We start from the raw sequence: 56,918 nt of genomic DNA, 5'->3' as shown, positions 1-56,918 counted from the left end.
TTCCGCCGGCCCTTGTGCTTGGCCGCCTTCCGCCGCGCGGCCCGGCCGCCCGGCGCCGCGGGACCGCCCGCTATTCGCCGTGTGTCCGCCGTCCGCAGGCCGATGGTCTCGTCGTCCGGCGGTGGCTCGTACGCGGGCACGTACGGCCCTGTGGCCCCGGTATCAGGGGGAGCGGACGGATCAGGCACGGCCTCGGGCGGATCAGGCGCCGCCTGATCCGGCGCGCCCGGCGGCGTCGCACTGCGGAACCACGGTGACGGATGCCCGCCCTCCGCGTCGGCGCCCCGGTGCGCCTCCGCGGTCACGCCGTGGCCCTGCCCACCACCGGGGCCAGCCCGCTCGATCGCCCGACGGCCCCGGCGTCGCCGCACTCGGCGAGCCAGTTGGCAAGCATCAGGTGCCCGTGTTCGGTGAGGACGGACTCGGGGTGGAACTGCACGCCCTCGACGGGCAGTTCGCGGTGGCGAAGGCCCATGATGATGCCGTCCGCCGTGCGGGCGGTGACCTCCAGCTCCGCGGGCACCGTGGCGGGCTCGGCCGCGAGCGAGTGGTACCGGGTCGCGGTGAAGGGCGAGGGCAGGCCCGCGAAGACGCCCTTGCCCTCGTGCGTGACCGGCGAGGTCTTGCCGTGCAGGAGCTCCGGCGCCCGGTCCACGACGCCGCCGTACGCCACGGCCATCGACTGCATGCCCAGGCACACGCCGAAGACGGGCACCCCGGTGGCGGCGCAGTGGCGCACCATGTCCACGCAGACGCCCGCCTGCTCGGGGGTGCCGGGGCCCGGCGAGAGCAGCACGCCGTCGAAGCCGTCCTGCGCGTGCCGCAGCTCGACCTCGTCGTTGCGCAGCACCTCGCACTCGGCGCCGAGCTGGTACAGGTACTGCACGAGGTTGAAGACGAAACTGTCGTAGTTGTCGACGACGAGGATGCGCGCGCCCATCAGTTGTCCACCGTCACGTCGTTGAAGGGCAGCAGCGGCTCCGCCCAGGGGAACACGTACTGGAACAGCACATAGACCACGGCGAGGACCAGCATCAGGGAGAGCAGTGCCCTCACCCATGCGTTCCCCGGCAGATGTCGCCAGATCCAGCCGTACATGCCGTCCCTTTCGTCGCCACACGACCACCCGGCCCCATCGCACCGGCCGTCGCCGCCGTACCGCACCAGACTAACGGCGCAGTGCCTCGGGTTTCCCGGCCTCCACGGGCTGGGTGGCGTCCAGATGGGCCCAGGCGATGAGGCGGTGGCTGTGGCCCCACTCGGGCTCGCAGGTGGTCAGGGTGAGATAGCGGCCGGTCTCGCGGTAGCCGGACCCCCGCGGCACGGGGTCGACGACCCCGGTGTCGCTGGGCAGCGTCTTGTACGGCTTCCTGTCGATGCGGTACGTGAACCAGGTCGTGCCGTCGGTCAGGACCACCGCGTCGCCGGGGCGCAGCTCGGGGAAGTCCTTGAACGGGTCGCCGTAGGTGCGCCGGTGCCCGGCCACGGCGAAGTTGCCCTTCTGGCCGAGCCGGGCGGTGCGCGCGTAGTGGCCGAGGCCCTTCTTGAGGATGTCGGTGGCGGTGCCCTGGAGCACGGGCTTGTTCCACGTGAAACCGAAGCGGGGGACGTACATGACGGCGAAGGGTTCGCCGTTCTCGTAGAGGGCCGGTTTCGGGGGCGAGGCGTCCAGGGCCCCCGCGCCGGTGGCGACCCGGCCCTGGGACCACCGGTCCTGGAGGCGGTCGATCTGCTGATCCATCGCCCGGTCGGCCTTCACCCCGGTCCAGAACAGCACGTACGCCACGAAGAGCACGATCAGAGTGCCGACGGTGATGCACAGTTCGCTGAGCGTCCGGACGATCACGCGTACCGACACCGCAGGGACCTCCCGAGCGAGCGCTAGTCCACAGGCTTCGCGTAATGAAGGTTCACTGTGCCCGAGTAACCGGGAAGAGTCACCGCCCCGTCGTCGTCGACTTTCCAGCCGAGCCCGTAGGCGTTGACGTAGAGCATGTAGTTCTGGATCTCGGGCGAGGCGGCGAGGGCCTTCTTGAGCCGGTCGGGGTCACCGATCGCGGTCACCTTGTACGGCGGTGAGTAGACGCGGCCCTGGAGGATCAGGGTGTTGCCGACGCAGCGCACGGCGCTGGTGGAGATCAGCCGCTGGTCCATGACCTTGATGCCCTCGGCGCCGCCCTGCCACAGGGCGTTGACCACGGCCTGGAGGTCCTGCTGGTGGATCACCAGGTCGTTGGGCTGGGGCTCGGGGTAGCCGGGGAGCTTCGCGGTGGCGTGCGGCGGGGCGTCGGTGAGGGTGACGGAGACGGCCTGGCCGCTGAGCTTCTTGGTGCCCGCGTTCCGCTCCAGGGCGTTGAGCCGGGCGTCGTCGGCCTTGGTGCCGGGGCTGTCGCGGCGGGCGAGGGACTCGACCTCGTCGCGCAGCGAGCCGGTGGACTGGTCGAGGTCCTTGTTCTTGCGGCTGCGTTCCTGGATGAGGTCGGAGAGCTTCAGGAGGGAGTCGTCGGTGCGGATGTTGGTGCCCTTGGCCGTGTTGAAGCTGGTCATGAAGAGCAGCCCGGCGAGGGCGAAGACGCCCGCGGTGAGCACCCGGACCGGCCGCCAGCGGCGGCGTCGGCCCGTGCCCGGCGATGGCCGGTCCGTGCCCGAGGGGAAGTCGGCGGAATTGCTCAACGTACCCTTATCTCCTTCACCGCCGCGGAAGCACTACGCTAACGGACGCCCGGGGGAAGACTTAGCGCACCGTAGTGTCCGCCCCCGGCGCCGGACCCAGTTACCTGCGCGGCCACGCAGCGCATCGACAGGAGAGACCCTCGTGCCGAAGTCACGTATCCGCAAGAAGGCAGACGACTACACGCCCCCGTCGTCGAAGAAGGCGACGAACATCAAGCTGACCAGCCGCAGCTGGGTCGCTCCGGTGATGCTGGCGATGTTCCTGATCGGCCTGGCCTGGATCGTCGTCTTCTACGTCACGGACGGCGAGCTTCCGATCGACCCGCTGGGCAACTGGAACATCGTCGTCGGCTTCGGCTTCATCGCCGCGGGCTTCGGCGTCTCCACTCAGTGGAAGTAACGAGCCGGGGTAACGGCGAGGGCGGAACGCAAGCCCTGGCCTGAGTTATCCACAGCGCGAGCGGCGCCATCCACAGACCTGGGGAAAGGTCTGAAGATCTGTGGATAACTCTCCGGACGTTGACGCCGGTGTGACTGGTCGGCCCCTTGTGGCCGGCCCGCCCGCCCCTTGCCCTGCCTGGGAAAACCCGGATCAGCGACGCACGGAACAGACGTTCCCCACTTCGTGCACAAGATCGGGCACAGACTGTGGACAACTTGGGGGTACGCGGTGGAAAGCCCGCGTACCCCCAGTCCAAGGCGGCCGCTGCACCCCAGCTCGGGCGGGCCGCACGGCGCCCGCGCTCAGGTGAGCTGCACGGTCCGGACGACCACGGTGACCGCGATCGCCAGGAACACCAGGGCGCAGGTGCCCCACTGCACCAGGGCCCGGCGCTCGCGGGGCGCGTGCACCATGCCGTACGCGATGGCGACACCGGCGACGAGACCGCCGACGTGCGCCTGCCAGGCGATGCCGCTCCAGGTGAACGTGAACAGCAGGTTCAGCGCGAGGAGCGCGATGACCGGGCGCATGTCGTAGTTCAGACGGCGCATCAGGACCGCCGTCGCGCCGAGCAGGCCGAAGATCGCCCCGGAGGCACCGAGCGAGGCGTCGCTGGGATCCGAGACCAGATACGTCAGGGCACTGCCGCCGAGCCCCGACAGCAGATAGAGCGCGAGGAAGCGCGCCCGGCCGAGCGCCGCCTCCAGCGGACCGCCGAGCCACCAAAGACCCAGCATGTTGAACGCGATGTGCCAGATCTCCTGGTGCGTGAACATGGCCGTGACCAGGCGGTACGTATCGCCGTCCGCCACGCCCTCGGTGGCGGGGAACGGCTCCGGCGGCCACCGGCCGATCAGGAACAGATCCCCGACCAGGTCCTCACGGGCGCGGACCGCGATGAACACCAGGACGTTGATCGTGAGGATGATCTTCGTGAGCAGGCGCGGGTCCTGCGTGAGCGTGCCGCCCGCAAGCGTGCGCGGCTGGCTGGCCGCCGGGGCGTGCCCGGTGCCGGAGCCGCCCTGGACGCACTCGGGGCACTGGAAGCCGACCGAGGCACTGATCATGCACTCCGGGCAGATCGGACGCTCGCAGCGGGTGCAGCTGATACCCGTCTCCCGGCCGGGATGCCGGTAGCAGCTCGGCAGGCTCTGCGCGTCCTGCGGGCTGCCTGGCGCCTGGTCCATCACGGTCCCCTCTGGTCTGCCGTACGCGGCGGCGTCGGCATGCTGGTCAACGCACCGCCCCGCCCTCCTCTACGGATGGGCGGGGCGGTTTTGTTCCCTGACGGGCGGGGTCGAGCGCGGAGCGCTCAGCCCTCGCGCGTCTCGACGACGACGGACTCGATGACGACGTCGCTCACCGGGCGGTCCGTGCGCGGGTTGGTCTGCGTGCCGGCGATGGCGTCCACGACCTTCTTCCCGGCGTCGCTGGTGACCTCGCCGAAGATGGTGTGCTTGCGGGTCAGCCACGCGGTCGGGGAGACCGTGATGAAGAACTGGGAGCCGTTGGTGCCCGGGCCCGCGTTCGCCATGGCCAGCAGGTACGGCTTGTCGAAGGCGAGGTCCGGGTGGAACTCGTCCTCGAACTCGTAGCCCGGGCCGCCCGTGCCGTTGCCCAGCGGGTCGCCGCCCTGGATCATGAAGCCGCTGATCACCCGGTGGAAGACCGTGCCGTCGTACAGCTTGTCCGTGGACTTCTTGCCGGTCGCGGGGTGCACCCACTCGCGCTCGCCCTGAGCGAGCTCAACAAAGTTCCTGACCGTTTTGGGCGCGTGGTTCGGCAGAAGCCGGATCTCGATGTCGCCCTGGTTGGTCTTGAGAGTGGCGTAAAGCTGCTCAGCCACGATCTGCCTTCCGTTGTCCTCTGTGACCCTCCGATCCTCGCACGGACCTGTTTGGGACGAGTAGCCGCCGAGCAGGCGCACCTGGAGGCGATCCGTGGCATTGTCGTCGACGGGCCCGACTCGTACCGGAAGCCGTGTCCGGTGCCGCGCCGGAAGCCGTGGCGCACCGGCGGCCACGGCGGACCGACGTGCGCCCCGCGCTCGGGGAATGCCCCGGATGCCCGTCCGCGCGTGCCCCGGTTCCATCCCGGCAGGCATGATCCCGGAAAGGGTGGAAAGGTGACATACCTATACGCCACCAAGGAGGAGGATCCCGTGACCCGCAAAGACAGCGTGCGCGCCGCGGCCGACTCGGCGAAGGAAAGCGCGCGGCACGCCGCGGACGCGGTGGCGCCCTACGCCGAAGAAGCCAAGGACCGGGCCACTCACCTGGCACAGGAGGCGCGCTCGCGCCTCGCCCCGAAGGTGTCGCACGCGGCACACGCCGCCGCCGACCAGGCCCGCGTCCAGTACGGGGCGCACGTCGCGCCGCGCGTGGTGCAGGCGCGCGGGCATGTGCCGCCGAAACTCGACCACGCGGCGCACGAGGCCGCGGCCCGCACCCGCAGGGCCGCCCGCCAGGCCGCCGACTTCTCGAAGCCCCGCATCGAGCACGCCGTGGCCGTCTCCGGTCCGGTCCGCGAGGAGGCGAAGGGCCGGGGAGCGGCGGCGCTCGCCGCACTGCGCGGCCAGGTGTCGCCGCAGGAGATCAAGGAGCTGGCCCGCAGGCAGGAGCGCCGGGCCCGCACCGGCCGCACGGTCAAGCGCCTTGCCGTCCTCGGTCTGCTCGGCGCCGCCGCGGTGGCCGTGTGGAAGTGGTGGGACAAGCAGGCCAACCCGGACTGGCTGGTCGAGCCGCCGGCGGCCACGGAGATCCCCGCCGACCGCACCCCGCTGACCTCGGTGGACGGCAGCGGCCAGGCGTCCCTCGACCCCGAGGTGCAGGCGAAGCAGGCGGAGGCCGAGGCGGAGGGCCGGAACGAGCAAGGCTGACGCCCGGCGCTGGGGGCGAGGCACCACGGGCCTCGCCCCCAGCCCCGCGCCCGGTCGGCCCCGCGTCCGGCCTCAGCCCCTCCAGCCGGGACCGCGCCCGGACCCGAGCCCCCGGCCGAAGCTCCCTCAGGGCTCCAGCCTGCCCTCCACCACGTCCCGGGCCACCCCCGCCAGCTTCCGCTGGTGCGAGCGGGCGTAGCCGCGCAGGAGCGCGAACGACTCGTCCATGGTCAGCGCCCGGCGCGCGGCGAGGACGCCCTTGGCCTGCTCGATCACGAGGCGGCTGCTCAGGGCGTGCTGGAGCTGCCCGGTGAGGGTGTGGGACCGGCGCAGCTCGTCCTCCCGCAGCAGCGCCGAGGCCACGAGGGCCACGAGGGACTGACCGATGGCAAGCCCCTCGTCGGTGACCGGCTCCTCACGGGAGCCGAAGAGCACCAGCGCGCCCACGGTCCGCTCGCGCCCCCGCAGCGGATGGGCCGCGACATGCGTGTACCCCAGGGCCAGCGCCTGCGGTACGTAGTGCGGCCAGCGCAGCCGGGCGACCGGGTTCTCCAGGTCGGTGCGCTCCACGGGACGGCCGGTCTCCTGGCAGTACGGCCCCGGCCCCTCGCCCTCCTGGTACGCCCCCAGGACGAGGTCGCGGGCCCCGGCCTCGGACGCGTACACCTGCGCTTCCTCGGTCTCCGACGACACGCCGAGGACCGCGCAGGCGCGGGTGCCGAGGAGTTCGCAGCCGTGGGAGGCGAGCGCCGCAAGCAGGGCGGGCGGGTCGACCGGTTCTCCGGGGGCGCCGCCCGCGAGTTCCACGAAGGCCTCGGCAAGGCGCTGCTGCGACACGGTCATGGCCAGTCTCCCGGATTCATCTTCAAGTCACCGGACACGATCTTCCGCGCGAGCGCTTCCAGGCTCTCCGCGCCGCTGAACGCCCGCGCCTTGATGAGCGCGAGGGCGTCCTCGACCTGGCATCCCGCGTGCACGGAGAGCATGCCCGCCGCCTGCTGCACCACGTCCCGGTGGTCGATGCCGCCGTACAGCTCGGGATCGGCGTCCGGGTCGAGGAGGACCGTGCGGGTCAGCGCCCCGACGATCTCCGCGAACGCCCGGGTGCCGACGAGGCCGGGGCGCGGGTCGAACACCGCGAGCGCGCCGAGGCAGTGGTCGGCGGAGCCCAGCGGGACCGCGGCGACCTCCCGGATGCCCAGCGCGGTGAGGGCCGGGCCGTAGCAGGGCCAGCGCGTCTCGATCTCCTCGTGCGCCACGAAGACCAGGTCCCGGCGGAGCGTGGCGTCCTTGGTGGGCCCCTCGCTGAGCATGAACTCCAGGTCCTGCGCGGCCCGCGCGGGACCGTCGGACGCGGCGACGGCGAGCTGCCGCTGCCGCCCGTCCACGAGGGTGAGCGCCGCGCTGCCCGTGCCGCAGGCCTCGGCGACGCCGCTCATGAACCGCGGCCGGGGCCCTCGCCCCCGCGCCCACCCCGACATGCGGCGCGCGAACGACTCCTGCAGCTGTGCCGACGAGCGGTGACAACCCGCCGCGGAGCGCAGCGCCTCAGCCATTTTCAGGTGTACCTCGCGTCCCGTGGCCGCCGCCAACTCCTCCTGCCGCGAGGCCGCCTCGTCCACGCGGGCGGCCCGCGCCCGCGCGGATGCGGCGCGACGCCAGGCCGTCATCGCCTGGTCGGCATAGCCGTCGCCCTGGGTCATGCTCGAAGCGTACGCCCGGGCTCTCACCCGGAGGAGGGTATTTCGGGCTAGCCGTCGTAAGACGCCCGGGTCCGCGAGGTCTCCGTACCGCTTCCGTACGAAGCGGAGCACATCAGTTCAGGGAGGCGCCCGCGCCGTCCTCGAGCAGGCTGGTGCCTTCCTCCATCAGCAGGACGACGCCACCGTGGTGGCCGTCGAAGGGCGAGCAGACCACGTGGCACATGATGCCGCGGCCGATGCGGTTCACCGCGGACACCACGACCGGACCTGTGCGCTTGCGGGTGTCGAGGCACTTCTGGACCACGGACCGCAGCTCCTCCGTCGGCAGCCCGAAGTCGAGCCCGAAGAACAGCTCGTCCATGACCTCGTCACGGCGCAGCCCCCACAGGTCGGCCGCGCCCCGGTTCCAGCTCTTGACCTTGGTGTCCGTGTCCAGGACCACCACACCCGCCGCGATGCTGCTCATCACGCCCTCCAGGAAGGCGTGCACCTCGTCCAACTCCTCGGTGCGGATCCGGAGTTCCTCGTTCATGGTCTCCAGTTCCTCGTTGCCGGACTGGAGTTCCTCGTTGGTGGTCTCCAGCTCCTCGTTCGTGGACTGGAGCTCCTCGTTCGTCGTCTCCAGCTCCTCGATGCTGGACTGGAGTTCCTCGTTGGTGGTCTCCAGCTCCTCGTTCGTGGACTGGAGCTCCTCGTACGCCGTCTCCAGCTCCTCCCGCACCCGCTTGACCTCGGACTTGAGCCGGGTGGGGACCGTGACGTCGGTGAAGCTGATGATGGTGCCCGACGGCAGCCCGTTGGGACCGGTGAGCGGCTGGATCAGGATGTCGACGTACTGGACGTCGTCGCCGACGCGGCGCTCCACGCTGTTGACGCGCAGCGTCCTGCGCTCGTGCGTGGACTGCTCGATCAGCGAGCGCAGCTCGACGGGGCGGTAGGAGACCTCCAGGTCCTGGAAGGGCCGCCCGCAGTCGTTGGTGGTGAGGCCGAACTGCACCCGCGCCTGGCTGTTGATCAGGACGACCGCTCCCTCGGTGTCGACGGCGACCGCGGGCACCGGCAGGGCGTCCATGATGAGGTCGCGCATCTGGCGGGTGCGCGCCGCGGAGCGCGGTTCGAACGTGACGCCCGCCCGGAGCTTCAGCGGCGCGGGCTGGTAGGGCGGCCCGGCGTCCCCGGGGCGGCGCCGGAAGAGGCGCTGTCGCATGCTGACGACCTGGAAGCGGTCGCCGTCGTTCAGGAGCATCTCGGCCTTGCCGAGGAAGAGGTAGCCGCCCTCGCGCAGCGCGTAGTGGAACCGGTCGATGATCTGCGTCTGCGCCTCGACGTTGAAGTACATCAGGGTGTTGCGGCACACCAGCAGGTCGAGCCGGGAGATGGGGGCGTCCCGGGTCACGTCGTGCCGCCCGAAGATCACCCGGCGCCGCAGGTCGGGCCGGAAGCTGTACTGCGTGCCGTTCTGCTCGAAGTACTTGTCGCGCAGCTCCACCGGCAGGGCCTCCAGGCTCTTGGCGGTGTACAGCGCGGTGCGGGCGTCGCGCAGTGCCTCCTCGTCGACGTCCGTGGCGTAGATCTTGACCCGGTTCAGGCTCTCCTCGATGCCGAGCGCCTCGGCGAACATGATCGCCAGTGAGTACGCCTCCTCGCCGCTGGAGCAGCCCGCGCTCCACACCCTGATCTCGTCCTCGGGCAGCACGGCGGCCAGCAGCTCGGGCAGCACCTCGCTCTGGAGGTACGTCCACGCGTCCGGGTCCCGGAACATCGAGGTCACGTTGATGAGGATGGTGTTGAAGAGCGCGCCGAATTCGTCCGCGCTGGTCTCCAGGCGGTCGCGGTAGTCCGCGTACGAGGTGACGTCGGCGTCCTGCATCCGCTTGCGGATGCGGCGGCCCAGCGAGGAGCGCTTGTACCCGGTGAAGTCGAAACCGCGGGCGTCCCTCAGAAAGCCGAGGAGGTCCTCCAGCTCCTCGTCCGTTTCGGAGTCTCGTGTTTCGCCCATCACTGCCTCTTGGTTTCGACAAGCCCGCGGATGACCGCGGCGATCTCCTCAAGGGGTAGCACGAAGTCAACTGCTCCCGTACCCAGGGCCGCCTCAGGCATGCTCTTGAATTCCGCGGTCTGCGGATCCTGGGCGATGACGGTACCTCCGCGCGTCTTCACGGCGTCCACGCCCATCGCTCCGTCGACACCCGTCCCGGTCAGCACGCACGCGATGGCCTGTGGCCCGTACGCGCCCGCCATCGATTCGAACAAAAGATCCGCCGAGGGGCGTACGAAATGGACGAGGGCGCTGTTCGACAGGGCCAGGACGCCGTCGGAGCCCACCAGCAGATGCCGGTCCGGCGGCGCGACGTACACGGTGCCCGGCAGCACCCGCTCCCCCTCCTCCGCGAGCTTCACTTGCAGCTCCGTGCGGCGGGCGAGCACGTCGGCGATGACCGTGCGGTGGCGCGGGTCGAGGTGCTGGACGACGAGGACGGGCACGGGCAGGTCCTCGCCCAGGTCGCCGAGGAGCACGCTCAGGGCGTGGATGCCTCCGGCCGACGATGCGACGGCCACTACGACATACGCGTCCTCGGCAGTCGCCTCAAAGGGCTGATGAGCCGTCACGGAGGCGAGCCTAGCGGACCTGCCAAGCTGCGACACGGGGCGTGAACGGCGCCTCGGCGCCGTTCACGCACTCGGGCGCGTTACGCCAGGTGGCGCAACCGGGCGTGCGCCGCCCGGCCGCCGCCGTTGTCCTAGCGGACATGGGCTACCACATAGACGGCCCGCAACCAGCGGGCCGAACACGACGTGACGCACTGGGAATCGGCGTGATCCTGCTCGCCTCAGGCGCGCTCGGCATGGCGGGCACACCGCCGGACGACGTCGCGGACCGCGACGACGTCCTTGACCACGAGGACGTCCTGGACCACGACGACCTCGTCGATCCGGACGGCCTCGTCGACCCCGACGACCCCGACGACCTCCTGACCCCGGACGACGTCACGGACCCGGGTGACGTCACGGACCCGCACGACGACTGCGCGGCCGACTACGACCCGCACTTCGAGGACGACCTGGCGGCGGCCGACGCCGCGGTCCCCGAGGTCCGCGCGCTCACGGGCCCGCCACGCCGCTTCGCACGGCCGCTGCGCCGCCGCTTCCGCGTGAGCGCCCGCTACGGCATCCGCGGCAACTGGATCGCGGGCCACCACACCGGCATCGACCTGGCCGTGCCCCGGGGCACCCCGGTGTACGCCGTCGGCTCCGGAGTCGTCGTGCTCGCCCGCTGGTCAGGGGCGTACGGCAAGGCGGTCACGGTGCGCATGCCGGACGGCCACTACGCGCTGTACGCGCATCTGAACCGCATCTCCGTGCGGCAGGGCGCGCGCATCCGCACCGGCACCCGCATCGGCAGCAGCGGCAGCACCGGGCGCGCCACGGGCCCCCACCTCCACCTGGAGATCCGGTCCCGGCGCGGCTACGGCTCGGACATCAACCCGGTCAGATACCTGGCTCGGCGCGGGGTGCGGCTCACCTAGCCCAGGCCTGGGAGGCGCTCAGGTCTGTACGGCGGGGACGAGCTGGGTCACCGGCTGCACCAGGTCCGTGACCTGGTGCAGCTCGTTCAGCCGGTGGAGGCCGCCGAGCTGGCTGGACACCGTCGGCACGTCGTCGTGCTGCGCCTCGGGCAGCGGCATGCGGCCCAGCTCGTCGATGGTGGCCATCGGCGAGATCTCCTTGGCCTCCTGAGCCCCGGTGGACGCGTGGGCGGCGGGCGCCACGAGCGTCGCCGCGCCGGCGGCGAGGGAGACGGCGGCCAGAATGCGTCGTGCTGAAGTCATGCCCTCAGCAACGGCGAAGCCGCCTCCGGGACACGGGCGACCGCCGCATTCCGCCCGCCGCTGGCACTAATGGCCTACAGAAGTACTGATCGAATCGCCCCGCGTGTTCGATATCCAGAAGATCATCGACGATTTCACGCCGTTACTTCACATCAGCGCAACGCGTTAGAGGAATCGCGGCCACACCCACGCGGCCGTGCTTTCCAATTCGAAGGAGAACGTGATGTCTCGCATCGCGAAGGCAGCCGCCCTCACGCTCGGCGCGGGTGCCGTCGTGCTGGGCGGCGCCGGACTCGCCTCGGCGGACGCCGACGCGCACGGCGTGGCCAAGAATTCCCCCGGCGTCCTCTCCGGCAACCTGATCCAGGTGCCGGTCCACGTCCCGGTCAACGTCTGCGGCAACACCATCGACGTCGTCGGTCTGCTGAACCCGGCGTTCGGCAACACCTGCGTCAACAACGGCGGCACCGGCGGCGACGGCGGCTACGGCCACTGAGCACGCCACCAGGAGAAGCCCCCGGCGAGTACGTTCGCCGGGGGCTTCCCGGTTCACGGGGCACTTCGGTGGTGTCCGCGGCGGTGTCACACGTAGCGATAGATCCGCTCGTGGTCGAGCATGTCGCCCGGCGTCGTACGCCACGGGGGCATCGGCTCGTTCCGGGCGACGACGCGGCCGTGCCCCGGCTCACCGAGGCCCGGCGGGCGCTCCGGCAGGAACCGCGCGCCCCTGCGGTGCTCGCGCTCCCAGCGGCTCCACAGCAGGTCCACGAAGGCGTGGTTCAGCCAGAACACCGGGTCGTTCACGGAGCCGCCGCCCAGCATGTGTCCGCCGACCCAGCGGTGCACGCGGTTGTGGTTGCGCCACCGCGCGGTGCCCACGCCGGACGTCCAGCCCTCCAGCTTGTTGCGGAAGCCCCCGTCCGCCCGCGAGTCCCAGGGCGGGACGTCGTACCGGGAATCCTTCATCGCCCACTCCACGTCGGCGGGCGTGGGCAGCTCGATCGGGTTCGAGGGGTTGCCGAACGCGCGGGTGAGGAAGTCCCCGTCGGTGACGCTCTCCTTGATCCGCCAGTGGCCGCCGCGGCGCGCGAACGGGCCCGTGAGCACCTGCCGGTCGCCCGCGCGCCCGTTCCCGCCCAGGAAGTCCTCGCCCCACAGGGACGCGGCCGGGGTGCGGTCGCGCGTCCAGTCCCAGTAGGGGACGGTGACCGCGTCGTCGACGCGCTGCAGGGCCCGCTCGAAGTCGAGCAGGAAGCGCCGGTGCCAGGGCAGGAACGTGGGCGTCATATGGGCGACCCTGAGCCGGTTCTCGCCGTCCGCCACGTAGAAGTCGATGTGCGTGCGGACGAATTCGTCGTACTCGCCCCGGCGCTTCAGGCTCAGTACGGCGTCCACGAATCTGCGCCGCTCGGCCCCGGTCAGCCGGTTCTGGTTCTTGCGTGTGTAGGCCACGCGCGCCCCCTTCACGATCCCTCGCGCCCCGTGCGGCCGGGGCCGTGCCCCTCAGTGCGTGTGACCGCTGAGCCGCGCCGTCACCCCGAGCTCGTCCACGGCCCCGCGGGCGGCCGCGAGCGGGCTCTCGTACGACCCGTAGTGGTCGACCATGGTCAGATAGCTGCCGTCGGCCCGGCGCATGAGGCCGAGCTGCCGGCCGTCGACCGTGACGCGCCACGCCGACGGGCCCGCGCCGCGCTCGCCCAGGACCGGGTCGCCCTGGATGCGCCGCCCCCGGTACATCTCGTCGAAGGAGCCCTCGTCGGGCGCGCCCGGCGGGGTGGCCCGCGCCAGGGCCGCCCGCATCACCCCGACGGAGGCGAGCGTGGCCGCGGCCGCGGCGCCAAGGAGGTGGCGCCGCCCGAGGCGGTGGATCAGTGGCGTACCGGGCGCTGCGGTCATGTGCTCCCTCTCCCGCGACCATGTGCTGCCAAGACCTCTAACCGCCCGACCCCCACGGTCCGTTACGGGCCGGGCGTGGCGGGCCCGGCCGCACCGGAGCCGAGCCCTCGCGGTCCACCGGGTCCGCAGGCGTCAGTTGAGGCCCAGATCGGCCGCGGGCTGCGCGCTCAGCAGGGGCTGGTGCAGGCCGCCGCCGGGCAGGGTGAGCGGCGGCAGGGCGGTGCCGTCGGCGCCCGGCGCGCCCAGCGGCGCTTCGAGCGTGGCGCCCGGCGTGAGGGCGTACACGTCGGAGCCGCGTGCGGACAGGCCCACGCTCTTCAGGCTGTCCTCGCCCACGACGTCCGTCAGCGGGGCCGTGATCTGGACGTCGGGCAGCGCGTTGCCGACCGGGATCTGCGGGACGGCCCGCTCGGGCAGCAGCTTGCCCTCCACATAGCGGGGGCCCTCCAGCTCGCCGCCGGGCAGCGGTACCGGCAGGGTGCTGGTGACCTCGGGGGTCTGCAGGCCCAGGGAGTGCTTGACCCCGTCCAGCGGCACGGTCACGCCGGGGTGGTCCGCCGCGGCCGCGGTCGACGCCGCGCAGGCTGCCGCGGTGCAGGCGAGGGCCGTGGCGATGGCCCCCCTCGTGGTGTGCTTCATGGCTCGGATCCTTTCGCTACGGCGACCGCTCGGTTCGCACAGGCTCAACGAGCCCGCCCCGCGCACCAGCACAAACTTCGCCCGAGCAACCGAATACTCGCTTTAGCGGATGATCCCCTCGACTGATCGCCCCACCGGATTCCGGCCCGGTCGGGAAGCGCGCGGGCACCCGGCCGGGGCCGGGCCGCTCATCAGCCGCGCAGCCGCTGCACCGGCAGCAGGCAGTGCGTGGCGTTGGTGAGGGTCTCCTCGTCGCCCGCGAAGTTCCTCAGGTTCTCCTCCGACACGGGTACGCCGGGCGCACCGTCCGGCCACGCGCGCGTGGTCATGATGAAGTACGCGTGCCCCCGGTCCCGTACGGCGGCGAGCCACTCGGGCGGGACCACACACTGGGCGTTGACGTGCGGCATGGTCACGACCGCCTGCCCGGCCTCGACGAGCAGCGTCACCGGGAGGCTGGGGTTCCGCGCGCCGTCCAGGAGCGGGCCGCCGACCGGCAGACCGGAGTTGTGCAGCAGCGCGCCGACGGCCTCAGCCGAGGCGTCCGGGCCGCCCTCCGCGTCCCCCAGGGGATAGGCCATGAGAAAGGCCATGTCCTTTTCCTCCTCGGGGTGTTCACCGCTCCAGGCGATGACGCCGAGGGTGCCCATGTCGGCCACTCGGAAAGGACGCTGCTCACTCGGTTTCGTGGTCATGGGCGAAACCGTAGCGACGCGCGCGGCACGGTCTTTCGCGCTTGTCACCTAAGTGGCCGAACGGCCGTTCCGCATCACACGTTGGGGTGAGCAGGTCGAACGCGCGTGGCCGCCCGTGGCCGGGCGCGCGAAAGGCCGGTCCGCGGAAAGGGTTCCGCTGACCGGCCTTTGAGTGCCGCGGGCGCCCGGAAGGGCACCGGGCGAGCGTCGCGTGGTGGCCGCGACGCCGCGCGGGCGAAGGTCAGTTGTTCGCGCCGCTGTTGCCGAACGCCGGGTTCAGGGCGCCGATCAGGTTGGCGGTGTTGCCCACGACGTTGACCGGGACGTTCACCGGGATCTGGCCGACGTTGCCCGAGCCGACGCCCGGGGAGTGCGCGGCGTCAGCGGCGGCGTCGGCGTCGGCGAAAGCGGTCCCCGACGCGGCACCCGCGGCCATACCGGCGGCGGCGAGGGCGAGAGCGGCCTTCTTGGCAGTGTTCATCATCAAACCTTCCCTTAGGGTTTAGCTGAAGCCTAGGGGCGTAATTCTGGGGATTCCCGGAATAACACGCCCAAGCATTCTGGGTTTCCCGTTCGGCTCAGGCCACCCGAAGGGAAACGGGAATTCGGACGACTAGTTGGCGAGCGGCAGGCCGCCGAGCAGCTGCGTCGGCCCTCCGGCCGCGTTCAGTCCGTCCGTGGCCGTCTTGACCGTGTTGACGACGGAGTTCTTGTTCTCGGTGTCCAGCATGTTGGTGCTCAGCGGGGCCGCGTCCAGGGTCGGCTGGCTGAGCAGCGTGTCCAGGCCGCCGTTCAGGCTGGTGGGCGTCAGGTCGTTGGCGAAAGCGGGCGCGGCGGCACCGGCGATCGCCATCGATCCAGCGAGGACAGCGGCAGCCTTCAGGGGCTTCATCGTGTTCCTTTCCTGGTAACTCTTGTCACCGTTGGCCGGGTCACCAATGGGCTTCACTCTTCAGGCATTTACTTCTGCCTGGCGTCTCTCTCACCGCTTCTAACGAGCGGAACTCGGCACGGAAACCCCTGAAACTCAAACTTCCCGGAACCCACTCGATGGAAGGGAACCCGCATTTTTCTCATATCAACTGGACTACGCACCCACAGAGTTGACGAACAGCTGTCGCCGTGGGAAGCCGTGGGAATGGGAAGAGGGCATGACGAGACCCGCCGACACCGGTACGCGCCGGTGTGGCGGGTCTCGTCATGCGCGCCCCGGAGAGGACGCGTGCTTTCCCGGTCCGCTCGCTTCCCTGACTACTCCTCGATCGGGAGCGGGACAGGCAGCTTCGGCAGCGGCAGCGCGTCCGTCGGGAGCTTGGGCAGCGGGGGCAGGCCCGGCAGGTTCGGCACCGGAAGGCCGCCGCTGAGCACGGTGGCGACGACCGTGTTGACCAGGCCGGTGAGGACACCGGTGACGGCCGGGACGACCTGCGTGGGGTCGCCGCCCGTGACGGCCTTGATCAGACTGTCCACCGCGGCCTGGAGCGCCTTCAGGGCGTCGTCCTTGACGTCGAGGGGGGCCTGCGCGGCCTGCGGTCCGCCCAGCGGCAGCTTCGGCAGCGCGGCGGGGAGCTGCGGCACGGCCGGAGCCTGCGGCACGGCCGGAGCCTGCGGGACAGCGGCGGCCGGGGGCACGGCGGGCGCGGCCGGGGCCTCGGGGACGGCGGGCACGGCGGCGGGCGGGGCGACCGGCGCCGCAGCGGTGATCTTGGCGATCGCGGCCGTGACGGCCTCGGCGAGCTTGGTGGCGTCGGCGGCGGGGATCTGGCCGTTGTCGGCCTTGAGCGCGGCGTTGAGGAGGTCGGTGACGGGGGTGAGGACAGCGCCCAGGTCGCCGAGCGCCTTCACCTGGCCGAGCAGCGCGTCCGCTCCGGGGAGGGGCACCTCCGCGGCCGTCACTTCCTGGCGGGACTCCGCCTGCATGGCTATGGCCGGTCCGGCCGTGCCGAGGAGAAGGGCCGCGCAGAGCGTGGTGGTCGCGATACGCCGTGCGGGTAGAGCACGCATAGGTCGTTCCCTTTCGGTGGTCCGTCGGATCTTGTGATCACCGTGAAAGGGAGGATCGCCCTCCGCAACCGAGCGGGCGCGTCGCGTCATACCGCCCTGCGGCCCAACTCAGCGTTTGCGCAGGTGAGAAGCCAAAGTAGGGGACGGTTCCAGGGGTGTTGCGGCTACCCGCCATTCGAGTACGGGATCGGGGGCGCGACACGCCGACGGCGTGGGGCCGACACGCCGACACGGGGGGGACCGGCCCGGGGGCCGGGAGCCGCCCCATGGAAACGGCCGCCCCGCAGGCTGCGGGGCGGCCGTACCGATCGACGCGTCAGCTCAGTCGTTGACGCAGGTGTTGCCGAACGCCGGGTTCAGCAGGCCGATCACGTTGATCGTGTTGCCGCAGACGTTCACGGGGACGTGCACCGGCACCTGGATGACGTTGCCGGAGACGACGCCGGGGGAGTTGGTGGCGGCACCCTGCGCGCCGCTGTCGGCGGCGGCGACACCGGCGCCACCGGCCACGGCGGCGGCCGCGACGGCGGAGAGGGCGAGAGCCTTGGTGGTACGCGACATGGAGAGTTGCTCCTTGGTCAAATGACGCTTGTGCCGTGCGGGATGCCCGGCGCGTGGATCAACGGCAGTTCTTGACGGTCGGTTGTGCCCCGGACGGGTGATGGATGGGGCGAGCCATTTCGGTGACAACCGTGTCGCCGTGTTGCCCCGCCGTGCCGCCCGCACCGGCGGCGTTGCCCCACGAACCCTCTGCGGCCTGGGAATTGACCACCCGCTTCACAGTTTCGACACACGCTGCCGGGTCACGGAGAAGGCTCTCGGCTCCCGCTACAGTTGCGCTTCCTCTCGAGGAATTTCAGCCATAGATGTGCTCATGCCACAAATGTGCATATTCACTCGGTTAGCCCGAACTTCGCCCTCCACGCCCCCCCCTCACCGGCTGCCGCGCCCCAGCGCTTCTCCGCTCCTCCCACTCCGGAAGGCCAACGCCGTCATGTGCCACTCCCCGGGCCCGCGTCGCGTCCTCGCCGTCCCGCTGCCGTGCGCCGCGTTCCCGCTGGTGCCCGGGCATGCGGCGGCCGCGCGGGACGGCAGCGGGGAGAAACAGGGTGAGTCGGCAAAGAGGTATCACGCGCCGCGTCGCGGAGGGGTCGTACGCGCCGCCGTCCCGGCGATCAGCTACCGCCGGGTGGTCACCCGGACGGCGGCCCCGGGCCCGGCCCGCCCCTGCCGTCCCCTCGGCGGCCCCCGCCCGGCCCGCGGCCGACGCCCCGTCGCGCGGCGGTAACGCACCTTGCCTCGCACCCATCCAGAGGAATCGCGCATGCCGCAGCCGGTGCTCCCTCCCCCGCGTGTCCTGCACGTCAGCCAGCCCGTGGACGGCGGCGTCGCGCGCGTGGTCCTGGACCTCGTCGCGGCCCAGCGCGCCGCGGGGCTCGACGTCCACGTGGCCAGCCCCGGAGGCGTCCTCGCGGGCGGCCGCGGCCACGCCTGGGCGGCGACCCGCTCCCCCGGGCCCGCGCTGTGGTCCGAGGTCCGCGAGCTCGCCCGCGTCGTGTCGCTCGTACGCCCGGACCTCGTCCACGCCCACAGCGCCAAGGCGGGCCTCGCCGTGCGGCTCGCCGTGCGCGGGCGCGTGCCCACCGTCTTCCAGCCGCACGCCTGGTCGTTCGAGGCCGTCGGCGGGGTGACGGCCGCGCTCGCCCGCGCCTGGGAACGGCACGGCGCCCGCTGGACGGCCCGGCTCGTGTGCGTCAGCGAGGCCGAACGGCACACCGGGCGGCGCGCGGGCGTCGGCGGCGCGGCCCGGGTCGTGCCCAACGGCATCGCCGTCGACCGCTTCCCGCCCCTGGACAGGGGAGCGAGCCGGGCCGCGCTTCCGCTGCCCCCCGCACGCGACGCCGCGACACCCCTGGTGGTGTGCGTGGGGCGGCTGTGCCGGCAGAAGGGGCAGGACGTGCTGCTCCGGGCCTGGCCAGCCGTCACCGCGGCGCTGCCCGCCGCCCGCCTCGCCCTCGTCGGCGACGGTCCCGACGCCGGGGCCCTGCGGGCGCGCGCCGACGGCTCGGTGCTCTTCGCCGGGGCCGTCCCGGACGCGGCGCCCTGGTACCGCGCCGCCGACGTCGTCGTCCTGCCGTCGCGCTGGGAGGGCATGGCCCTGGCCCCGCTGGAGGCCATGGCGTGCGCCCGGCCCGTCGTCGTCACCGAGGTCAACGGCGCGCGCGAGAGCCTGCCGTCCGACCTCGTGCCCCACGCCCTGGTGCCTCCGGAGAACCCCGACGCCCTGGCCCGCGCGCTCATCGCCCTCCTTGAGGACCGGGCGCTGCGCGACCGGCTCGGTGACCGGGCGCGCCACCACGTACTCGACCACCACGACGTGCGGCACACCGCCCGCGCGATCGAGGAGGTCTACCGCGAACTGCTCGGCACGGCACCCCCCACGTACGCGGCCGCCACGAAGGACAGGGAGTGCACCAACCCGTGAGTGCGGAACGAACCGTCACCACCTCGTCAGGGGAGCTGAGACAGCACCAGCAGGACCCGGCCGCGGCCGTCGTCGTGGCGCCCCGGGAGGCGCTGGCCACGCGTGTCGAGCACGGCACCTGGCAGCCCGCGCGCCAACGCCCGGTGCTCTGGCCGCTGTTGGCCGCCGACGGGGCCGCGGCGGCACTCGGGGTGTGCGCGTACGCCGAATACACCTCGGGGTACGACGCCGCCCGGACGTCGGTCACGTCCTGGGCCGCCGCGGTGGCTCTCCTGGCCGCGGTCGTCATCGCGCTCCACGCCCACGGCGGTCTGTACCGGCCTCCGCGGATGCCCCGCGTGCTCGACGAACTGCCCGCGCTCGGCGGCCGCGTGGCGGTCGCCTGGTGCGTGACGGCCACGTGCGCGACGTCGCTGTCCGGGCTGCCCGTCCTGCCGCCGCTCGCCCCGCTCGCCTCCCCGTCGCCCGTCCCGCTCCTGACGGCGTGCGCTGCGCACTGCGCGCTCGGCGCGCTCGGCCGGGCGCTGGTGTACTGGCGTTTCCGCAGGGCGCTCACGCGCGGGCCCCGGCCGGTGCTCGTCCTCGGCCACGGACCGCGTGCCCGCGCGGTCGCCATCGCGCTACTGCGCCAGCCCCGGTGCGGGATGCGCCCGGTCGGCGTCGTCTGCGACCCCGCGGAGCCGGCCGACCGGGGCCAGGACCCGGCGCCCGGCCTTCCGGTGCTCTCCACCGTGGACGAACTCCAGCGCGCCGCCATCCAGAACGACATCCGCACCGTCCTGATCGCCACCGGCCGTACGGACTCCCGCGAGCACTGGCTGCCCGCCCTGCGCGCACTCGGTTGCGACCTGTGGGAGCTCGCCCCGGCGGGCGCCCCCGCACGGCACCAGCACGTGGCCGGGTTCCCGTGCCGCCCGCTGCCGCCCGGCGGTCCGCTCCGCACCAGCCTGCGCAAGCGCGCCCTGGACGTGCTGGTGTCGGCCGCGCTCCTTGTGGTCGCCGCGCCGGTCCTGGTGGTGTGCGCGGCGCTGCTGCGTGCCCTGGAGGGGCCCGGGATCGTGTTCCGCCAGGAGCGCGTCGGCAAGGACGGCCGCCCGTTCACCCTGCTCAAGTTCCGCACCCACCGGCCCGCCGACCCGCAGGAGGCCGCCACCCGGTGGAGCGTCGCCGACGAGCACCGGATGAGCGCGTACTGCCGCTTCCTGCGCCGCACCTCCCTCGACGAGCTGCCGCAGTTGTGGAACGTGCTGCGCGGCGACATGAGCCTGGTCGGGCCGCGCCCCGAACGTCCCTACTTCGTCGCCCAGTTCAGCCAGAAGTACCCCGACTACGCGCACCGCCACCGCATGCCCACCGGCATCACCGGGCTCGCCCAGATCCACGGCCTGCGCGGTGACACCTCCATCGAGGACCGGTGCCGCTTCGACAACACGTACATCGACAGCTGGTCCTTCTGGCAGGACCTGTGCATCCTGCTGCGCACCGTCAGCTGTCTCGTACGACACTCGGGGAGCTGAGGCACGGTGCCCACCGCTGACCACGCGCTGGCGCCGCCGCCCGCATCCGCCCCGCCGTTGCTCACACCGCTGGCGTCCGCGGCACGGCGCGCCGCGCCCGTGCTGCCCGTCGTCGCCGTGGTGGCGCTGCTCGCGCTTCCGGTGCCCTCCGGGGGCTCCGGCGACGGCCCGCAGATCACCGTCGCCGACGTGGCGTCGGGGCTCGTCGTGGCCCTGTGCGTCCTGACCGCCGTACGCTCCGCGCGGCGCCCGCTGACCCGGGCGGCGGCGCTCCTGTTCGGTCTGCCCGTGGTCGGTGTGACGGTCGCCGCGTGTGCCGCGCCGACCGGTGGTGCCGCGCTCGCCGGGGCCGCCCGCTACCTCCAGGTCTTCGTCCTGGTGCCGCTCGCCGTCCTCTCGCTGCTCCGGGACGGCCGTGACGTACGCGTGGTGGCCTGGGCGTTCGTCGGGCTCGCGGGGTGGCAGGGCGGGCTCGGCGTGCACCAGTACGTCACCGGGACCGGCGCCTCGTACATGGGTGAGGACATCCGCGCCGTCGGGACGTTCGGGCCGACGGACGTCATGGGGATGGCCACCGTCGTGTCCTTCGGCCTTGTCTGCGCCCTTTCCCTCGCCTTCCGCGACGGTGCGCCCCGGCAGCGGGCCGCCGCCATCACCTGCGCGGTCCTGCTGCTCGTGCCGCTCGCCCTGTCCTTCAGCCGGGGCGCGTGGATCGCCACCGCGGCGGCCTGCGGCGCGGTCCTGGTGCTCTCCGGGGTGCAGCGGGCGCTGCGCGTGCTGCTCGCCGCGACCGCCGCGGCCGTGGTCCTCGTCGGCGGCTTCGGCGTGGGCTCGCAGATGCTCCAGCAGCGCCTCGGCAGCATCACCGACGTCGCGGACGCGCCCGACCAGTCGGTCACCGACCGGTACACGATGTGGGCCGCCTCCCTCGACATGTGGCGCGAGCGCCCGCTCACCGGCGTGGGCCTCAAGGGCTTCCCCGAGTACCGGGACAGCCACGCCTCGGTCGCGCTCTCCTCCGGCAGCGACACCGCGGGCGCGGGCCACGGCTTCGCCCGCCAGCCGCTCCTCTCCCCGCACAACATGTATCTGCTGATCCTCAGCGAGCAGGGGCTGCTCGGCCTGTGCGCCCTCACGGGCTGCTGGGTGGGCCTCCTGGTGTGCGGGCTGCGGCGCTGGGCCCGCACGCGGGCGCTGCCCGTCACCGCGCCCGGCGACCGCCTGGACTGCGCGCTCCTGGCCTGCGGCCTCCTCGTGTGGCAGCTGGTCGACTTCCTGTACGCCGACATCGGCGGGCCCTCGACGGTGCTCACGGCCGTCGTCCTCGGGGTCGCGGCCTGGTGGGGGGTCGGCGACCACACGCGGCGGCGAGAGGTACCGACACCATGATCACGGCCTCCGGGGGTGGGGACACGGGAGCGCTACGGGCTCCCGGGGAGGCCCCCGTCGACGTCCGTCCGCAAGCGGCGGCCCCTGACGAGGAGGCGGGCCCCGGCGGCGGGCCCGCGCCCTCGCGGGGCGGCAGCTTCCTCGCCAGGGCCGCGCTCGTCACCGCCGCCCTGTCCGTCGCCGGGTCCCTGCTCGGGCTCGCGCGGGACCAGGCGCTCGCGCACTTCTTCGGCGCGGGGACCGACACCGATGCCTTCCTGGTGGCCTGGACCGTGCCGGAGATGGCGGCCACGCTCCTCATCGAGGACGGCCTGGCCTTCTTCCTCGTACCGGCGTTCAGCCTGGCCCTCGCACAGCGCGGGCGCGGCACCGGGCGCGACCCCGTGCGGGCCCTGGTCGCCGCGTCGCTGCCCCGGATGTGTCTGTGCTTCGCGGCCGCCGCCCTGGTCCTCGCCCTCGCGGCGCCCTGGGTGGTGGCGGCCCTGGCGCCCGGCCTGCCGGACCAACGCCTTGCCGTGGACTGCACGCGGCTCACGGCGACCTGCGCGCTCTCCTTCGGCCTCGCGGGCTACTGCAGCGCCGCCCTCCGCGCCCACCAGCGCTACACCGTGCCCGCCACGATCTACGTCGTCTACAACGCGGCCATCATCGCCACGCTCGCCCTGCTCGCCGCGCGGTGGGGGGTCCGGGCGGCGGCGGCCGGGGTCGCGGTGGGCGGCGCGTTGATGGTGGTCGCGCAAGTTCCCTCGCTGGTCCGGCAGTTGCGGAGCGGCCGCGGCACGGGAGGCTCACCGGCGCCGGCCGAGCCGCCCTCCACCCGGCTGCGGACCACCGTCATCTGGACCGTGCTGCTCTTCGCGCTCTGCCGCCAGTCGCAGGTCCTCATCGAGCGGTTCCTGGCCTCGTCGCTGCCCGGCGGCGCCATCTCGCATCTGAACTACGCGCAGAAGGTCGCGCAGATGCCGATGGCCCTGGCCCTGATGCTGTGCACCGTCACCTTCCCCGTCCTGGCCCGGGCGCAGGCCGAAGGGCAGACCCTCAAGGCGCGGGACCGCGTGGAGCGCGACGTCGTGATGGCCGGGTGCGTGGTGCTGCTCGGCGCGGCCGCCGTGATCGCCGGGGCGCATCCGATCATCCAACTCCTCTTCGAGCGCGGCGCGTTCACCCCCGAGGACACCGCCGCCACGGCCTCCGTCATGCGCGTGTACTCGCTGGGGCTCCTCGGCCACACCCTCGTCGGCGCCCTCGCCCGCTCGTACTTCGCGGGCGGCCGCGTCACCTGGGCGCCGGTGACCGCGATGGGCCTCGGCATCGTCGCCACGGCCGGCCTCGGCGTACTGAGCGTCGGCACGTTCGGGGTGTACGGGATCGCCGCCTCCAACGCCATCGGCATCTGCCTCACCGCCACGCTGCTGCTGCGCGGCATGGGCCCGCGCACCGTCCCCATCCGCATCCCCAAGGTCGTCGCGGAGCTGGCCGGGCTCGTGCTCGCCGCCGCCGTCGCCACGCTCCTGGGCGCGCTCTGCGCACGCTCACTGACCGCACCGGTGCCCGCCCTGCTGGCCTGCGGCCCGACCGTGCTCCTGACCTTCGTCCTGGTGGGCTGGTCCCTGCGTGTCGGCCCGCTGGTCTCCGCCGTCTCCGCCCTCGGCCCCGCCCTACGAAAGCTGGCTTCGCGTCATGACCGCTGACACCAGACCCGCCCCCCGCACCGCCGCCACACAGGCGTGGATCGCGATGTACCACTCCGTGGACCGCTGCCCCGACGACCCGTACCGGATCACCGTCACCCCCGAGCGCCTCGACGCCCAGCTCGCCCGGCTGCGCCGCCGCGGTCTCACCGGGGTGTCCATGGCCGAGCTGCTGCGCGCCCGCGCCGAGGGCCGCGCCGACGGGCTCGTCGGCCTCACCTTCGACGACGGCTACCAGGACTTCGTGGACCACGCCCTGCCGCTGCTCCGCCGCCACGGCTGCACCGCCACGCTCTTCGTCCTGCCCGGCCGCCTGGACGGGGACAACGCCTGGGACCCGCTGGGCCCGCGCAAGCCCCTCCTCGGCGCCACGGGCATCCACGCCGCCCACGACAGCGGCATGGAGGTCGCCTCGCACAGCCTCACCCATGTGGACCTCACCCGGGCCGACGACGAGCAGCTCCAGCGCGAGATCGCGGGCAGCCGCAGCGCCCTCGTCCAGCTCATCGGCGCCCCCGTGGACGGCTTCTGCTATCCGTACGGGTACGTCGACACCCGGGTCCGGGACGCGGTCCGCGCGGCCGGGTACCGCTACGCCTGCGCCATCGATCCCGGCCCCCTCGCCGATGACTTCGCCCTGCCGCGCGTCCACATCGGGCAACGGGACATCGGCGCACGACTGTGGCTGAAGGAGCGGCTGAACCGGACTCGGGGGAGGGCGTTGCCGACGGCGGGGAGCACGTCGGCGGGGCTGCCCTGCGGGCATGTTTCACGTGAAACAGCCGCGCACGCCCCTCGGGAGTCGACTCCGCGTGTTTCACGTGAAACCACGTCGCGTGTTCCACGTGAAACATCGACCGGCCCCTCGGCCGGGCCTCGCGCCACGTCGAACACGGCCGCCGCACCGCCCAGGGCGGTGAAACCGTGAGGGCCCTGCACGTCATCACCGGCCTCGGCATGGGCGGCGCCGAGCAGCAACTCCGGCTGATGCTGCGGCACTTGCCCGCGAGCTGCGATGTCGTCACGCTCACCAACCCCGGCTCCGTCGCACGGCAGATCATGGACGAGGGCACCCGCGTCACCCACCTCGGCATGACCGGCAACCGCGATCTGTCCGCCCTGCCGCGCCTCACCAAGCTGATCCGCGCCGGGCGCTACGACGTGGTCCACACCCATCTGTACCGGGCCTGTCTGTACGGCCGGATCGCCGCCCGGCTCGCGGGCGTTCGCGCGGTGGTGGCCACCGAGCACTCGCTGGGCGAGTCACAGATGGAGGGACGGCCCCTGACGGGCGGCGTGCGCGCCCTGTACCTCGCCGGGGAACGACTCGGCCGCGTCACCGTCGCCGTGTCGCCCGCCGTGGCTCGCCGCCTGCACCGCTGGGGAGTGCCCCGGCAGCGCATCAGCGTCGTACCGAACGGCATCGACGCGGACCGCTTCCGCTACGACCCCGCCGCCCGCGCGACCACCCGCCGCCGTCTGGACCTGCCGGAAGACGCCTATGTCGTCGGGGGAGTGGGCCGCCTCACGCCCGGCAAGCGCTTCGACGTGCTGCTGCGCGCCGTCGCCCAGCTCCCGGGCGACGTGGTGGCCGTCCTTGTCGGTACGGGACCGCAGGAGGCCGAGCTGCGGAACCTCGCCGAGCGGCTGCGGATCACAGGCCGCGTGCGGTTCGCGGGAGAGGCCCGGCACGAGCCCGACGTCACCCCGTCGGACGGCACCGACCTGCCCGCTCTCCTGTCGGCCATGGACGCACTCGCCTCGCCGTCGCCCGAGGAGGCCTTCGGGCTCGCCCTCCTGGAAGGCCTAGCCAGCGGGCTTCCCGTGCTCTACGCCGACTGCCCGGCCATCGACGCCCGGCCCTGCGCCGAGCGCGGCCTCGCCATGCCCTGCGCGAGCGACCCGGACTCCCTCGCCCGTGCCCTGCACACGCTGCGCCCGCGCGGCACCGCGGCCCGCACGGCACCGCCCGCCGCCCACCACTACAGCATCGCCCGCAGCGCCGGGCAGCTGATGAACGTCTACGAGTCGGCTCTCTCCGGCTCGATCTCGGAGGTGACCTGCGATGCGTAACCCCTTCCCCGGCGCGCGCGCCCGAATGGCCCGGCTGCCCCGCTGGTGGCCACTGCCCGCCTGTGCCCTGCTCGGCGCCACCGCGGGCGGCGCGTACGGCGTCCTGCACACCCCGCAGTACACGGCGACCAGCTACGTCATCGCCGTACCGCAGGACCGCACGGACCCGTCGGCGGCCCTCGGCTACGCACAGGCCTACGGCCGGGTCGCCACCCAGCTGGCCGTCCTCGGCGACGCCCAGGTCGCGGCGGGCATGTCGGCCACGCGGCTCAAGGACAGCGTGCGCGTGGCGACCTCGCCGGACGCGCCGATGATCGCCATCACCGCGTCCTCGGCCCACCCGGGCGAGGCCGCGCTCACCGCCAACGCCGTGGCCCGCTCCCTCACGGTCAGCGCCAACCACGCCAAGAAGAGCACCCAGATCAAGCTGCTGCCGTTCTCCCGCGCCCTGAAGCCCACCGCGCCCTCGTCGGTGTCCACACCCGTGAGCACGCTGGTCGGCACCAGCGCGGGCGGCCTCATCGGCGGCCTCGCCCTCCTCGTGCGGCCCCGGCGCCCCGCAGACCGGGTGGGCACGGCGACCGTGCCCGCGCCGACTCCGGTCCTGGCCGGGGACGCGGTGTGACCGCGGCGGGCGGCCGGATGACCGTCGAACTCTGCGTACGCGAAGAGGAGTTCGAGCGCCTGGGCGCGCCGTGGGGACGGCTCTACCGGTCGTGCCACGCGGCGACGCCGTTCCAGAGCCACGCCTGGCTGTCCTCCTGGTGGCAGTCGTACGGCACCCGGGGACATCTGCGGGTCCTGCTGGTCCGGGACGGCGAGGACCTGGTCGCGGCGGCGCCCCTCATGCGGGCGCGCGGCCCGCTGCCCGTGCTCACCCCGCTGGGCGGCGCCATCTCCGACTTCACGGACGTACTGCTCGACGAAGCGGCGGAGGGCAGCCTGCGCGCCCTGACCGAAGGCCTCGCGGGCCTGGCGAGCGGCGCCCTGCTCGACTTCCGCGAGGTCCGTCCGGGCGGCTGCGTGGAGCGCGTGTACGCGCGCTGGCGCGGGCCGCGCCACGTCGTGGACGACTCGCCGTGCCTCGAACTCCCGCCGCTGCCCATGGAGGAGCTGCTCGCCCGGCTGCCGACGCCCCGGGCCCAGCGCACCCGCGCCAAGCTGCGCAAACTCGCGAAGCTCGGCGTGGAGTCGCACGTCGTACCCGCGGAGGACGTACCGGATTCCCTGCGCACGCTGCTGCGGCTGCACCAACTCCAGTGGCAGGGACGGAAGGTGACCACCGAGCACCTGCGGCCGCGCTTCCGCGAGCACCTGATCCGCTCGGTGCGGCCCATGGTGGCCGCGGGCGAGGCGGTCGTCACCGAGTTCCGTCTTGACGGCGAGGTGATGGCGGCGGACCTGACGCTCCTGTCCGGCGGTCTGGCCGGGGGCTATCTGTACGGCGCGCATCCGCTGCTGCGCGAGCGCAAGGCCGACGTGGCGACCATGCTTCTGGACGCCTGCACCCGCCACACCGCGGGCGAACGGCCCCGCACGCTCAGCCTGTTGCGCGGCACCGAGCCCTACAAGCGGCACTGGCGGCCCGACCCGGTCGTCAACCGCCGCTATCTCCTGGCTCGCACCGGCACGGCCCCGCTGCTCGCCGCGGCCGCCACCTCGGCGGCCGCCCGCCGCTGGGGCAAGCGGCTGCTCGACGCCCGGCGTGAGCGTCGCGGTGACGCGGCCCCCGAGTAGGTCCGCGCCACCGCGACCGACTGTGCGGCCCGCCTCAGCGGTCCCTGCGCCACCAGTCGAAGCGCAGGCACAGCTTGCCTCCGAGCCAGTACTCGACCCAGTCCCCGAGGTCCAGCGGCGAGCACTCGGTCGGCTTCGGCGTCGGCTCGGTCGGCTTCGGCGGCGTGTCCCCGCGACCGGTGAGCAGTTCGCGGTACACCCGCGACGACTTGGGGTTGGTGGAGCACTGCCACACGCCGTGCGGGCAGTAGTCGGTGATGGTGTTGTAGAGCGGCTTCTTCTCGTCCATCCAGGCCAGCATGCGGCGCATGTACTCCGCGTTGTCGCCGTTGCGGAACAGGCCCCATTCCGGATACGAGATGGCCTTCTTGTGCTCCGCCGCGAACTCGACGTGGTGCTTGAGCCCGTACGGCTCGCTCACCTGCTCGTCGAACGTCATGCCCCGCGGCTGGTCGTACGAATCCATGCCGATGATGTCGACGACGTCGTCACCGGGGTAGCACTCGGTCCAGGGAACGGCGTCCCGGCCGCGGCTCGGCGTGAAGTCGAACTTGAACTTCTGCCCCGGCACCGCGCGCATGGCCGTGACGATGCGCTTCCAGTACGCCTTCCAGGACTCCGGGTCGGGAGCGCACCGGTGCGTGTACGTGATGCCGTTCATCTCCCAGCCGAGGACGAGGACCGTGTCCGGCACCCCGAGGTCGACCAGGCGCCGCGCGAGCACCCGGTAGTGCTCGTCGAACTCGCCCGCCGCGCCCCTGCGCAGCAGCGAGCGCACCGCGTAGTCGCCGACGCCCTCCTCGTTGCGGTCGAGCATCGGCACGTTCAGCACGAACAGCCGGTCGTCCCGCTCCTTGCGCCAGTCGGCCCAGCTCTCCAGGAAGGTCGGCGCGCCCTCGATGTTGCTCCACCGGTCCCCCGGCAGATACGTGTGCCCGACCCGCAGCTTCGCGCCGCCGAGCCACTCGCTGAGCTCCTGGATCCGGCCGGGCCCGCGCGATCCGTAGTCGACGTACGCGCCGAAGCTGCTGACCCTGTCGGGCTCCGCGGGCGACGGCACGGCGGGCGACGGCACCGCGGGCGCGGCGGGCGGCTGGGGAGCCACCGGGGTCGCCGGTGTCGCGGGTGTCGCCGGAGCGGCCGGCACGGGACTGGCGGGCGGCGGCGGATCGTCAGCTCGCCGGAGATCCACCGTGTATCCCGGCCCGGCGGCCAGCACGGCCGACATAATGGCTCCGGCGGCGATAAAGACCGCGCGTTTACCGCGTCGATGACTGTGTCGGGTCCTCATGCCTGCTCCTCGATTCCGCCTCCGCCTACTGACGCTCAGTCATTTTTATGTTTATTGCGCCAATCGAGCTCCTAATCCTCCGCGCCGGCAGATCGCCCCTTTGGGCGATCGAACAGTTAGGGCGAAAGTGCAGCGTCTGGATACACGCATCCCCGCGGTCCTGCTGCGGATCGACAGGAATTCCTTCCACCACGGAACGCTGGGCGCGGTGCGCTCCCTGGGGCGTGCGGGAGTGGAGGTGCACCTGGTCGCGGCCGATGCGCACAGCCCGGTGGCCCGCTCGCGCTATCTGCACCGGATGCACCCGCCGCCCGCGCCCGCCGCGCCCCCCGCTGAGGTGGCCGCCGCGCTGCTCCGCGTCGCCGCGACGCTGCGCGGGCCCGCCGTGCTCATCCCCCTGGACGACGCGGGCTCCCTGGCCGTCAGCGCCCTGCGGACCGAGCTGAGCGACCGGTTCCTACTGCCCGCGATGGCGCCCGGCACGGCGGAGAGCGTGGCGGACAAGGCGGCGCTCGCCGAGGTGTGCGCGACCGCTGGAGTGCCGCATCCGAGGACGGAGCTGCCGGACTCGGCGAGCAGGGCCGAAGCGGTGGCCCGCAGCCTCGGCCCTGCGGCGGTCGCCAAGTGGAGCCGCCCCTGGTGCCTGCCGCGCGACGCGGGCCTGCACAGCACGGTCGTCGTCCGCTCCCCCGGCGAGGCCGCGGCCCTGTACGAGCGCGGCGCGGAGGCGGGCAGCCCGCTGCTGCTCCAGGCCTTCGTGGCGGCGGGCGCGGGCGCCGACTGGTTCGTGCACGGCTATGTCGGCCGCGACGGCCGTGTGCACGGCGGCGGCACGGGTCGCAAGCTGCGCGCCTGGCCCCGCGCGGCGGGCATCACCGTGCGCGGCGAGTGGGTGCCCAACCCCGCCCTGGAGGCGCTCGCCACGCGGCTCGTGACGAGGGTCGGCTACCGCGGCGTCTTCGACCTCGACTTCCGCCAGGACGCCGCGACCGGCACGTACCACCTGCTCGACTTCAATCCGCGCCCCGGCGCGCAGTTCCGGCTCTTCGCGGACGGCGCCGAGCTCGACGTGGTGCGCGCGCTGCACCTGGACCTCACGCACCGCCCCCTGTCCGCGCCGCGCCCCCTGCCCGGCCGCACCTTCCTGGTGGAGAACTACGCCCCGCTGACGGCGCTCCTTCCCCGCCAGGGCCCGGCGCGGGAGCTGGCCTGGCACGCCCCGGACGACCGCGCCCCCGGCACGGCCCTGCGCAGCCTGTGGGGCCGCAATGTCGTACGGCGCCTTCGGGAGCGCGTACGCACGCGGGCCGTACCGGCGTCACGGACGGGCGTACGGGAGCCGGAGCGGCTCGGCAGCTGAGCGGGCCGCTCGGCTGCCGAGCGGCCCGAAAACGCGTGCAGCGCGGGACGCGGACCCTGTTCGGGTCGGCGTCCCGCGCTGCGCGTGGGGACGGTCAGTCGTGAACGACCGGCTGCCGGCGGGCGGGGGCTACGACCGGGCCGTGGCCCGGCCGCGCCGGTAGAGGACAGCACCGGCGCCGAGCAGTGCGGTGCTCGCCACCGCGGCGCCGAGGAGGCCCGGCTCCGCGCCCGTCCGCGCGAGCTGCGCCCGGGGGGCGGGGACGACGTCGGCCCGGGGCGCGGGCGGCACGGCTTCGCGTACCGGCTCGGGAGCCTCGGGCGGAGTCACCGCCCGGGGCGGAGCCTTCGGTTCCGGCACGGTGGGCTCGGCGGGGCGGACCGGGGGCTTCCCGCGCGGCGGCAGCGGCGGCTGCTCCTTCGGCGGGGCGGGCGTCTCGCCCTCCTCGCAGCGGTTGCCGAAGGCCGGGTTGAGGGCCGCGACGACGTCCGCGGTGTTGCCGCAGAGGTTCAGGACGGGCTCCAGGGGCAGCTGCCCGAGGTTGCCCGACAGGAGACCCGGCGAGTGCGAGGCCTCACCCGTGGCCGTGGCACCCGGACCGGCGGGCCGCGGCGCGGGGTGCGGCGTCGTGGCGGCGGGCTTGGCCTCGGACTCGGCGGCGGGCCGCGCGGCGGGCTTGGGGACGGGCTTGGCCGCGTGCTTGGGGGCGTGCTTGGCCGCCGGCTTGACGGCCGGGGTCTGCGGACGCGGGGCTTCCTGCCGCGGGGCCGCGTGCCGGGGGGCGTGCGGCCGGGACTCGTGGCGGGGGGCCGGGTGGGCCGTCGCGCGCTGGGTGGAACGGTCGGCACGGTCGGCGTGGTCGCCACGGTCGGCGTCGTCAGCACGGTCAGCGCGATCGGACGCCGCCGAGTGCTCCCCGTAGGCGGCCGTCGACGGCGCCTTCCGCTCCTTCGGGGGTGCCGCCTTCCGCTCCGCGTGGGCGGGCTTGGCCGCCTCGCGGGCGGGCGCTGCCGGCTGCTGCTGCGCACGGGCGGCGGCACGCTCGGGCGCGGCCGAACGGCCCGAGTTCGCGCAGCTGTTGCCGCTCGTCGGGTTGAGTCCTGCCGCAGCATCGGCGGTGTTGCCGCAGACGTTCACCGGCACTTCCACCGGGGCCTGCACGCTGTTGCCCGACAGGAGGCCGGGAGAACCGTGGGCCGCTCCGCTCGCGTCAGCCGCGAGGGCGGAGGTGCCAGACAGAGACAGGATGCTCGACGCCGCGGCGGCGGACAGCATTCCTTTACTGAGGGCCTGTCGCAATCTAGTGATCTTCCTCTGTGCGGTGGAGCCGGCCTTGGCACCGTGTGGGTGTGCCAAGGCCGGCGAAGGCGCAGCCTGAACAGCTGGGCTGGCTGCGTCAGTCGTTGACGCAGGTGTTGCCGAACGCCGGGTTCAGCAGCGCGATCAGGTCGAGGGTGTTGCCGCACACGTTGACGGGAACGTGGACGGGAACCTGGATGACGTTGCCGGACAGCACGCCCGGGGAGCCGTGCGCGCCACCCTTGGCCTCGGCGTCGGCGAACGCCGGGGAAGCCACACCCAGAGCCAGAACCGCGCCCGCGACGATGGCCGCGCTCTTTTTGAGCTTCACAACATTTCCCTTCTGTCGGGTCACGCCTATACGGCGGTCGAAACCGGGCGGTCAATATTTGCTTCGCGCACCGTGACCTGAGTCCTGATAACGAGTGGCATCGGCCGAAGAAACCGAGAAATTGACGCGATTCGGAATTTCACTCGATTGACTCAGCACGCCAAGATCCCTTGAAGTAGGGAGAGTTGAGCGCACACCACGCACACCAGGCACACCGCGAGTAATCGCGAACACAGCGAACACAGCGAGCACTCGCGAACACTCACGACCCTCCGCACAAAAGGACCGCCCGGGCCGCCGCCCCCGAGAACGGGGTACGGACGACCCGGGCGGCCCCGGATGACGCGGTGGATCAGCCGTTGTTCACACCGTTGCCGGACAGCGCCGAGATGTCGTCCAGGATGTGCGAGAGCGGCTCGTCGCCCTTGGCCTGCGTCGAGTTCTCGACACACTGCTGGTTCTGCGGCGCCGACAGGATCGGGATGTCCTGGACGGCGATCGGGACCAGGCCGACGATCGAACCCACGTTGGCCTTGATCGGGACACCCGCGCACAGCTTGTTCAGCGAGCCCTGGACGGCCGAGAGCTGCGGGCTCATGTTGCCGTGCGTGGCCGAGTTGCCGAACGCCGACTTGGCGTCGTTGCCGCTCATCGAGTGGGTGCCGTTGTCGTCACCAATGGCCAGCGCGGTGGGCGCGGCGGCGGCAGACATTCCGACGACGGACGCGGCGACCGCGGCCGCTGCCATTGACTTCTTAAGCATTTCCTGTTCCTTTTCCTGGACAGAGACACGGCTTGCTTCAGCACGGTTCAACAGACCGACCGGGCGCACGGTTGCGCACATTCACTCCATCGGATCTTTTTCCCGGAGGGAACTCGACACCGCATCTGGCAACGCGTCCGCAGCACAGAAATCAGCTGATCGCACCACCCTTGTCCTTTTGTCATTTCTTCTGCCTTCCCCTGTTTCCGCAGGGAAGTAGGAGATTCATATCCCGCACCTGGGCCATCCGGGTGAACCGGAGCAACCACTGGCCATAGCGACAGTTACCCAAAGTGCTCCTGGAAGGGCTGAGACGGGGCTCATCAGAAGGGAAATACTGTGCTCAAGAAGGCTATGGCCGCCACCGCGGTCACCGCTTCCGCTGTAGGCATGACGGCCGCGCTCGCGCCCACCGCGAGCGCCATCGGCAACGACCACGGCACCACCTCCGCGAGCGGCAACGGCGCTTCGCAGAAGTTCGGCAACTTCGCCACGCACGGCAACATGAGCCCGCAGATGGCGCTCATCCAGGGCTCGTTCAACAAGCCCTGCATCGGCCTTCCGGCCAAGGCCAACGTGGGCTCGATCGTCGGCGTGGTCCCGATCGCCGTCCAGGACATCCCGATCCTGTCGGCGCCGCAGAACCAGCAGTGTGTCGAGAACTCGACGCAGGCCAAGGGCGACGAGCCGCTGTCGCACATCCTCAACGACATTCCCGTCCTGTCCGGCAACGGCGCGGGCAACCACTGACGTCCGCCCGTCGCCCCCGGTACCAGCGGGCCGCCACGCTCTCCTCGGCGGCCCGCTGTGCTGTGGGGGACCGCCCCTCACCGGGCCCGGATCCGGGCCGGCTCAGGAACGGGGCCAGAAGTCGCGTCCCACGAGCTTCTGCCACTCCTGATCGGGTCGGCCCGGAACTGTCTTTCCCTGAGCACTCCACTTGTGCAGCAGCGATTCATAGATCGGCTCCACCCGGCATTCCGAGGATCGCCTGCTGACCGGAATGACGCCCTGCCGCTGCCACTTTCCGCCAGGGTTGCTCATGCCCTCACCTCGACCCCGTGAAGCTTTCGCTGTCTTACGTACTCGGTCGCCTTTTGCGTACTTGACCACGTAGTTGTTCCACGTAGTTGACCCACGTACTTGACCCACGTACCTGATTACTACGTACCTGATGGCCCGCCCGGCAAAACAGCGTGCGGCCGCTCCTGATACGCGGCGACACCCATGTAATACCCGAGCGGCACCCCGGTCGGTTCCACGATTTCACGTTCTGAGCGATGAGCCCACTAATGGGCCGACCAGGTCAAGGGGCGCAACTCCGGCGCCATCACTCAGTTGATCATCACGCGGCTCCGTAACGGAGCCTCATTCCGAAGGGAACCCACATGAAGAAGGTCCTGGCCTCCGCCGCCATCGCCGCGTCCGTCGCGGGCATGTCGGCCGTCGCGGCCCCGCAGGCCCTCGCCATCGGCGACGACTCGGGCACCACGTCGAAGAGCGGCAACGGCGCCTCGCAGGCGTTCGGCAACTCCGCGACGCACGGCAACATGAGCCCGCAGATGTCACTCGTCCAGGGCTCGCTCAACAAGCCCTGCATCGGCCTGCCGGCCAAGGTGAACGCGGGCTCCATCGTCGGCCTGGTCCCGATCGCTGTCCAGGACATCAACGTCCTGTCCGCCCCGCAGAACCAGCAGTGTGTCGAGAACTCGACGCAGGCCAAGGGCGACGAGCCGCTGTCGCACATCCTCAGCGACATCCCGATCCTCTCGGGCAACGGCGCGGGCAACCACTGACGCCTCCTCCCTCCCGCCACCGTTCGGGGCCGGCCACCGCCGTGGCCGGCCCCGAACGCGTCTCCGGCGGCCCCGCTCCCGCCCATGACCGCCGCTCGTCTTCCGGTCGGGTGAAGGCACGAGCGGCACGCATCCCCTTCCGCGAGTCATCGACGGCGGAGCAAAAGTGCCCTGTTTGGATGCGGATTAACCAGATTGTCTGCATGGAGGGATCCGATCATGCGAGTTCTGAGAAAGTCCGGGGCGGCCGTGGCCATGGCCGTCGGCACGGCCTGCGCCGTCGGCGTCGCGTGCGGCACCGCCCTGGCCGGGGAGGCCGATCAGACGCCAGGGGCCACCGAGGTGCACGCGCCACCCGCGGCCGCCGCGGCACCGCCCGCCACAACGAGCTCCTCCGCGCGGAAGGCTGAGCAACCGTCAGGCGGCACGCCGCCCGCAGGCGCCGCCGCCAAGCCGGCCGAGCCCCCATCAGCCGCCGCCGACAAGCGGGCTGAGCCACCGTCATCGGCCGGCGGATACGGCGACCACGGCCCCGAAACGGACGCGCCCTCCTCGCACCACGGGGACACGACGGATTCCGGATACGGCGACACACACGATTCCGGATACGACGACACGCACGGTTCCGACTACGGCGACACGCACGGTTCTGACTACGGCGACACCCCCGAACACGGCTACGGAGACGGCGGAAAGCCCGGCTACGGCGGCTCCGAGGATTCCGGTTACGGCGACGACCACGGGCCGTCCGGCTATGGCGACACCCCCTCCACAACGCCTCCGCCGTCCACGACGAAGCCGCCCACGACCCCGCCTCCGACGACGCAGCCGCCGACCACACAGCCGCCCACGTCGCAGCCCCCGACGACGCAGCCCCCCACGTCCGCCCCGCCGACGACGCAGCCCCCCACGTCCGGGCCGCCGACCTCGCAGCCGCCGTCCCCTTCGCCCAGCACCTCGCGCCCGCCCGAGATGCCCCAGACCGGCCCCGGCGGCACCGTCGCCCTCGTCACCGCGAGCGGCCTCCTCATCGGCGCCGGAGTGCTCGTACGCCGTCTGAACCGCCGGTTCGGTGACCGAGCGTAATGATCTGAACCAGGGTCAGCAGCCACCGAGCACACCCCCTAAAGCTGCTCTGAGCTGCGAAAACACTGCGAACCCCGACGTGGGGCCCGCCTTGCCACCCCAAGGCGGGCCCCACGTCGATTGCACAAGCGAACGCTTTCGATCGCCCGCCCGCCGACGCGCTGCGGATCACGCCATCCCGGGACATTCTTGAAGGAAACGGCCGCCACACACGGCCGAATCCGGGAGCGGGAGGCACGCCGATGAGCGAGAACACCCCGTCGGGCGTGGGGCGCGGCCGGTCGGTGGTGCCGCTCGTGCCCATGACGGCCCGGCGCCGCGACGAGGCGCACCGCACGGCGACGCCGCTGGAGCTGCTCTTCGACCTGTGCTTCGTGGTCGCGGTGGCCCAGGCGGGCGCCCGCCTCGTGCACGCGATCGCCGAGGGCGACCCGGGCCACGGCGTCGGCGGCTACTTCCTGGTCTTCTTCGCCATCTGGTGGGCCTGGGTGAACTTCACGTGGTTCGCCTCCGCCTACGACACCGACGACGTCCCCTACCGGCTCGCCACCCTCATCCAGATGGCGGGCGTCCTCGTACTCGCCGCCGGGATCCCCCGGGCCTTCGACAACGGCGACTACGCCGTCGCCATCACCGGCTACGTGATCATGCGGGCGGCGCTCGCCTTCCAGTGGCTGCGCGCCGCGCGCGGCGAGACGGGGCCCGCCCGGCAGACCGCCCTGCGCTACGCCGCCGGGCTCGTGGTGGTGCAGATCGGCTGGGTCGTCCTGCTGTTGCTGCCCGACGCCGCCTGGTGGTGGGGGTTCGTGCCACTGGCCGCCGCCGACCTCGCGGTGCCCGCCTTCGCCGAGCAGCACTACCGCACCACCTGGCACCCGCACCACATCGCCGAACGCTACGGCCTGTTCACCATCATCGTGCTCGGCGAGACCATCGCCGCCGCCACCGTGGCGGTGCGCTCGGCCCTGGACGACTCCGCCGCCCTGGACGAACTCCTTCCGATCGCGGCCGGCGGGCTGCTCATCGTCTTCGCCGCGTTCTGGATCTACTTCGCCGTGCCCATCCACGAGTACCTGGCCACCCACCAGCACCCGTTCCTCTGGGCCTACAGCCACTACCTGATCTTCGGCTCGGCCGCCGCGATCGGCGCGGGCATCGAGGTGGCCGTCGAGCAGGCCACCCACCACGCCCACATCTCGACGCTCGCGGCGTCCCTCGCCGTCACCGTGCCCACGGCCGTGTTCATGATCACGACCTGGGCCGTGCACGCCCGCCACTTCAAGCGCGGCACCGCCCAGCACGCCGTCCTGCCCGTGGGCGCCGTCCTGGTCCTGGCCAGCAGCTTCGCCGGTCACTGGGCCGTCCCCCTGGCGGGCATCGCCCTGGCCTGCACGATCGCCACGGGCATCTGGCTCGCGGCGCGCCCCGCCCCGGCCCGGCCCTGAGGCTCTACCCGGAGCGCGGGTTGGAGCGCCCTGCCCGCAGCCGGTGCGCAGAACAGCTGAATTCACGGCTCCGCGGACAGCTCCCTGCCGCCCCGGGGAGGTCTAGGCTCGACTGCGTACCGTGAGTCGTCCAGGCGAGAGGGAACTGGCCACAGCGACGACTCGGGCGGGCGGACACGAATCGAGGCGACAGCCGGAACCTTCCGTCAGCGGGCACCACACGGCTCCCTGTAGCCGGCCCTACTTCGGCGCGCCTCTCAGTGCGTTCTCCCGCGGGCCCGGCCCCGTTCGCTGCCGCATGTCCGGGAGGCGACGGAACGGACTTCCCCGGTGTCTGTCCTACGACATGACGTCCTCGCCGCCCAGGCCGTGCTCGACCTGGCCTCCCGCGCTGACGGATTCGACGTACTGGAACTGCTGCACGATCTGACCATGCACACGGTCAGCCTCCTGGGTGTGCGCTCGGCCGGGGTCACCCTCCTCGACGAGACCGGGCAGGTCGACTACGTCACCGCCTCCGACGAAACGTGCCGCCGCCTGGAGGAGGACCAGCTCGAACTGGATGAGGGCCCCTGCGTGGACAGCACCCGCGTCGGCACCGCCCTGGCCCCGGTCCTGCTGCGCGCCGACTATCCCAGCTGTCAGCGCTGGCCCCGCTTCACCCCACGCGCGCTGGGCGCCGGCATCACCTGCGTCGCCGCCGTACCGCTGCGCGCCGCCCAGCACCCGCTCGGCGCCCTCAACCTGCTCAGCGCCGACCGCGTGCCGACGCGCGAGGACCTGTGCCTGGCCCAGTTACTCGCCGATGCCACGGGGAGCTGCCTGCAACACCGGCAGACCGTACTGGCCAAGGACGAGATCAGCTGTCAGCTGGAGACGGCCCTGGAGTCCCGCATCGTGATCGAACAGGCAAAAGGCGTCCTCGCGTACCGCCTGGGAGTCGACGTGGAAGAGGCGTTCACCCGACTGCGCGCCCACGCCCGCTCCCGGCAGCAGCGGCTCACCGAACTGGCCGCCCAGGTCACGCAAGGAGTCATCCCCGCCGAACTCGACACGGTGGTCTGACATGCCCCGCGAGGACCGGGACGCCGCCCACGGCGACGCCCCGCCACCCACCGACGGCCTGAGCGCGTTCCTGGCCCGGGCGCACCTGGCCGCCCGCAACCGGCACGGTCCCGGCACCGCCGTGCCTTCCGGCGCCGCCCGCCTGCTCGGCCTGGACGCCCTCACCCTGAACATGCTCGCCCACGACGGCCACCTCGAACTCCTGTGGTGCGACCCGGCCACCGGCTTGGGCCCCGAGCTGGACAACCTGCAGTACACCCTCGGCGACGGCCCCACCCCGGAAGCCGCACGGCAAGGCCACCCCCTGACCGAACTCGACCTGTCCACCGCCGACCCGGCCCGCTGGCCCCTCTTCCTGCCCGCCGCCGCGAGCACCCCGGTCCGCTTCCTCATCGCCACGCCCCTGCGCCTGGGCGCCGCCACCGTCGGCGTCCTCACCGGCTACCGCACCGCCCCCGGCCCCCTCGCCCGCGCCCAGCTCCGCGGCCTCGACCGTCTGGGCCGCGCCCTGCTGTACCTGCTGTACACCGAACTCGCCACCCCGGCCGACAGCACCGGACCGGCCACCGGCCTGCGGCTGCACCGCGCCGAAATCCACCAGGCCACCGGCTTCCTCGCCAACGCACTCGGCATCCCCATGGGCCAGGCCCTCCTCCGCCTGCGTGCCCACGCCGCCGCCCACGACCACTCCCTGTCCGACCTCGCTCACGCCCTCCTCGCCCGCCACCTGCCCCCCGACGCCCTCGATCCCACGAGGTAGCAGCAGGGCGCGCCCATCCCGTGCAAACCAGCATGAAAAAGACCCCTCCAACCGCGTTTCCGCAGGTCGGAGGGGTCATAAGAAGTGGAGCCTAGGGGAGTCGAACCCCTGACATCTGCCATGCAAAGACAGCGCTCTACCAACTGAGCTAAGGCCCCGGACAACGACACCGGTACGTGAAGATCCCGACCGGGTGAGCGTCGCAGACCAGAGTACCGGGTCCCCCGGGGGATCTCGCAAAAGGATTGGGGGTCCCCGTGCGCGACCACTCTCCGTAAGATGCTCGACGTGGTTCGCGGCAGCGAACCGCAGTCCAATGGGGAAGCGATGGGGAGACGCAACATGGACGCTGCACAGCAAGAATCGACCGCAAGAGCACGGGAACTCCAGCGGAATTGGTACGGGGAGCCGCTGGGGGCACTCTTCCGTCGCCTCATCGACGACCTGGGCCTGAACCAGGCACGGCTGGCCGGGGTGCTCGGCCTGTCCGCGCCCATGCTGTCCCAGCTCATGAGCGGCCAGCGCGCCAAGATCGGCAATCCGGCCGTGGTCCAGCGCGTCCAGCTGCTGCAGGAGCTGTCGGGGCAGGTCGCGGACGGCAGCGTGAGCGCCGCCGAGGCAACCGACCGCATGGACGAGATCAAGAAGTCCCAGGGGGGTTCCGTACTGACCAACACCACCCAGACCACGTCGAGTTCGGGCGCACCCACCGTGAAGCGCGTGGTGCGCGAGATCCAGTCGCTGCTGCGCTCCGTCGCGGCGGCGGGCGACATCATCGATGCCGCCGACTCCCTCGCCCCGACCCACCCGGAACTGGCAGAGTTCCTCCGGGTGTACGGGGCGGGCCGCACCGCGGACGCCGTCGCCCACTACGAGGCGCACCAGAGCTGAGCCGTCGGCCGGGCCGCTGCCGGGCGGCCCGGAAGGGGAGCGGGGCACGACCATGGGTGAGGTCTTCGCCGGCCGGTACGAACTCGTCGACCCGATCGGCCGCGGGGGAGTAGGCGCCGTATGGCGTGCCTGGGACCAGCGGCGGCGCCGGTATGTGGCCGCCAAGGTCCTGCAGCAGAGGAACGCCCATACGCTGCTCCGCTTCGTACGGGAGCAGGCGCTGAGGATCGACCATCCTCATGTGCTCGCCCCGGCCAGCTGGGCCGCCGACGACGACCAGGTCCTGTTCACCATGGACCTGGTCACCGGCGGCTCGCTCGCCCATGTCATCGGCGACTATGGAGCGCTGGCGCCCCGCTTCTGCTGCACCCTCCTCGACCAGCTCCTCGCCGGTCTCGCGGCCGTGCACGCGGAAGGCGTCGTCCACCGCGACATCAAGCCCGCCAACATACTCCTCGACGCCACCGGCACGGGGCGCCCCCACCTGCGCCTGTCCGACTTCGGCATCTCGATGCGCAAGGGCGAGCCACGGCTGACCGAGACGGACTATGTGGTGGGCACGCCCGGATACTTCGCTCCCGAGCAAATGCTGGGCGCCGAACCGGACTTCACCGCCGACCTCTTCGCCGTCGGACTCGTCGCCCTCTATCTGCTGCAAGGTGCCAAGCCGGACTCCAAGGCCCTCATCGAGCACTTCGCGGCCCACGGCACCCCGGGCGCTCCCCGGGGCGTGCCCGAGCCGCTGTGGCAGGTCATCGCGACACTCCTGCAACCCGATCCGCAGGCGCGCTTCCGCACCGCCACGGGGGCGCGCAAGGCGCTGGCCTCCGCCACCGAGATGCTGCCGGAGCTCGGACCCGACGACGAGCTCGTCGAGATCTTCGACCAACTCGGGCCGCTGCCCGAGGGGTTCGGGCCCGACGGGCCTCTCGCCCGCCCGCCGAAGCCACCACCGCGCCAGCCACCGCCACCCCAACTGCCCGCGTCCCAGCAGTCCTCTGCCCGTCTGCCCGCTGCTCAGCCGCCCGTGTCCCAGTCGCACACTCCGCCGCCCCCGGCGGGCCAACCGGTCGTCGGCCAACCGTCCGTGGGCCAGCCAACCGTCGGCCAGCCAACCGGAGGCCAACCGTCCGCGGGGCGCCCCTCTCTGCCGCAGCGCCCCGTGACGGAGCCGTCCACTCCCTCCGTACCGCAGCGTCCCGTCATGCCGCCGTCGCTGCCGCCACACCCCCCGATGTCGGAAACCGGCAGCTTCCATCTGCCCCCGCCGGCACAGGCGCCCCCACAGCCCGCGCAGCCGCCCACTCCCCCTGCACCGACGCCTCTCCCGCCACCGGCTCAGGAGCCGTCGGGCCCGGCCGCACACGCCCACGTCCCGCCTGCGCACACCCCGCTTCCCCCACTCCATCCGATCCACCCGCCGCATCCGCCACACCCACTCCACCCGCTCCACTCCGAACCCGCCCACGCCGCATCCCCATCCCCCCGTCAGACCGCACCGGCGGAGGGCGACCTCTCACCGGTCGCGGGCTCCTCGGTGCAGCGCGCCTACGCATACGCTCCTACTTCTCCATACACCGCTCACCCGGCGCAGGTTCCCACCCCGAGTTCCCCAATTCCGGGATCGCTCGCGCAGGTTGAGGCCCTGCCGCGGCCGCAGGAGGCAGAGGCCGAGGCGGAGGCATCGCGGACTGGGAAGCCCTCGCGTCCCCGCGCCCCCCGCTCCCACGCGGCCCGCCCTCCACGCACCGGACCGCCCGCGAAGGTGGCGCTGCCGATGCTGCTCGCCGCGCTGGCCTGCTTCGCGGTGGGATTCTGGGCCCTCAGCCGCATCTGACGTGCATCTGAGCTGCATCCGACCCGCGTCTGAGGCCCGTCTAAGGCGCGGCCCACGGCTCCTCGCGGCCCAAGTCGCCCCCTCAGACCGAAGCCCGGCGCCCCGCCGCCCGTCTCCGCCCCACCAGCGTCCACACCCCCAGCACGGCCACCAGGACCGTGCCCGTGCCGATGCCCGCGGCGGCCAGCACCTTCATGGCCTCGTCGCCGTTTGCGCCCGCGGCCGCCGAGCCACCACGGCCCGCGCCACGCGCACCAGGCCCGTCGGAGGCGTCGTCCCCTCCGGCGCCGCCCCGCGCCGCGGCCTCGTCCCGCTCCGTCACGCCGAACGCGTCAGCGGGCCGTGCCGCCCCCGCGTACGCGGGCCCCGTACGCCGCTGCCCGGAGACGCCCACACGCAGGGTGAGCCCGACCCCGCCCTCACCGAACAGCGCGCCGACATCCGGGTCGAGGGAGACCGCCAGGTAGTACCACCCGGCGAAGCGCACGCCCGCGAGCCGGTCGATGGGCGCGTAGCGGTTCTCGTAGGCGACGGGCGGCAGCGGTGGCAGCGCGGTCGACTTCTGGCGGCCGTCGTACGCGGTGTCCATGTCGTCGACCGGCCCGCGCGCGGGGTTGAACACGGACACGACCAGCGCGGACGTGACGTACTCACGGCCTCCGGAGCCACCGCCCGCCCCGGCCCCGCTGGACCTGCCGGAGCCGTCGGACCCGCCAGAAGAACCGGATGAACCCCCGATCCCACCGGGAATCCCCCCGCCCCGCCCCCCGCCGACCTCGATCGTCGCGGAGAGCCGTTGCCCCCAGTCCACCGGCACGCGGTAGTAGCGCGTGCGCCCCGGCTCGACCCGGTCGCCCCAGACGCCCTGGTCCAGGGCCTTGGCGGTGCTGAAGCTGCTGCCTCCCGCGCGTGGACGTACCGGGCCCGCGGGCGGCGAGGGCGTGCCGGAGTCCTCCGTCGGGGGCGGTGTCGTAGCGCTCCGCCTGGCGAGCCCGGGCTCCGACGTGACGTGCAGCTCCAGATCCCAGCTCTCCGGAGTGGACGGTTTGTCTGTCGCGGACGACATCGACGACCTGGAGGAGGCGGTTCGCTCGACGACCACGTAATAGGTGCCCGCCGCGGCGCAGCGGCTCTCCTCCGGCCCGGCGGCACGCAGGGCCGACGCGGTGAGGGGGCGGGGGCTGCGCGAGGCGCCGAAGCGCGCGGAGCCCGAGTCGCAGTCGAAGCCGTTCGCGTCCTCGACGGACACCTGGATGCCGTCCGCGAAGCCGACGTCGCTGCCGAGGCCGGGGAGCGCGGTGGCGGAGACGTAGACGTTGTCCTTGGCGCCCAGTTCCAGCCGGTAGTAGAGCTGGGTCGTGCCTCCGACGCCGGGGTGCTTGATGGAGCTCCTGTACGTCGATCCCGGCGTGAGCGCGCGGCTCCCGGTGCTGCTCGGCGTACCCACGACGGTACGTACGTCGTCGGCGAAGGCGTAGGGCTGGGGTGTCTCGGCCGCGTGGCCGGTTCCGGGGAGCGCGGTCGCGCACCACACCGCGCCCAGGAGCGCGGCTCCCGCGCCCGCCACCGTCCGACGGCCCGCCCGGTGCCGCGTCACGCCGCTCTCCACCTCACCCTCCATTGATTTGCCCAAGCAAGCAATGAAATTGCGTAAGTGAATCGAGGGGCCCGCCCGCCCACGTCTCCGGGCGACACACACCCACGGACCCAGACGTCACACACCCGCGGACCCGGAGATCACGCCCCCCGGCCGGGACGTCACCCCTGCGCACACACCAGGACGCACCGGGACACCCCGTACGCCCCGCACACGCCCCGTACGCCCGCCCCAGGACACCCCACACGGACGGACCGGAGGACGTCAGGCACCCAGCCCGGGAGAAGCGGGGCAAAAGCCCCTTCGCACAGCACAGGGCCCCGATCGCTCTAGCGATCGGGGCCCTGTGACGAGACTGCTGTCGATACTCACGAACCCGTGGGCACGGAGTCAGTCGCCTCCGTCCACAGATCCTGCTCGGCGCGATCCGCCTGGATCTGGCGGTACACGAGGAGCCCGCCGATGGCGGCCAGTGCGACCAGGAGAAGCTTCTTCACCGCGCGACCTCGTCTTTCCTTGACGTAGGGGACTTCTGGCGCCCGACTATACACACCGACCGATACCGATCGGTGACCTGGATCGGCCTCAACTCCCCTCAGGAACACCGCAGTAGATGCGGACCGAATCCCTCCGCCTACGCTCCGTTCTCGGCGGGGCTCGCGACGGGGTTCGCCGCGCTTGCCCCGCTTCCCCGCTTTCTCGGGGCTCCTGCACCCATCTGGGTGGTGTTCATCTGAAGATCGACGCCATGCGAGCGTCGGTCCCCCACTGTCGGCCCCGCATACACATCATGAGGAAAGTACGCAAATCGCCCAACCTGAAAGTGAGGGGTCATGCCCGCCACCAAGGCCATGAAGCTGTGGACCGCGCTCGTCTCCGCCGTCCTCGCCCTGTTCGCCGCACTCGGCTTCGCCTCCGCGGCGACCGCGGCCACGCCGGTACAGGACGCCACGACGACGTGCAAGAGCACGACGAGCGCCCAGGCGCACGTGCTCGCCGCCTGGGCGATGGCGTACGAACGGTCCTTGCCGCCCACGATGAAGCAACGCATCCGCGCCGAGGCCCACGGTTCGACGCCGAGCTGCCGCCATCTCCCCACGACGGACACGGAAGCCGCGGACGACGACTCGGCGACCCTCACGAGCGCGAGCCTCGCCGCGGAGCCGTAACCCCGGAGCGGTGGACGTCACACACGCAGAAGACCCCCAGCCTGTACCGGCTGGGGGTCTTCTTGCTTGTGGGGCTAACAGGATTTGAACCTGTGGCCTCATCCTTATCAGGGATGCGCTCTAACCAACTGAGCTATAGCCCCGCCGCGCTCTGCGGGTCTGCCCCGCGCGCTGACCTCTGAAGATTAGCGCACGTGGGGGCCAGTCCCAAAATCGATGTCCCGTGGACCGGTGACCTCGCCGTTGTCAGCGGTGCGGGCCCGTCACCGCAGCCCCTCACCAGCCGGCCGACCGCCTGACCGGCGCCTCTGAGGCCTCACCCGAGCCGCCCAGCGCATTGCCGGGGCCCCTTTACCCAAGGACCCCGATACCTAAGGACCCCAACGGCGTACCGAAGCACAGGAGACGCACGAAAGCTCGGCGAGAGGATGACGGAGAGCCGAAACGGCCGGACGGGCCGGAAGAACGGCGGTTACTCGTCCTCGGCCAGCGTCAGTTCCACACCGCCGACGAAGCCCGCCGAGAGGTTGTAGATGAACGCGCCGAGCGTCGCGAGGGCCGTGGCGAGGACCACGTCGATGACCGCGATGATCGAGGTGAAGATCAGCACGCGCGGCAGCGAAAGGAAGGCCTGGAGGTCGAAGCCGTTGGACTCGTTCGACCCCGTGGCCTCGGAGATCGTGCCGCCGACCGTCGAGAAGACGCCCATGGCGTCCATGACCATCCACAGCACCGCGGCCGCGACGATCGTGCAGATGCCGAGAGCGATGGACAGCAGGAAGCTGACCTTCATCACCGACCAGGGGTCGGTCTTGGACACCCGCAGCCTCGCCTTGCGCGTGCGCGGGGTGGTGCGCGCCCCCGTGCGGGGACGGCGGACCGCACCGGCCGGAGCCGCCTGATAGGCCTGCGGCGGGTGGTACGGCTGGGAGCCCTGCTGCTGGGGCGGGCGCTCACCGGGCAGGGCGCTGGCTCCGCCCCCCGCGGAGGCGCCCTTCTTGCCGGTTCCGCCCTTGGCGGCCTTGGCCGCCTTGGCGGCCCCGCTCTTGGCGGGGGCCTCGGTCTCGGACGTCTGCGCGCCTCGACCTCGGGTGTCTGTCACAGTCCCCCCCTGGGATCCATGAGACTCGTGGGAGTCGTCATCAGTGGCGGAGCCACGGGCACCGTCCGTGCCGGTTCCACGCGATCCAGCCGCTCCGGCGCCCGTGGCTCCACTCACGATGACTCACTCCTCGCGCTACTCGGCCGGGGACGGTGTGCCCTCGTCCGTACTGACGGCCGGAGTGCCGTCAGTCGATTCGTCGACACCGTCGACTTCCTCGGCCTCGCGCCCGGCCTCGGCGTTGCGAGCGATGCCGACGACGGCATCGCGCTTGCCCAGGTTGATCAGTTGGACGCCCATGGTGTCACGGCCCGTCTCCCTGACCTCGTTGACTCGCGTGCGAATCACACCGCCGGAGAGGGTGATGGCGAGGATCTCGTCGGTCTCCTCGACCACCAGTGCGCCGACCAGCTCACCGCGGTCCTCGACGATCTTGGCGGCCTTGATGCCGAGACCACCGCGGCCCTGGACGCGGTACTCGTCGACGGCGGTCCGCTTCGCGTACCCACCATCGGTGGCGGTGAAGACGAACGTACCGGGCCGGACCACATTCATCGAGAGCAGCTGATCGCTGTCGCGGAAGCTCATGCCCTTGACGCCGGAGGTCGCGCGGCCCATCGGGCGCAGCGCGTCATCCGTAGCGGTGAACCGGATCGACTGCGCCTTCTTGCTGATCAGAAGCAGATCGTCCTCGGCGGACACCAGCTCCGCGCCGATCAGCTCGTCGTCCGAACCGTCGTCCGTCTCGCGCAGGTTGATGGCGATGACACCGCCGGAGCGGGGCGAATCGTAATCCTTCAGAGGCGTCTTCTTGACCAGACCGCCCTTGGTGGCGAGGACCAGGTAGGGCGCCGCGTCGTAGTCACGGATCGCGAGGATCTCGGCGATCGCCTCGTCCGGCTGGAAGGCGAGCAGGTTCGCCACGTGCTGACCGCGCGCGTCCCGCCCGGCGTCCGGGAGCTCGTACGCCTTCGCGCGGTAGACACGGCCCTTGTTGGTGAAGAACAGCAGCCAGTGGTGCGTCGTCGACACGAAGAAGTGGTCGACGATGTCGTCCTGCTTCAGCTTCGTGCCGCGGACGCCCTTGCCGCCGCGCTTCTGCGAGCGGTAGTCCTCCGTCTTGGTCCGCTTGATGTAGCCGCCACGGGTGATCGTGACGACGATGTCCTCCTCGGCGATCAGGTCCTCGATGGACATGTCACCGTCGAACGGCACCAGGGCGGAGCGGCGGTCCTCACCGAACTTGTCGACGATCGCCGCGAGTTCCTCGCTGACGATGGCGCGCTGCTTGGCGGGCGAGGCGAGGATCGCGTTGTACTCGTTGATCTTCTGCTGGAGCTCGTCGTGCTCCGCGACGATCTTCTGGCGCTCCAGGGCGGCGAGGCGGCGGAGCTGCATCTCCAGGATGGCGTTGGCCTGGATCTCGTCGATCTCCAGGAGGCCCATCAGGCCCTCGCGCGCGACCTCGACGGTGTCGCTGCGCCGGATGAGCGCGATGACCTCGTCGATGGCGTCCAGGGCCTTGAGGAGGCCGCGCAGGATGTGGGCGCGCTCCTCGGCCTTGCGCAGCCGGAACTTCGTGCGCCGGACGATGACCTCGATCTGGTGCGTCACCCAGTGGCGGATGAACGCATCCAGGGACAGGGTCCGCGGCACGCCGTCGACGAGCGCCAGCATGTTGGCGCCGAAGTTCGTCTGCAGGTCCGTGTGCTTGTAGAGGTTGTTCAGGACGACCTTGGCGACCGCGTCCCGCTTGAGGACGATGACCAGGCGCTGGCCCGTGCGGGACGACGTCTCGTCGCGGACGTCGGCGATGCCGCCGACCTTGCCGTCCTTCACCAGGTCGGCGATCTTCTGCGCGAGGTTGTCCGGGTTCACCTGGTAGGGGAGCTCCGTGACCACCAGGCACTGGCGGTTGTGGATCTCCTCGACCTCGACCACCGCGCGCATCGTGATGGAGCCGCGGCCCGTGCGGTACGCCTCCTCGATGCCCTTGCGGCCCACCACGAGGGCGCCGGTCGGGAAATCGGGGCCCTTGATGCGCTCGATCAGGGCGTCGAGCAGTTCCTCGTGCGAGGCCTCCGGGTGCTCCAGGGCCCACTGCGCGCCCGCCGCGACCTCGCGGAGGTTGTGCGGCGGGATGTTGGTGGCCATGCCGACCGCGATGCCCGCCGAGCCGTTGATCAGCAGGTTCGGGAAGCGGGACGGCAGGACGGTGGGCTCCTGGGAGCGGCCGTCGTAGTTGTCCGTGAAGTCGACGGTGTCCTCGTCGATGTCCCGGACCATCTCCATGGACAGCGGCGCCATCTTGCACTCGGTGTAGCGCATGGCGGCCGCGGGGTCGTTGCCCGGAGAGCCGAAGTTTCCGTTCGAGTCCACCAGGGGCATGCGCATCGACCACGGCTGCGCGAGGCGGACGAGCGCGTCGTAGATCGAGGAGTCGCCGTGCGGGTGGTAGTTGCCCATGACGTCGCCGACGACGCGGGCGCACTTGTAGAAGCCCTTCTCGGGGCGGTACCCGCCGTCGTACATCGCGTACAGGACGCGGCGGTGCACGGGCTTGAGACCGTCGCGGACGTCCGGCAGCGCGCGGGACACGATGACGGACATCGCGTAGTCGAGATACGAGCGCTGCATCTCGGTCTCGAGCCCGACGGGCTCGATGCGCACCGTCTGGCCTTCGCCGTCCTCGGCAGGGGTGGGGTTGTTCTCGTCGGCCATGGCCGGTCAAGATCCTTTCGTACGTCAGTCAGCAGCCGTCGGGGTGCCTGACCGGCTCAGATGTCGAGGAAGCGGACGTCCTTGGCGTTGCGCTGGATGAACGAGCGGCGCGCCTCGACGTCCTCGCCCATGAGGACCGAGAAGAGGTCGTCGGCCTGGGCGGCGTCGTCGAGCGTGACCTGGCCGAGCACGCGGTGCTCGATGTCCATCGTGGTGATGCGCAGCTCCTCGGCGTTCATCTCGCCGAGACCCTTGAAGCGCTGGACCGAGTCGTCGCGGATCCGCTTGCCGTTCTGCCGGCCGAGCTCGATCAGCGCGTCGCGCTCGCGGTCCGAGTACGCGTACTCGAAGTCGTCCTTGCCCCACTTGATCTTGTAAAGCGGCGGGCGGGACAGGAAGACGTGGCCCGCCTCGACCAGCGGACGCATGAAGCGGAACAGGAACGTCAGCAGCAGGGTGTTGATGTGCTGGCCGTCGACGTCGGCGTCCGCCATCAGGATGATCTTGTGATAGCGGAGCTTCTCAATGTCGAAGTCCTCGTGGACTCCGGTGCCGAAGGCCGAGATCAGCGCCTGGATCTCCTGGTTCTGGAGGATCTTGTCGACGCGGGCCTTCTCGACGTTGAGGATCTTGCCTCGGATGGGCAGGATCGCCTGGTACTCCGGGTCGCGGCCGGACTTGGCCGAGCCGCCGGCGGAGTCACCCTCGACGATGAAGATCTCGCACTTCGTCGGGTCGTTCGACTGGCAGTCGGAGAGCTTGCCCGGCAGGGACGCGGTCTCCAGGAGGCCCTTGCGGCGGGTGAGGTCACGCGCCTTGCGGGCGGCCACGCGCGCGGTGGCGGCCTGGATGCCCTTGCGGATGATGTCCGCGGCCTCGTTCGGGTTGCGGTCGAACCAGTCCGTGAGGTGCTCGTGCACGACCTTCTGGACGAACGTCTTCGCCTCGGTGTTGCCGAGCTTCGTCTTGGTCTGGCCCTCGAACTGGGGCTCGCCCAGCTTCACCGAGATGATCGCGGTCAGACCCTCGCGGATGTCCTCACCCGTGAGGTTGTCGTCCTTCTCGCGGAGCAGCTTCTTGTCGCGCGCGTAACGGTTCACCAGACCGGTCAGCGCGGCGCGGAAGCCCTCTTCGTGGGTGCCGCCCTCGTGCGTGTGGATGGTGTTCGCGAAGGAGTACACGCCCTCGCTGTACTGCGAGTTCCACTGCATGGCGATCTCGACCGAGAGCAGGCGCTCCTTGTCCTCGGCCTCGACGTCGATGACGGTGGGGTGGACGACCTCGCCCTTGCGGGAGTTGAGGTACTTCACGAAGTCGACGATGCCGCCTTCGTAGTGGTACGTGACCGTGCGGACCTCTTCGACGGTGTCGTCGCTGGCCTCGGCGGAGTCGGCGCCCGCCGTGGCCTTGGCCGACTCGCGCTCGTCGGTGAGCTTGATCGTCAGGCCCTTGTTGAGGAAGGCCATCTCCTGGAAGCGCCGCGCGAGCGTCTCGAAGGAGTAGACGGTCGTCTCGAAGATGTCGGCGTCGGCCCAGAAGGTGACGGACGTGCCGGTCTCCTCAGTGGCCTCGTGCCGCTCCAGCGGCGCCGTCGGGGCACCGCCCTTGTAGTCCTGCGTCCAGCGGTAGCCGTCGGTCTTGATCTCGACGGAGAGCTTCGTGGAGAGCGCGTTCACCACGGACACACCCACACCGTGCAGACCGCCGGAGACGGCGTACCCGCCGCCGCCGAACTTGCCGCCCGCGTGCAGCACCGTGAGCACGACCTCGACGGCCGGCTTCTTCTCGACCGGGTGGATGCCCACCGGGATGCCGCGGCCGTTGTCGATCACGCGCACGCCGCCGTCGGCGAGGATCGTGACGTCGATGGTGTCGGCGTGCCCGGCGAGGGCCTCGTCGACGGAGTTGTCGACGACTTCCTGCACGAGGTGGTGCAGACCACGCTCGCCGGTCGAGCCGATGTACATGCCGGGCCGCTTGCGGACCGCGTCCAGACCCTCGAGGACGGTGATGGCGCTGGCGTCGTACGAGGCCGTGCCCTCGCCGGAGGCCTCGATGGCCTCGGGGGGTACGGCGCCGTCGCCGGCGGCAGTGGACGGGATGTTCTCGTTGGGGTTGCCGGAATCGGCCACGAAGCGCCCTTTCTGGCACAGCACAAAGCCAAGCTCCCGGCGCTGGCCGGAGCGGCTGCGGCGTGTTGCGTTGGTAAGCCTGGTTCAGCTCTTGCTCAGCTTCTCCCGCTGCTCCCCACGACTGGGGCGGGATTAGCTTCCAGTCTACCGGTAGCGCCGACAGTGATGGGGGTTTGCCGGTACCTGAGTCCGCATGTGCCGCCCTGAACCGGCATCAGCCGACTCCCCATATGCGCCCCCGGGCCCTAAGAGGCTCACAGCGGCACTCAGCGCTTCGGGCAGTCAACCCCCAGCTACCGACCGGATCTCGTCATCCGTAGGTGTCGCCGGGACCCGTGCTGCCGGGCGCCCGCAAGGGTCCGAAGCGGCGTGCGGGGCCACCGGGTCCGAGGACCTTGATGAGGCGTACGGTGCCCTGCCCCAGGTCCTCGTTCAGGCGCGCGACCAGCTGCGGAGCGAGCAGCCGCAGGTTCGTCGCCCAGGCCGTGGAGTCGCACTGCACGGTCAGGACGCGCTCGTTCTCGTCGTACCGCTGCGGTACGCAGTGCTTGGCGAGGTCCTCGCCGACGATCTCGGGCCAGCGGCCCATCACGCCGCCGACGGCCGCCGGGGTCTCCCAGCCGCGCTCGGTGATCAGACGGTTGATCGCGGAGCCGAGCGGCAGCGGATCGCGCCCGTCGGAGCGCGCGCCCGAGCGCAGGCCGCCGCGCCGGGCCTGCTTCTTCTGGCGGGTCGCGTCCCCACGCGCGCGTGCCTGCTCCTTGGCGGCGCGCAGGGCGACGCGGGCGAGGTCGACACCGGAGGGCTCCGGCGGCGCGGGCCGGGACGCCCCGGCCTCGGCGGGCTCCGCGGGGCGGGCCGCGTCGGACGGCTTGCGGGACTCCGACGGCTTGCCGGGCTCGGTCATACGCGCTCCACCTCGCCCCCGGACACGGCGTACCGCGCTCCGGTCAGCACAGCCGGTACGTCGTCGTCCACGGCCGCCGTGACCAGGACCTGCTCCCCGGGGGCCACCAGTTCCGCGAGCCGCTCCCGGCGGCGCGCGTCCAGCTCGGCGAAGACGTCGTCGAGGACGAGCACCGGCTCATTGCCCTCGGCCCGGAGCAGGTCGTACGAGGCGAGGCGCAGCGCGAGCGCGTACGACCACGACTCTCCATGGGAGGCGTAGCCCTTCGCGGGCAGCTGGCCAAGTTTGAGTAGTAGGTCGTCCCTGTGGGGTCCTACGAGAGTGACGCCCCGCTCGATCTCCTGCTTGCGGGCCTCTTCCAGAGCGGCGATCAACTGCTCGTAGAGCTCCTCGCGCGCGTGGCTGACGATTCCGGGCGAGGAGGGCTTGTAGTCGAGGCCGAGCGGGCCGCCGCCGGGGGCCAGCTGTTCGTACGCCTTGTCGGCGAGCGGCTGGAGCGCGGCGATGAGGTCGAGGCGCTGGGCGAGCAGTTCGGCGCCCGCCCGGGCGAGGTGCTGGTCCCAGACGTCGAGGGTCGACAGGTCCATGGAGCGGCCGCCGTGGCGCCGGGCGAGGGCGGCGGACTTCAGGAGCGTGTTGCGCTGCTTCAGGACGCGGTCGTAGTCGGAGCGGACCGCCGCCATGCGCGGGGAGCGGGCGGTGATCAGCTCGTCGAGGAAGCGCCGCCGCTCTCCGGGGTCACCCTTGATCAGGGCCAGGTCCTCGGGGGCGAACAGGACCGTGCGCACGATGCCCAGGACGTCACGGGGCCTGACCTGCGAGGACCGGTTGATGCGGGCGCGGTTCGCCTTGCCCGGGTTCAGTTCGAGCTCGATGAGCTGCTGGCGCTCGCCCTGCCGGACGGCGGCCCGGATGACGGCCCGGTCGGCGCCCATGCGCACCAGGGGCGCGTCCGAGGAGACCCGGTGGCTGCCGAGCGTCGCCAGATAGCCGACGGCCTCGACGAGGTTGGTCTTGCCCTGGCCGTTCGGCCCCACGAACGCGGTGACGCCCGGGTCGAGCGGAACCTCGACCCGGGCGTACGAGCGGAAGTCGGCGAGGGACAGGTGCGTGACGTGCATGGTGTGGCGCCGACCTCCCCCGGCTTTCCTGCTGTGGCTAGGGGCCGCCGTGGCCTGGGTGCCGGCGGCCCGCCCGCCACGGCCCGCCGCGGTCCACACAGACTGTGGACAACGGGCCGCGCGGGCTGTGGATCAGTGCTCGCTCTTGGACTCGACGGCGTGGCCGCCGAACTGGTTGCGCAGCGCCGCGATCATCTTCATCTGCGGTGAGTCGTCCTGCCGCGAGGCGAAGCGCGCGAACAGGGACGCCGTGATCGCGGGCAGCGGCACCGCGTTGTCGATCGCCGCCTCGACCGTCCACCGGCCCTCGCCGGAGTCGGCCGCGAAGCCGCGCAGCTTGTCCAGGTGCTCGTCGTCGTCCAGCGCGTTGACCGCCAGGTCGAGCAGCCAGGAACGGATCACCGTGCCCTCCTGCCACGACCGGAAGACCTCACGGACATCCGTGACCGAGTCCACGGCCTCAAGCAGCTCCCAGCCCTCGGCATAGGCCTGCATCATCGCGTACTCGATGCCGTTGTGAACCATCTTCGCGAAGTGGCCGGCGCCGACCTTGCCCGCGTGCACGGAGCCGAAGTCGCCCTCCGGCTTGAGCGCGTCGAAGATGGGCTGCACCTTGGCGACGTTCTCCTTGTCGCCGCCGTACATCAGCGCGTAGCCGTTCTGCAGGCCCCAGACGCCGCCGGAGACGCCGCAGTCGACGAAGCCGATGCCCTTGGCGGCGAGCTCCTCGGCGTGCTTCTCGTCGTCCGTCCAGCGGGAGTTCCCGCCGTCCACGACGACGTCGCCGGGCGAAAGCAGCTCGGCGAGCTCGTCGATCGTCGACTGGGTCGCGGCTCCGGCCGGGACCATCACCCACACCACGCGCGGGCCCTTGAGCTTGCTCACCAGCTCTTCGAGGCTGTGGACATCGGCGAGGTCCGGATTGCGGTCGTATCCGATGACGGTGTGGCCTGCGCGGCGAATGCGCTCGCGCATGTTGCCGCCCATCTTGCCGAGGCCGACGAGACCGAGCTCCATCAGTGCGTTCCTAACTAGCGATGTGGCGTGAGGGCACGTCACGGCCGCTCTGCGCTGAGCGGCTCCGCGTACCCGCGGCACGTTCGTACCCGCGTCCGAGCCTACGCCCGGACGCGGCCACACACCTGTGGGCTCAGCCGCTCAGACGTACGGGCATGATCAGGTACTTGTACGCCTCGTCCGCCTCGGCGTCCACGGCCGGCTTGCCGCTCAGGAGCGCGGGCTTCGTCGACGTCGTGAACGACAGCTGGGCGACCGGGGAGTCGATCGCGCTCAGGCCGTCGAGCAGGAACGTCGGGTTGAAGGCGATCGAGATGTCGTCGCCCTCGAGCTGGGCGTCGACCCTTTCCACAGCCTGTGCGTCGTCGCTGGAACCGGCCTCCAGGATGAGCACGCCCTGCTCGAAGCTGAGCCGCACCGGGGTGTTCCGCTCGGCCACGAGCGCGACGCGCTTGACGGCCTCCACGAAGGGGGCGGTCTCGATGACGGCGACCGAGTTGAACTCCGTCGGGAAGAGCGTGCGGTACTTCGGGAGGTCGCCCTCCAGGAGGCGGGTCGTCGTACGGCGGCCCGCGCCCTCGAAGCCGATGAGGCCCTCGCCCGCGCCGGAGCCGGACAGGGCCAGGGTGACCGTGTCGCCGCTCGTGAGCGCCTTGGCGGTGTCCAGGAGCGTCTTGGCGGGCACCAGGGCGACGGCGGACGTCTCCGGGTTCTCCGGCTTCCACAGGAACTCGCGGACCGCGAAGCGGTAGCGGTCGGTGGAGGCCAGCGTGACCGTGTCGCCCTCGATCTCGATGCGGACACCGGTGAGGACGGGCAGGGTGTCGTCGCGGCCCGCGGCAATGGCGACCTGGGAGGCGGCCGAGGCGAAGACCTCACCGGGGACGGTGCCCGTGGCGGTCGGCATCTGCGGCAGCGCCGGGTACTCCTCCACAGGCAGGGTGTGGAGGGTGAAGCGGGAGGAGCCGCAGACCACCGTCGCCCGTACACCGTCTGTGGAGATCTCCACCGGGCGGTTCGGCAGGGCGCGGCAGATGTCGGCGAGCAGGCGGCCGGAGACGAGGACCGTGCCCTCCTCGTCGACCTCGGCGTCCACGGAGACGCGGGCCGAGACCTCGTAGTCGAAGCTGGACAGGGAGAGGGCGCCCTCCTCGGCCTTCAGCAGCAGGCCCGCGAGGACGGGCGCTGGCGGCCGAGCCGGGAGGCTGCGTGCCGCCCACGCCACCGCCTCCGCGAGTACGTCGCGTTCCACCCGGATCTTCACTTAGCCGCCCTCCTGCTGTTGCTGGCACTGGGGACCAGTCTGACGCACCGCACTGACAGCTGGTGCCCGTCGGGGTCAAGTCGTGCCGATAGGTCGTGGCGGGCCGAGCGGCGAGTTGTGCACAGCCCCCACTTCAAAGCGGAAATCTGACTCTCTCTAGTCGGGAGTAGTAGTAGGGCCTGTGGAAACCGTGGATAACCGCGTATGCGCAGGTCAGCGTCCGTTTTTTGTCCACTGGCCCTGTGGGCGACGGCGGTGGACAACCGGGGGTAACTGTGGACGGGCGAAAGTTCTGCACACCCGATGCACAGGAGAGGGCTACTTCTCCCCAGCCCTGTCCCCAGCTTTACCCAGCTTCCCCACAGGGCAACCCGGCACCTTTGTGTGACGCCTTTCACTCGACCCGGTGAGAGGGCGCGTCGCGTTGCCGAACAGTGGACAGGGCTGGGGAGAAGCTGTGCACAACAGGCCTCAGCCTGTGGGCCGCCGGTGGACAACTTTTCCCACCCCCTGTGGACAAGATCTTCATCCACAGTCTGTGGACAGTCTTCGTCCACGAATCCACAACCACTTGACCTGGCCTGATGACCATTCAGCAGGGTGCCCTGTGGACACGGTTGGGACAACTTCCCAGTCCCCAGGGTGTGGAGGGCGAAAAGACCGCTGATCTGTGGAGAACCCAGGTGAGGTGACCATGAATCGAACAGAAGATGACGAACAGGTCGCGGATATCGGGGGCGATCGGGGCCGTGCACAGCTGTGAGGGCGGGGCCGGAGGGGGTTCCGCGCAGGCGTCGGCGGCTCTCAGGAGGGCGCTGGTGGAACCCGGAAGGGGCGTCGGGGCGCTGTGGAGCGACCTCACCGCAGGCCCTCGTAGGCGCTGTGGGTCGAGCCACTGAGTAGGCGCTGACTGCGTAGCCGTGGACTACGGAGGCGTGGACTACGAGGGCACGGACTACGTAGGCACGGGAAAACGCGAAGGGCGCCCCGGAGACGTGCTCCTGGGCGCCCTGGCGCGGCGTACGGCCCTTGCTGTCAGCCGTTCTTGATGCGGTTGGTGAGCTCGGTGACCTGGTTGTAGATCGAGCGGCGCTCGGCCATCAGCGCGCGGATCTTGCGGTCGGCGTGCATCACCGTCGTGTGGTCGCGGCCGCCGAACTGCGCGCCGATCTTCGGCAGGGAGAGGTCGGTCAGCTCGCGGCACAGGTACATGGCGATCTGGCGGGCCGTCACCAGGACCCGGCTGCGCGACGATCCGCACAGGTCGTCCACCGTCAGACCGAAGTAGTCGGCGGTGGCCGCCATGATGGCCGTCGCCGTGATCTCCGGAGCCGCGTCCTCGCCGCCCGGGATCAGGTCCTTCAGGACGATCTCGGTGAGTCCCAGGTCCACAGGCTGTCGATTGAGCGACGCGAAAGCCGTGACGCGGATCAGCGCGCCCTCCAGCTCACGGATGTTCCGCGAGATGCGGGACGCGATGAACTCCAGGACCTCCGGCGGTGCGTTGAGCTGCTCCTGGACCGCCTTCTTCCGCAGGATCGCGATGCGCGTCTCCAGCTCGGGCGGCTGGACGTCGGTGATCAGGCCCCACTCGAAGCGATTGCGCAGCCGGTCCTCCAGGGTCACCAGCTGCTTGGGCGGCCGGTCACTGGAGAGCACGATCTGCTTGTTCGCGTTGTGCAGCGTGTTGAACGTGTGGAAGAACTCCTCCTGCGTCGACTCCTTGTCCGCGAGGAACTGGATGTCGTCGACGAGCAGGATGTCCATCTCGCGGTAGCGCTTGCGGAAGCTGTCGCCCTTGCCGTCGCGGATGGAGTTGATGAACTCGTTGGTGAACTCCTCGGAGCTCACATAGCGCACGCGCGTGCCCGGGTAGAGGCTGCGCGCGTAGTGCCCGATCGCGTGCAGCAGGTGCGTCTTGCCGAGCCCCGACTCCCCGTAGATGAACAGGGGGTTGTACGCCTTCGCGGGGGCCTCGGCGACGGCGACCGCGGCCGCGTGCGCGAAGCGGTTCGACGCCCCGATCACGAAGGTGTCGAAGAGGTACTTCGGATTCAGGCGCGCGGTGGGCTCACCGGGGCCGGTCGCGGGCGCCGGCTGTGCGGCCAGGGGGCCGGGAGCGCCGCTCGACGCGGGCAGGGGGGTCCCGCCGTGCCCGACGGGGCCCGAGGGGCCTCCAGGGCCTCCTGGGCCCCCGCGCGGCCCTGCGCCGGAGCCCGCGCCGGGGGGCGGCTCGTGCCGCTCCCGCCGGTCGTGGCGGTCGTGGCGGTCCTGCCCCGGCCGTTCGGAGCGCTGCTGCTCGTACGGCGGGC

54 protein-coding genes, 2 tRNA genes and 1 pseudogene (2 of these 57 only partly in view) are annotated in these 56,918 nt (G+C 71.6%); 22 read left to right on the top strand and 35 right to left on the bottom strand.

The window, feature by feature from the left end; translation table 11 throughout:
• The 4 genes from CP982_RS21910 to CP982_RS21890 all read right to left on the bottom strand — a co-directional run.
• On the bottom strand, positions 1-371 hold the beginning of the coding sequence (locus CP982_RS21910) for a class E sortase (RefSeq protein ID WP_150512079.1). 766 nt of this gene lie to the left of the window's left edge; only the first 371 of its 1,137 coding nucleotides appear in the window; its start codon is at positions 369-371; its stop codon lies off the left edge, out of view.
• Positions 302-940: an aminodeoxychorismate/anthranilate synthase component II gene (locus tag CP982_RS21905; protein ID WP_150512078.1), complete on the bottom strand. Its 639-nt coding sequence runs from the start codon at positions 938-940 to the stop codon at positions 302-304. The genes CP982_RS21910 and CP982_RS21905 overlap by 70 nt, the downstream gene beginning before the upstream one ends.
• A 228-nt stretch (positions 941-1,168) precedes the next feature.
• Positions 1,169-1,858, bottom strand: a complete 690-nt coding sequence (locus CP982_RS21895; RefSeq protein WP_150512076.1) for a class E sortase — start codon at positions 1,856-1,858, stop codon at positions 1,169-1,171.
• Between the two features lie 23 nt (positions 1,859-1,881).
• Positions 1,882-2,673: a DUF881 domain-containing protein gene (locus CP982_RS21890; RefSeq protein ID WP_150512075.1), complete on the bottom strand. Its 792-nt coding sequence runs from the start codon at positions 2,671-2,673 to the stop codon at positions 1,882-1,884.
• A gap of 142 nt (positions 2,674-2,815) precedes the next feature.
• Here CP982_RS21890 and crgA point away from each other — a divergent pair, with 142 nt between their 5' ends.
• Positions 2,816-3,073, top strand: coding sequence for a cell division protein CrgA (gene crgA, locus CP982_RS21885; RefSeq protein ID WP_138960810.1), 258 nt, complete (start codon positions 2,816-2,818; stop codon positions 3,071-3,073).
• Positions 3,074-3,417: 344 nt separating this feature from the next.
• Here the strand turns inward: crgA and CP982_RS21880 are convergent, their stop codons facing one another.
• Together CP982_RS21880 and CP982_RS21875 are read right to left on the bottom strand one after the other, a co-directional pair.
• Positions 3,418-4,302 carry a rhomboid family intramembrane serine protease gene (locus CP982_RS21880; protein WP_150512074.1) on the bottom strand — a complete coding sequence of 295 codons (885 nt, stop codon included), beginning with the start codon at positions 4,300-4,302 and terminating at the stop codon, positions 3,418-3,420.
• A gap of 125 nt (positions 4,303-4,427) precedes the next feature.
• Entirely contained in the window at positions 4,428-4,961 is a 534-nt protein-coding gene (locus CP982_RS21875; RefSeq protein WP_150512073.1) for a peptidylprolyl isomerase, read from the bottom strand.
• 315 nt (positions 4,962-5,276) lie between these two features.
• On the opposite strand from CP982_RS21875, the gene CP982_RS21870 reads away from it, so the two are divergent.
• Positions 5,277-5,993 (top strand): DUF5324 family protein, encoded by a 717-nt coding sequence (locus tag CP982_RS21870; RefSeq protein ID WP_150512072.1) that lies wholly within the window; start codon positions 5,277-5,279, stop codon positions 5,991-5,993.
• A gap of 126 nt (positions 5,994-6,119) precedes the next feature.
• Here the strand turns inward: CP982_RS21870 and CP982_RS21865 are convergent, their stop codons facing one another.
• The 4 genes from CP982_RS21865 to CP982_RS21850 form a co-directional block, all read right to left on the bottom strand.
• Positions 6,120-6,836, bottom strand: coding sequence for a GAF and ANTAR domain-containing protein (locus tag CP982_RS21865; protein ID WP_150512071.1), 717 nt, complete (start codon positions 6,834-6,836; stop codon positions 6,120-6,122).
• Positions 6,833-7,696, bottom strand: a complete 864-nt coding sequence (locus CP982_RS21860) for a GAF and ANTAR domain-containing protein (RefSeq protein ID WP_150512070.1) — start codon at positions 7,694-7,696, stop codon at positions 6,833-6,835. The genes CP982_RS21865 and CP982_RS21860 overlap by 4 nt, the downstream gene beginning before the upstream one ends.
• Before the next feature lie 112 nt (positions 7,697-7,808).
• The gene (locus tag CP982_RS21855; protein ID WP_150512069.1) at positions 7,809-9,695 is read right to left on the bottom strand and encodes a CheR family methyltransferase; all 1,887 of its coding nucleotides are present in this window, start codon (positions 9,693-9,695) and stop codon (positions 7,809-7,811) included.
• Positions 9,695-10,306: a chemotaxis protein CheB gene (locus CP982_RS21850; protein ID WP_150512068.1), complete on the bottom strand. Its 612-nt coding sequence runs from the start codon at positions 10,304-10,306 to the stop codon at positions 9,695-9,697. Before CP982_RS21850 ends, CP982_RS21855 begins: the two co-directional genes overlap by 1 nt.
• Before the next feature lie 206 nt (positions 10,307-10,512).
• Between CP982_RS21850 and CP982_RS21840 the strand changes: the two genes are divergently transcribed.
• Positions 10,513-11,223 (top strand): M23 family metallopeptidase, encoded by a 711-nt coding sequence (locus CP982_RS21840; protein WP_229878942.1) that lies wholly within the window; start codon positions 10,513-10,515, stop codon positions 11,221-11,223.
• Between the two features lie 18 nt (positions 11,224-11,241).
• Here CP982_RS21840 and CP982_RS21835 read toward each other — a convergent pair whose 3' ends face one another.
• Positions 11,242-11,526 carry a hypothetical protein gene (locus CP982_RS21835; protein ID WP_150512067.1) on the bottom strand — a complete coding sequence of 95 codons (285 nt, stop codon included), beginning with the start codon at positions 11,524-11,526 and terminating at the stop codon, positions 11,242-11,244.
• Positions 11,527-11,749: 223 nt separating this feature from the next.
• Here CP982_RS21835 and CP982_RS21830 point away from each other — a divergent pair, with 223 nt between their 5' ends.
• Positions 11,750-12,022 carry a chaplin gene (locus tag CP982_RS21830; protein ID WP_150512066.1) on the top strand — a complete coding sequence of 91 codons (273 nt, stop codon included), beginning with the start codon at positions 11,750-11,752 and terminating at the stop codon, positions 12,020-12,022.
• Positions 12,023-12,108: 86 nt separating this feature from the next.
• Here the strand turns inward: CP982_RS21830 and CP982_RS21825 are convergent, their stop codons facing one another.
• From CP982_RS21825 to CP982_RS21790, 8 genes are all read right to left on the bottom strand, one after another.
• On the bottom strand, positions 12,109-12,978 hold the full coding sequence (locus tag CP982_RS21825; protein ID WP_150512065.1) for a tyrosinase family protein: 870 nt from the start codon (positions 12,976-12,978) through the stop codon (positions 12,109-12,111).
• A 51-nt stretch (positions 12,979-13,029) separates the two neighbouring features.
• The gene (locus CP982_RS21820) at positions 13,030-13,422 is read right to left on the bottom strand and encodes a tyrosinase family oxidase copper chaperone (protein ID WP_150512064.1); all 393 of its coding nucleotides are present in this window, start codon (positions 13,420-13,422) and stop codon (positions 13,030-13,032) included.
• Positions 13,423-13,554: 132 nt separating this feature from the next.
• Entirely contained in the window at positions 13,555-14,061 is a 507-nt protein-coding gene (locus tag CP982_RS21815; RefSeq protein WP_150512063.1) for a hypothetical protein, read from the bottom strand.
• Between the two features lie 191 nt (positions 14,062-14,252).
• Positions 14,253-14,756 carry a DUF5949 family protein gene (locus CP982_RS21810; RefSeq protein ID WP_150512062.1) on the bottom strand — a complete coding sequence of 168 codons (504 nt, stop codon included), beginning with the start codon at positions 14,754-14,756 and terminating at the stop codon, positions 14,253-14,255.
• A gap of 241 nt (positions 14,757-14,997) precedes the next feature.
• Positions 14,998-15,237 (bottom strand): chaplin family protein, encoded by a 240-nt coding sequence (locus tag CP982_RS21805; protein ID WP_144319932.1) that lies wholly within the window; start codon positions 15,235-15,237, stop codon positions 14,998-15,000.
• Positions 15,238-15,369: 132 nt separating this feature from the next.
• Complete coding sequence (locus CP982_RS21800; protein WP_150512061.1) at positions 15,370-15,648, bottom strand: hypothetical protein; 279 nt, start codon at positions 15,646-15,648, stop codon at positions 15,370-15,372.
• 359 nt (positions 15,649-16,007) lie between these two features.
• Positions 16,008-16,760, bottom strand: coding sequence for a hypothetical protein (locus tag CP982_RS21795; protein WP_150512060.1), 753 nt, complete (start codon positions 16,758-16,760; stop codon positions 16,008-16,010).
• 321 nt (positions 16,761-17,081) lie between these two features.
• Entirely contained in the window at positions 17,082-17,321 is a 240-nt protein-coding gene (locus CP982_RS21790; RefSeq protein WP_030683987.1) for a chaplin, read from the bottom strand.
• Positions 17,322-18,084: 763 nt separating this feature from the next.
• Between CP982_RS21790 and CP982_RS21785 the strand changes: the two genes are divergently transcribed.
• The 8 genes and pseudogenes from CP982_RS21785 (at position 18,085) to CP982_RS21750 (ending at position 27,652) form a co-directional block, all read left to right on the top strand.
• Positions 18,085-19,245, top strand: coding sequence for a glycosyltransferase (locus CP982_RS21785; protein WP_150512059.1), 1,161 nt, complete (start codon positions 18,085-18,087; stop codon positions 19,243-19,245).
• Positions 19,242-20,762, top strand: a complete 1,521-nt coding sequence (locus CP982_RS21780) for an exopolysaccharide biosynthesis polyprenyl glycosylphosphotransferase (RefSeq protein ID WP_150512058.1) — start codon at positions 19,242-19,244, stop codon at positions 20,760-20,762. Before CP982_RS21785 ends, CP982_RS21780 begins: the two co-directional genes overlap by 4 nt.
• A 6-nt stretch (positions 20,763-20,768) precedes the next feature.
• Entirely contained in the window at positions 20,769-22,151 is a 1,383-nt protein-coding gene (locus CP982_RS21775) for an O-antigen ligase family protein (RefSeq protein WP_372503392.1), read from the top strand.
• Positions 22,148-23,842: a lipid II flippase MurJ gene (gene murJ, locus CP982_RS21770; protein ID WP_150512057.1), complete on the top strand. Its 1,695-nt coding sequence runs from the start codon at positions 22,148-22,150 to the stop codon at positions 23,840-23,842. Before CP982_RS21775 ends, murJ begins: the two co-directional genes overlap by 4 nt.
• Positions 23,832-24,560, top strand: a pseudogene (locus CP982_RS21765) (polysaccharide deacetylase family protein); the annotation flags it as partial. The gene murJ and the pseudogene CP982_RS21765, both read left to right, overlap by 11 nt.
• 206 nt (positions 24,561-24,766) lie before the next feature.
• A complete protein-coding gene (locus tag CP982_RS21760) occupies positions 24,767-25,915 on the top strand; it encodes a glycosyltransferase (protein ID WP_184925129.1) in 1,149 nt (382 codons plus the stop codon).
• Positions 25,908-26,540 carry a YveK family protein gene (locus tag CP982_RS21755; RefSeq protein ID WP_170316468.1) on the top strand — a complete coding sequence of 211 codons (633 nt, stop codon included), beginning with the start codon at positions 25,908-25,910 and terminating at the stop codon, positions 26,538-26,540. The genes CP982_RS21760 and CP982_RS21755 overlap by 8 nt, the downstream gene beginning before the upstream one ends.
• A gap of 17 nt (positions 26,541-26,557) precedes the next feature.
• Positions 26,558-27,652 (top strand): GNAT family N-acetyltransferase, encoded by a 1,095-nt coding sequence (locus CP982_RS21750; RefSeq protein ID WP_150515626.1) that lies wholly within the window; start codon positions 26,558-26,560, stop codon positions 27,650-27,652.
• A 34-nt stretch (positions 27,653-27,686) separates the two neighbouring features.
• Here CP982_RS21750 and CP982_RS21745 read toward each other — a convergent pair whose 3' ends face one another.
• The gene (locus CP982_RS21745) at positions 27,687-28,943 is read right to left on the bottom strand and encodes a glycoside hydrolase family 26 protein (RefSeq protein ID WP_150512055.1); all 1,257 of its coding nucleotides are present in this window, start codon (positions 28,941-28,943) and stop codon (positions 27,687-27,689) included.
• 127 nt (positions 28,944-29,070) lie between these two features.
• On the opposite strand from CP982_RS21745, the gene CP982_RS21740 reads away from it, so the two are divergent.
• Positions 29,071-30,303: a carboxylate--amine ligase gene (locus CP982_RS21740; protein ID WP_150512054.1), complete on the top strand. Its 1,233-nt coding sequence runs from the start codon at positions 29,071-29,073 to the stop codon at positions 30,301-30,303.
• A gap of 129 nt (positions 30,304-30,432) precedes the next feature.
• On the opposite strand, the gene CP982_RS42570 is transcribed toward CP982_RS21740, so the two are convergent.
• From CP982_RS42570 to CP982_RS21720, 3 genes are all read right to left on the bottom strand, one after another.
• Entirely contained in the window at positions 30,433-31,578 is a 1,146-nt protein-coding gene (locus CP982_RS42570; RefSeq protein ID WP_229878940.1) for a chaplin family protein, read from the bottom strand.
• Positions 31,579-31,699: 121 nt separating this feature from the next.
• Entirely contained in the window at positions 31,700-31,957 is a 258-nt protein-coding gene (locus tag CP982_RS21725) for a chaplin (RefSeq protein WP_150512053.1), read from the bottom strand.
• A 328-nt stretch (positions 31,958-32,285) separates the two neighbouring features.
• The gene (locus tag CP982_RS21720; RefSeq protein ID WP_150512052.1) at positions 32,286-32,696 is read right to left on the bottom strand and encodes a rodlin; all 411 of its coding nucleotides are present in this window, start codon (positions 32,694-32,696) and stop codon (positions 32,286-32,288) included.
• Between the two features lie 339 nt (positions 32,697-33,035).
• Here CP982_RS21720 and CP982_RS21715 point away from each other — a divergent pair, with 339 nt between their 5' ends.
• The 6 genes from CP982_RS21715 (at position 33,036) to CP982_RS21685 (ending at position 38,848) form a co-directional block, all read left to right on the top strand.
• Positions 33,036-33,446: a rodlin gene (locus CP982_RS21715; RefSeq protein WP_150512051.1), complete on the top strand. Its 411-nt coding sequence runs from the start codon at positions 33,036-33,038 to the stop codon at positions 33,444-33,446.
• Positions 33,447-34,084: 638 nt separating this feature from the next.
• A complete protein-coding gene (locus CP982_RS21705) occupies positions 34,085-34,492 on the top strand; it encodes a rodlin (protein ID WP_150512050.1) in 408 nt (135 codons plus the stop codon).
• 219 nt (positions 34,493-34,711) lie between these two features.
• A complete protein-coding gene (locus tag CP982_RS42150) occupies positions 34,712-35,578 on the top strand; it encodes a hypothetical protein (protein ID WP_184925133.1) in 867 nt (288 codons plus the stop codon).
• A 242-nt stretch (positions 35,579-35,820) separates the two neighbouring features.
• Complete coding sequence (locus CP982_RS21695; protein ID WP_229878939.1) at positions 35,821-37,023, top strand: low temperature requirement protein A; 1,203 nt, start codon at positions 35,821-35,823, stop codon at positions 37,021-37,023.
• Positions 37,024-37,353: 330 nt separating this feature from the next.
• Positions 37,354-38,088 (top strand): ANTAR domain-containing protein, encoded by a 735-nt coding sequence (locus CP982_RS21690; RefSeq protein WP_229878938.1) that lies wholly within the window; start codon positions 37,354-37,356, stop codon positions 38,086-38,088.
• Between the two features lies 1 nt (position 38,089).
• Positions 38,090-38,848, top strand: coding sequence for a GAF and ANTAR domain-containing protein (locus CP982_RS21685; RefSeq protein ID WP_229878937.1), 759 nt, complete (start codon positions 38,090-38,092; stop codon positions 38,846-38,848).
• A gap of 85 nt (positions 38,849-38,933) precedes the next feature.
• On the opposite strand, the gene CP982_RS21680 is transcribed toward CP982_RS21685, so the two are convergent.
• Positions 38,934-39,006, bottom strand: a tRNA-Ala gene (locus CP982_RS21680).
• Between the two features lie 184 nt (positions 39,007-39,190).
• On the opposite strand from CP982_RS21680, the gene CP982_RS21675 reads away from it, so the two are divergent.
• The gene (locus CP982_RS21675) at positions 39,191-39,739 is read left to right on the top strand and encodes a helix-turn-helix domain-containing protein (protein WP_030684016.1); all 549 of its coding nucleotides are present in this window, start codon (positions 39,191-39,193) and stop codon (positions 39,737-39,739) included.
• Between the two features lie 52 nt (positions 39,740-39,791).
• Positions 39,792-41,576, top strand: a complete 1,785-nt coding sequence (locus CP982_RS21670; RefSeq protein WP_150512049.1) for a serine/threonine-protein kinase — start codon at positions 39,792-39,794, stop codon at positions 41,574-41,576.
• 82 nt (positions 41,577-41,658) lie between these two features.
• Here CP982_RS21670 and CP982_RS21665 read toward each other — a convergent pair whose 3' ends face one another.
• Positions 41,659-43,173, bottom strand: coding sequence for a hypothetical protein (locus tag CP982_RS21665; protein ID WP_229878936.1), 1,515 nt, complete (start codon positions 43,171-43,173; stop codon positions 41,659-41,661).
• A 368-nt stretch (positions 43,174-43,541) separates the two neighbouring features.
• Entirely contained in the window at positions 43,542-43,670 is a 129-nt protein-coding gene (locus tag CP982_RS42145) for a DLW-39 family protein (RefSeq protein ID WP_003999697.1), read from the bottom strand.
• A 336-nt stretch (positions 43,671-44,006) separates the two neighbouring features.
• Between CP982_RS42145 and CP982_RS21655 the strand changes: the two genes are divergently transcribed.
• Positions 44,007-44,342 (top strand): DUF6344 domain-containing protein, encoded by a 336-nt coding sequence (locus CP982_RS21655; protein WP_150512048.1) that lies wholly within the window; start codon positions 44,007-44,009, stop codon positions 44,340-44,342.
• Between the two features lie 69 nt (positions 44,343-44,411).
• Here CP982_RS21655 and CP982_RS21650 read toward each other — a convergent pair.
• From CP982_RS21650 to dnaA, 9 genes are all read right to left on the bottom strand, one after another.
• Positions 44,412-44,485, bottom strand: a tRNA-Ile gene (locus tag CP982_RS21650).
• Positions 44,486-44,814: 329 nt separating this feature from the next.
• Positions 44,815-45,561, bottom strand: a complete 747-nt coding sequence (locus CP982_RS21645) for a DUF3566 domain-containing protein (RefSeq protein WP_150512047.1) — start codon at positions 45,559-45,561, stop codon at positions 44,815-44,817.
• A gap of 18 nt (positions 45,562-45,579) precedes the next feature.
• Entirely contained in the window at positions 45,580-48,165 is a 2,586-nt protein-coding gene (gene gyrA / locus CP982_RS21640; RefSeq protein WP_150512046.1) for a DNA gyrase subunit A, read from the bottom strand.
• Positions 48,166-48,221: 56 nt separating this feature from the next.
• On the bottom strand, positions 48,222-50,321 hold the full coding sequence (gene gyrB / locus CP982_RS21635) for a DNA topoisomerase (ATP-hydrolyzing) subunit B (RefSeq protein ID WP_150512045.1): 2,100 nt from the start codon (positions 50,319-50,321) through the stop codon (positions 48,222-48,224).
• Positions 50,322-50,607: 286 nt separating this feature from the next.
• A complete protein-coding gene (locus tag CP982_RS21630) occupies positions 50,608-51,204 on the bottom strand; it encodes a DciA family protein (RefSeq protein WP_150512044.1) in 597 nt (198 codons plus the stop codon).
• Entirely contained in the window at positions 51,201-52,325 is a 1,125-nt protein-coding gene (gene recF / locus CP982_RS21625; RefSeq protein WP_150512043.1) for a DNA replication/repair protein RecF, read from the bottom strand. Before recF ends, CP982_RS21630 begins: the two co-directional genes overlap by 4 nt.
• Before the next feature lie 132 nt (positions 52,326-52,457).
• Complete coding sequence (gnd, locus tag CP982_RS21620) at positions 52,458-53,384, bottom strand: phosphogluconate dehydrogenase (NAD(+)-dependent, decarboxylating) (protein WP_342355627.1); 927 nt, start codon at positions 53,382-53,384, stop codon at positions 52,458-52,460.
• A 91-nt stretch (positions 53,385-53,475) separates the two neighbouring features.
• Entirely contained in the window at positions 53,476-54,606 is a 1,131-nt protein-coding gene (gene dnaN / locus CP982_RS21615; protein ID WP_030676844.1) for a DNA polymerase III subunit beta, read from the bottom strand.
• A 1,035-nt stretch (positions 54,607-55,641) separates the two neighbouring features.
• Positions 55,642-56,918, bottom strand: partial view of a chromosomal replication initiator protein DnaA gene (dnaA, locus tag CP982_RS21605; protein WP_150512041.1) — the 3' portion only. Its footprint extends 673 nt past the window's final position; 1,277 of the gene's 1,950 nt are visible here — the last part of the coding sequence; its start codon lies beyond the right edge, outside the window — the gene reads right to left on this strand; it ends in the stop codon at positions 55,642-55,644.

The sequence above is a fragment of the Streptomyces spectabilis genome (assembly GCF_008704795.1).
GTDB lineage: Bacteria > Actinomycetota > Actinomycetes > Streptomycetales > Streptomycetaceae > Streptomyces > Streptomyces spectabilis.
The sequence above is the reverse complement of the archived record's forward strand: the minus strand, read 5'-3'. Positions and strand labels throughout refer to the sequence as shown.

Coding starts and splice junctions, on each gene's coding strand:
- CP982_RS21905 (WP_150512078.1), bottom strand. CDS start 940: ATGGGCGCGCGCATCCTCGTCGTCGACAACTACGACAGTTTCGTCTTC.
- CP982_RS21880 (WP_150512074.1), bottom strand. CDS start 4,302: ATGGACCAGGCGCCAGGCAGCCCGCAGGACGCGCAGAGCCTGCCGAGC.
- CP982_RS21865 (WP_150512071.1), bottom strand. CDS start 6,836: ATGACCGTGTCGCAGCAGCGCCTTGCCGAGGCCTTCGTGGAACTCGCG.
- CP982_RS21860 (WP_150512070.1), bottom strand. CDS start 7,696: ATGACCCAGGGCGACGGCTATGCCGACCAGGCGATGACGGCCTGGCGT.
- CP982_RS21855 (WP_150512069.1), bottom strand. CDS start 9,695: ATGGGCGAAACACGAGACTCCGAAACGGACGAGGAGCTGGAGGACCTC.
- CP982_RS21835 (WP_150512067.1), bottom strand. CDS start 11,526: ATGACTTCAGCACGACGCATTCTGGCCGCCGTCTCCCTCGCCGCCGGC.
- CP982_RS21830 (WP_150512066.1), top strand. CDS start 11,750: ATGTCTCGCATCGCGAAGGCAGCCGCCCTCACGCTCGGCGCGGGTGCC.
- CP982_RS21820 (WP_150512064.1), bottom strand. CDS start 13,422: ATGACCGCAGCGCCCGGTACGCCACTGATCCACCGCCTCGGGCGGCGC.
- CP982_RS21815 (WP_150512063.1), bottom strand. CDS start 14,061: ATGAAGCACACCACGAGGGGGGCCATCGCCACGGCCCTCGCCTGCACC.
- CP982_RS21810 (WP_150512062.1), bottom strand. CDS start 14,756: ATGACCACGAAACCGAGTGAGCAGCGTCCTTTCCGAGTGGCCGACATG.
- CP982_RS21805 (WP_144319932.1), bottom strand. CDS start 15,237: ATGAACACTGCCAAGAAGGCCGCTCTCGCCCTCGCCGCCGCCGGTATG.
- CP982_RS21800 (WP_150512061.1), bottom strand. CDS start 15,648: ATGAAGCCCCTGAAGGCTGCCGCTGTCCTCGCTGGATCGATGGCGATC.
- CP982_RS21795 (WP_150512060.1), bottom strand. CDS start 16,760: ATGCGTGCTCTACCCGCACGGCGTATCGCGACCACCACGCTCTGCGCG.
- CP982_RS21790 (WP_030683987.1), bottom strand. CDS start 17,321: ATGTCGCGTACCACCAAGGCTCTCGCCCTCTCCGCCGTCGCGGCCGCC.
- CP982_RS21785 (WP_150512059.1), top strand. CDS start 18,085: ATGCCGCAGCCGGTGCTCCCTCCCCCGCGTGTCCTGCACGTCAGCCAG.
- murJ (WP_150512057.1), top strand. CDS start 22,148: ATGATCACGGCCTCCGGGGGTGGGGACACGGGAGCGCTACGGGCTCCC.
- CP982_RS21755 (WP_170316468.1), top strand. CDS start 25,908: ATGCGTAACCCCTTCCCCGGCGCGCGCGCCCGAATGGCCCGGCTGCCC.
- CP982_RS21750 (WP_150515626.1), top strand. CDS start 26,558: ATGACCGTCGAACTCTGCGTACGCGAAGAGGAGTTCGAGCGCCTGGGC.
- CP982_RS21745 (WP_150512055.1), bottom strand. CDS start 28,943: ATGAGGACCCGACACAGTCATCGACGCGGTAAACGCGCGGTCTTTATC.
- CP982_RS42570 (WP_229878940.1), bottom strand. CDS start 31,578: ATGCTGTCCGCCGCCGCGGCGTCGAGCATCCTGTCTCTGTCTGGCACC.
- CP982_RS21720 (WP_150512052.1), bottom strand. CDS start 32,696: ATGCTTAAGAAGTCAATGGCAGCGGCCGCGGTCGCCGCGTCCGTCGTC.
- CP982_RS21705 (WP_150512050.1), top strand. CDS start 34,085: ATGAAGAAGGTCCTGGCCTCCGCCGCCATCGCCGCGTCCGTCGCGGGC.
- CP982_RS42150 (WP_184925133.1), top strand. CDS start 34,712: ATGCGAGTTCTGAGAAAGTCCGGGGCGGCCGTGGCCATGGCCGTCGGC.
- CP982_RS21695 (WP_229878939.1), top strand. CDS start 35,821: ATGAGCGAGAACACCCCGTCGGGCGTGGGGCGCGGCCGGTCGGTGGTG.
- CP982_RS21685 (WP_229878937.1), top strand. CDS start 38,090: ATGCCCCGCGAGGACCGGGACGCCGCCCACGGCGACGCCCCGCCACCC.
- CP982_RS21675 (WP_030684016.1), top strand. CDS start 39,191: ATGGACGCTGCACAGCAAGAATCGACCGCAAGAGCACGGGAACTCCAG.
- CP982_RS21670 (WP_150512049.1), top strand. CDS start 39,792: ATGGGTGAGGTCTTCGCCGGCCGGTACGAACTCGTCGACCCGATCGGC.
- CP982_RS21655 (WP_150512048.1), top strand. CDS start 44,007: ATGCCCGCCACCAAGGCCATGAAGCTGTGGACCGCGCTCGTCTCCGCC.
- gyrA (WP_150512046.1), bottom strand. CDS start 48,165: ATGGCCGACGAGAACAACCCCACCCCTGCCGAGGACGGCGAAGGCCAG.
- CP982_RS21630 (WP_150512044.1), bottom strand. CDS start 51,204: ATGACCGAGCCCGGCAAGCCGTCGGAGTCCCGCAAGCCGTCCGACGCG.
- recF (WP_150512043.1), bottom strand. CDS start 52,325: ATGCACGTCACGCACCTGTCCCTCGCCGACTTCCGCTCGTACGCCCGG.